This is a genomic window from Nocardioides flavus (ex Wang et al. 2016) (assembly GCF_014653115.1).
Taxonomy (GTDB): domain Bacteria; phylum Actinomycetota; class Actinomycetes; order Propionibacteriales; family Nocardioidaceae; genus Nocardioides; species Nocardioides flavus.
The window spans coordinates 1-56,096 of sequence record NZ_BNAD01000017.1; the positions used below are offsets into that span (position 1 = coordinate 1).

Annotated in this window: 59 protein-coding genes (1 of these 59 running past the window's edge); 10 read left to right on the plus strand and 49 right to left on the minus strand. The window is 71.6% G+C overall.

The window, feature by feature from the left end; genetic code table 11:
* The first annotated feature begins 130 nt into the window (after nt 1-130).
* Nucleotides 131-1,483 carry an HNH endonuclease gene (locus tag IE200_RS18325; protein WP_191280936.1) on the plus strand — a complete coding sequence of 451 codons (1,353 nt, stop codon included), beginning with the start codon at nt 131-133 and terminating at the stop codon, nt 1,481-1,483.
* 24 nt (nt 1,484-1,507) lie between these two features.
* On the opposite strand, the gene IE200_RS18330 is transcribed toward IE200_RS18325, so the two are convergent.
* Both IE200_RS18330 and IE200_RS18335 read right to left on the minus strand, forming a co-directional pair.
* The gene (locus IE200_RS18330; protein ID WP_191280937.1) at nt 1,508-2,119 is read right to left on the minus strand and encodes a hypothetical protein; all 612 of its coding nucleotides are present in this window, start codon (nt 2,117-2,119) and stop codon (nt 1,508-1,510) included.
* A complete protein-coding gene (locus IE200_RS18335; protein WP_229856797.1) occupies nt 2,116-2,730 on the minus strand; it encodes an FMN-binding negative transcriptional regulator in 615 nt (204 codons plus the stop codon). The genes IE200_RS18330 and IE200_RS18335 overlap by 4 nt, the downstream gene beginning before the upstream one ends.
* 59 nt (nt 2,731-2,789) lie before the next feature.
* Between IE200_RS18335 and IE200_RS18340 the strand changes: the two genes are divergently transcribed.
* Complete coding sequence (locus IE200_RS18340) at nt 2,790-4,319, plus strand: ATP-dependent DNA ligase (RefSeq protein WP_191280938.1); 1,530 nt, start codon at nt 2,790-2,792, stop codon at nt 4,317-4,319.
* Between the two features lie 3 nt (nt 4,320-4,322).
* Here IE200_RS18340 and IE200_RS18345 read toward each other — a convergent pair whose 3' ends face one another.
* The gene (locus tag IE200_RS18345) at nt 4,323-5,195 is read right to left on the minus strand and encodes a S1 family peptidase (RefSeq protein WP_191280939.1); all 873 of its coding nucleotides are present in this window, start codon (nt 5,193-5,195) and stop codon (nt 4,323-4,325) included.
* Between the two features lie 55 nt (nt 5,196-5,250).
* Here IE200_RS18345 and IE200_RS18350 point away from each other — a divergent pair, with 55 nt between their 5' ends.
* Nucleotides 5,251-5,967 carry a TetR/AcrR family transcriptional regulator gene (locus IE200_RS18350; protein ID WP_191280940.1) on the plus strand — a complete coding sequence of 239 codons (717 nt, stop codon included), beginning with the start codon at nt 5,251-5,253 and terminating at the stop codon, nt 5,965-5,967.
* Here IE200_RS18350 and IE200_RS18355 read toward each other — a convergent pair.
* From IE200_RS18355 to IE200_RS18370, 4 genes are all read right to left on the minus strand, one after another.
* Nucleotides 5,964-6,773, minus strand: coding sequence for a DUF1206 domain-containing protein (locus IE200_RS18355; protein ID WP_191280941.1), 810 nt, complete (start codon nt 6,771-6,773; stop codon nt 5,964-5,966). The genes IE200_RS18350 and IE200_RS18355 overlap by 4 nt on opposite strands.
* 87 nt (nt 6,774-6,860) lie before the next feature.
* Nucleotides 6,861-7,271 (minus strand): transcription antitermination factor NusB, encoded by a 411-nt coding sequence (gene nusB, locus IE200_RS18360; protein ID WP_191280942.1) that lies wholly within the window; start codon nt 7,269-7,271, stop codon nt 6,861-6,863.
* Nucleotides 7,272-7,278: 7 nt separating this feature from the next.
* On the minus strand, nt 7,279-7,842 hold the full coding sequence (efp, locus tag IE200_RS18365; protein ID WP_191280943.1) for an elongation factor P: 564 nt from the start codon (nt 7,840-7,842) through the stop codon (nt 7,279-7,281).
* Between the two features lie 76 nt (nt 7,843-7,918).
* Complete coding sequence (locus IE200_RS18370; RefSeq protein ID WP_191280944.1) at nt 7,919-8,593, minus strand: aminoglycoside phosphotransferase family protein; 675 nt, start codon at nt 8,591-8,593, stop codon at nt 7,919-7,921.
* A gap of 32 nt (nt 8,594-8,625) precedes the next feature.
* Here IE200_RS18370 and IE200_RS18375 point away from each other — a divergent pair, with 32 nt between their 5' ends.
* On the plus strand, nt 8,626-9,279 hold the full coding sequence (locus IE200_RS18375; RefSeq protein ID WP_191280945.1) for an NAD(P)H-binding protein: 654 nt from the start codon (nt 8,626-8,628) through the stop codon (nt 9,277-9,279).
* Between the two features lie 25 nt (nt 9,280-9,304).
* On the opposite strand, the gene IE200_RS18380 is transcribed toward IE200_RS18375, so the two are convergent.
* From IE200_RS18380 to IE200_RS18505, 26 genes are all read right to left on the minus strand, one after another.
* Nucleotides 9,305-9,493, minus strand: coding sequence for a hypothetical protein (locus IE200_RS18380; RefSeq protein ID WP_191280946.1), 189 nt, complete (start codon nt 9,491-9,493; stop codon nt 9,305-9,307).
* Between the two features lie 119 nt (nt 9,494-9,612).
* Nucleotides 9,613-10,461: a PhzF family phenazine biosynthesis protein gene (locus IE200_RS18385; RefSeq protein WP_191280947.1), complete on the minus strand. Its 849-nt coding sequence runs from the start codon at nt 10,459-10,461 to the stop codon at nt 9,613-9,615.
* Nucleotides 10,462-10,473: 12 nt separating this feature from the next.
* On the minus strand, nt 10,474-10,914 hold the full coding sequence (locus IE200_RS18390) for a type II 3-dehydroquinate dehydratase (RefSeq protein WP_191280948.1): 441 nt from the start codon (nt 10,912-10,914) through the stop codon (nt 10,474-10,476).
* Entirely contained in the window at nt 10,911-11,720 is an 810-nt protein-coding gene (locus IE200_RS18395) for a DUF402 domain-containing protein (RefSeq protein ID WP_191280949.1), read from the minus strand. Before IE200_RS18395 ends, IE200_RS18390 begins: the two co-directional genes overlap by 4 nt.
* Complete coding sequence (gene aroB, locus IE200_RS18400) at nt 11,717-12,841, minus strand: 3-dehydroquinate synthase (RefSeq protein WP_191280950.1); 1,125 nt, start codon at nt 12,839-12,841, stop codon at nt 11,717-11,719. Before aroB ends, IE200_RS18395 begins: the two co-directional genes overlap by 4 nt.
* Nucleotides 12,838-13,338, minus strand: coding sequence for a shikimate kinase (locus IE200_RS18405; protein ID WP_191280951.1), 501 nt, complete (start codon nt 13,336-13,338; stop codon nt 12,838-12,840). The genes aroB and IE200_RS18405 overlap by 4 nt, the downstream gene beginning before the upstream one ends.
* 13 nt (nt 13,339-13,351) lie before the next feature.
* Nucleotides 13,352-14,530, minus strand: coding sequence for a chorismate synthase (aroC, locus tag IE200_RS18410; RefSeq protein ID WP_191280952.1), 1,179 nt, complete (start codon nt 14,528-14,530; stop codon nt 13,352-13,354).
* A 12-nt stretch (nt 14,531-14,542) separates the two neighbouring features.
* On the minus strand, nt 14,543-15,268 hold the full coding sequence (locus IE200_RS18415) for a prepilin peptidase (RefSeq protein WP_191280953.1): 726 nt from the start codon (nt 15,266-15,268) through the stop codon (nt 14,543-14,545).
* An 8-nt stretch (nt 15,269-15,276) separates the two neighbouring features.
* A complete protein-coding gene (locus tag IE200_RS18420) occupies nt 15,277-16,119 on the minus strand; it encodes a shikimate dehydrogenase (RefSeq protein ID WP_191280954.1) in 843 nt (280 codons plus the stop codon).
* A complete protein-coding gene (mltG, locus tag IE200_RS18425) occupies nt 16,113-17,291 on the minus strand; it encodes an endolytic transglycosylase MltG (RefSeq protein ID WP_191280955.1) in 1,179 nt (392 codons plus the stop codon). The genes IE200_RS18420 and mltG overlap by 7 nt, the downstream gene beginning before the upstream one ends.
* Nucleotides 17,288-17,764: a Holliday junction resolvase RuvX gene (ruvX, locus tag IE200_RS18430; protein WP_191280956.1), complete on the minus strand. Its 477-nt coding sequence runs from the start codon at nt 17,762-17,764 to the stop codon at nt 17,288-17,290. Before ruvX ends, mltG begins: the two co-directional genes overlap by 4 nt.
* 2 nt (nt 17,765-17,766) lie before the next feature.
* Complete coding sequence (alaS, locus tag IE200_RS18435; protein WP_191280957.1) at nt 17,767-20,466, minus strand: alanine--tRNA ligase; 2,700 nt, start codon at nt 20,464-20,466, stop codon at nt 17,767-17,769.
* Nucleotides 20,466-20,738 carry a DUF6167 family protein gene (locus IE200_RS18440; RefSeq protein WP_191280958.1) on the minus strand — a complete coding sequence of 91 codons (273 nt, stop codon included), beginning with the start codon at nt 20,736-20,738 and terminating at the stop codon, nt 20,466-20,468. Before IE200_RS18440 ends, alaS begins: the two co-directional genes overlap by 1 nt.
* Nucleotides 20,738-21,259, minus strand: a complete 522-nt coding sequence (locus tag IE200_RS18445; protein WP_191280959.1) for a hypothetical protein — start codon at nt 21,257-21,259, stop codon at nt 20,738-20,740. Before IE200_RS18445 ends, IE200_RS18440 begins: the two co-directional genes overlap by 1 nt.
* A gap of 19 nt (nt 21,260-21,278) precedes the next feature.
* Entirely contained in the window at nt 21,279-22,949 is a 1,671-nt protein-coding gene (locus IE200_RS18450; RefSeq protein ID WP_191280960.1) for an alpha-amylase family protein, read from the minus strand.
* A gap of 32 nt (nt 22,950-22,981) precedes the next feature.
* Nucleotides 22,982-23,938, minus strand: coding sequence for a TIGR03885 family FMN-dependent LLM class oxidoreductase (locus IE200_RS18455; protein WP_191280961.1), 957 nt, complete (start codon nt 23,936-23,938; stop codon nt 22,982-22,984).
* A gap of 45 nt (nt 23,939-23,983) precedes the next feature.
* Nucleotides 23,984-25,756, minus strand: a complete 1,773-nt coding sequence (locus IE200_RS18460) for an ABC transporter substrate-binding protein (RefSeq protein WP_191280962.1) — start codon at nt 25,754-25,756, stop codon at nt 23,984-23,986.
* A 38-nt stretch (nt 25,757-25,794) separates the two neighbouring features.
* Nucleotides 25,795-27,162 (minus strand): replication-associated recombination protein A, encoded by a 1,368-nt coding sequence (locus tag IE200_RS18465; RefSeq protein WP_407941032.1) that lies wholly within the window; start codon nt 27,160-27,162, stop codon nt 25,795-25,797.
* Nucleotides 27,163-27,197: 35 nt separating this feature from the next.
* On the minus strand, nt 27,198-28,529 hold the full coding sequence (locus IE200_RS18470) for an ABC transporter ATP-binding protein (protein ID WP_308433028.1): 1,332 nt from the start codon (nt 28,527-28,529) through the stop codon (nt 27,198-27,200).
* The gene (locus IE200_RS18475) at nt 28,526-29,548 is read right to left on the minus strand and encodes an ABC transporter ATP-binding protein (RefSeq protein ID WP_191280993.1); all 1,023 of its coding nucleotides are present in this window, start codon (nt 29,546-29,548) and stop codon (nt 28,526-28,528) included. Before IE200_RS18475 ends, IE200_RS18470 begins: the two co-directional genes overlap by 4 nt.
* Nucleotides 29,549-29,628: 80 nt before the next feature.
* Nucleotides 29,629-30,636, minus strand: a complete 1,008-nt coding sequence (locus tag IE200_RS18480; protein WP_191280963.1) for an ABC transporter permease — start codon at nt 30,634-30,636, stop codon at nt 29,629-29,631.
* 193 nt (nt 30,637-30,829) lie between these two features.
* On the minus strand, nt 30,830-32,608 hold the full coding sequence (locus tag IE200_RS18485; RefSeq protein WP_191280964.1) for an ABC transporter substrate-binding protein: 1,779 nt from the start codon (nt 32,606-32,608) through the stop codon (nt 30,830-30,832).
* A 70-nt stretch (nt 32,609-32,678) separates the two neighbouring features.
* Nucleotides 32,679-33,710: an ABC transporter permease gene (locus IE200_RS18490; RefSeq protein WP_229856799.1), complete on the minus strand. Its 1,032-nt coding sequence runs from the start codon at nt 33,708-33,710 to the stop codon at nt 32,679-32,681.
* 175 nt (nt 33,711-33,885) lie between these two features.
* Complete coding sequence (gene aspS / locus IE200_RS18495) at nt 33,886-35,679, minus strand: aspartate--tRNA ligase (RefSeq protein WP_191280965.1); 1,794 nt, start codon at nt 35,677-35,679, stop codon at nt 33,886-33,888.
* Nucleotides 35,676-37,052: a histidine--tRNA ligase gene (gene hisS, locus IE200_RS18500; RefSeq protein WP_191280966.1), complete on the minus strand. Its 1,377-nt coding sequence runs from the start codon at nt 37,050-37,052 to the stop codon at nt 35,676-35,678. Before hisS ends, aspS begins: the two co-directional genes overlap by 4 nt.
* Complete coding sequence (locus IE200_RS18505) at nt 37,052-37,735, minus strand: MBL fold metallo-hydrolase (protein ID WP_191280995.1); 684 nt, start codon at nt 37,733-37,735, stop codon at nt 37,052-37,054. The genes hisS and IE200_RS18505 overlap by 1 nt, the downstream gene beginning before the upstream one ends.
* A 113-nt stretch (nt 37,736-37,848) precedes the next feature.
* On the opposite strand from IE200_RS18505, the gene IE200_RS18510 reads away from it, so the two are divergent.
* Entirely contained in the window at nt 37,849-39,126 is a 1,278-nt protein-coding gene (locus IE200_RS18510; protein WP_191280967.1) for a DUF349 domain-containing protein, read from the plus strand.
* A gap of 13 nt (nt 39,127-39,139) precedes the next feature.
* Here IE200_RS18510 and IE200_RS18515 read toward each other — a convergent pair whose 3' ends face one another.
* The 9 genes from IE200_RS18515 to pdxT form a co-directional block, all read right to left on the minus strand.
* The gene (locus tag IE200_RS18515; RefSeq protein WP_229856800.1) at nt 39,140-41,428 is read right to left on the minus strand and encodes a RelA/SpoT family protein; all 2,289 of its coding nucleotides are present in this window, start codon (nt 41,426-41,428) and stop codon (nt 39,140-39,142) included.
* A 48-nt stretch (nt 41,429-41,476) separates the two neighbouring features.
* Nucleotides 41,477-42,025, minus strand: a complete 549-nt coding sequence (locus IE200_RS18520; RefSeq protein ID WP_191280968.1) for an adenine phosphoribosyltransferase — start codon at nt 42,023-42,025, stop codon at nt 41,477-41,479.
* Nucleotides 42,018-42,326: a preprotein translocase subunit YajC gene (gene yajC, locus IE200_RS18525; RefSeq protein ID WP_191280969.1), complete on the minus strand. Its 309-nt coding sequence runs from the start codon at nt 42,324-42,326 to the stop codon at nt 42,018-42,020. Before yajC ends, IE200_RS18520 begins: the two co-directional genes overlap by 8 nt.
* Nucleotides 42,327-42,394: 68 nt before the next feature.
* Nucleotides 42,395-43,489 (minus strand): Holliday junction branch migration DNA helicase RuvB, encoded by a 1,095-nt coding sequence (ruvB, locus tag IE200_RS18530; RefSeq protein WP_191280970.1) that lies wholly within the window; start codon nt 43,487-43,489, stop codon nt 42,395-42,397.
* A 1-nt stretch (nt 43,490) separates the two neighbouring features.
* Entirely contained in the window at nt 43,491-44,090 is a 600-nt protein-coding gene (gene ruvA / locus IE200_RS18535; RefSeq protein WP_191280971.1) for a Holliday junction branch migration protein RuvA, read from the minus strand.
* Entirely contained in the window at nt 44,087-44,623 is a 537-nt protein-coding gene (gene ruvC, locus IE200_RS18540) for a crossover junction endodeoxyribonuclease RuvC (RefSeq protein ID WP_191280972.1), read from the minus strand. Before ruvC ends, ruvA begins: the two co-directional genes overlap by 4 nt.
* A gap of 93 nt (nt 44,624-44,716) precedes the next feature.
* Nucleotides 44,717-45,334: a nucleotidyltransferase domain-containing protein gene (locus tag IE200_RS18545; RefSeq protein WP_229856802.1), complete on the minus strand. Its 618-nt coding sequence runs from the start codon at nt 45,332-45,334 to the stop codon at nt 44,717-44,719.
* Between the two features lie 44 nt (nt 45,335-45,378).
* Nucleotides 45,379-46,164, minus strand: a complete 786-nt coding sequence (locus IE200_RS18550; RefSeq protein ID WP_191280974.1) for a YebC/PmpR family DNA-binding transcriptional regulator — start codon at nt 46,162-46,164, stop codon at nt 45,379-45,381.
* Between the two features lie 46 nt (nt 46,165-46,210).
* Nucleotides 46,211-46,810, minus strand: coding sequence for a pyridoxal 5'-phosphate synthase glutaminase subunit PdxT (gene pdxT / locus IE200_RS18555; RefSeq protein WP_191280975.1), 600 nt, complete (start codon nt 46,808-46,810; stop codon nt 46,211-46,213).
* A 45-nt stretch (nt 46,811-46,855) separates the two neighbouring features.
* Here pdxT and IE200_RS18560 point away from each other — a divergent pair, with 45 nt between their 5' ends.
* A complete protein-coding gene (locus tag IE200_RS18560) occupies nt 46,856-47,992 on the plus strand; it encodes a serine hydrolase domain-containing protein (RefSeq protein ID WP_191280976.1) in 1,137 nt (378 codons plus the stop codon).
* Between the two features lie 12 nt (nt 47,993-48,004).
* Here IE200_RS18560 and pdxS read toward each other — a convergent pair whose 3' ends face one another.
* Nucleotides 48,005-48,925, minus strand: a complete 921-nt coding sequence (gene pdxS / locus IE200_RS18565; RefSeq protein ID WP_191280977.1) for a pyridoxal 5'-phosphate synthase lyase subunit PdxS — start codon at nt 48,923-48,925, stop codon at nt 48,005-48,007.
* A 64-nt stretch (nt 48,926-48,989) separates the two neighbouring features.
* Nucleotides 48,990-49,613: a phosphatidylinositol phosphate synthase gene (pgsA, locus tag IE200_RS18570; protein WP_191280978.1), complete on the minus strand. Its 624-nt coding sequence runs from the start codon at nt 49,611-49,613 to the stop codon at nt 48,990-48,992.
* A gap of 353 nt (nt 49,614-49,966) precedes the next feature.
* Here pgsA and IE200_RS18575 point away from each other — a divergent pair, with 353 nt between their 5' ends.
* The gene (locus IE200_RS18575) at nt 49,967-50,638 is read left to right on the plus strand and encodes a class I SAM-dependent methyltransferase (RefSeq protein WP_191280979.1); all 672 of its coding nucleotides are present in this window, start codon (nt 49,967-49,969) and stop codon (nt 50,636-50,638) included.
* Here IE200_RS18575 and IE200_RS18580 read toward each other — a convergent pair.
* Nucleotides 50,635-51,414, minus strand: a complete 780-nt coding sequence (locus tag IE200_RS18580) for an inositol monophosphatase family protein (protein ID WP_191280980.1) — start codon at nt 51,412-51,414, stop codon at nt 50,635-50,637. The two genes, IE200_RS18575 and IE200_RS18580, sit on opposite strands and share 4 nt — an antisense overlap.
* A 1-nt stretch (nt 51,415) precedes the next feature.
* Entirely contained in the window at nt 51,416-51,925 is a 510-nt protein-coding gene (locus IE200_RS18585; protein WP_229856804.1) for an HIT family protein, read from the minus strand.
* A gap of 23 nt (nt 51,926-51,948) precedes the next feature.
* Here IE200_RS18585 and IE200_RS18590 point away from each other — a divergent pair, with 23 nt between their 5' ends.
* Both IE200_RS18590 and IE200_RS18595 read left to right on the plus strand, forming a co-directional pair.
* Complete coding sequence (locus tag IE200_RS18590) at nt 51,949-52,425, plus strand: GNAT family N-acetyltransferase (RefSeq protein WP_191280981.1); 477 nt, start codon at nt 51,949-51,951, stop codon at nt 52,423-52,425.
* Entirely contained in the window at nt 52,398-52,961 is a 564-nt protein-coding gene (locus tag IE200_RS18595) for a GNAT family N-acetyltransferase (RefSeq protein ID WP_191280982.1), read from the plus strand. Before IE200_RS18590 ends, IE200_RS18595 begins: the two co-directional genes overlap by 28 nt.
* A gap of 52 nt (nt 52,962-53,013) precedes the next feature.
* Here the strand turns inward: IE200_RS18595 and IE200_RS18600 are convergent, their stop codons facing one another.
* From IE200_RS18600 to IE200_RS18610, 3 genes are all read right to left on the minus strand, one after another.
* Entirely contained in the window at nt 53,014-53,685 is a 672-nt protein-coding gene (locus IE200_RS18600; RefSeq protein WP_229856805.1) for a phosphotransferase, read from the minus strand.
* A gap of 243 nt (nt 53,686-53,928) precedes the next feature.
* Nucleotides 53,929-54,345, minus strand: a complete 417-nt coding sequence (locus tag IE200_RS20910) for a hypothetical protein (protein WP_229856806.1) — start codon at nt 54,343-54,345, stop codon at nt 53,929-53,931.
* Nucleotides 54,314-55,264, minus strand: a complete 951-nt coding sequence (locus IE200_RS18610) for a glycosyltransferase family 61 protein (protein WP_191280984.1) — start codon at nt 55,262-55,264, stop codon at nt 54,314-54,316. The genes IE200_RS20910 and IE200_RS18610 overlap by 32 nt, the downstream gene beginning before the upstream one ends.
* Before the next feature lie 422 nt (nt 55,265-55,686).
* Here IE200_RS18610 and IE200_RS18615 point away from each other — a divergent pair, with 422 nt between their 5' ends.
* Nucleotides 55,687-56,096 carry the 5' portion of a sulfotransferase family 2 domain-containing protein gene (locus IE200_RS18615; protein WP_191280985.1) on the plus strand. It continues 217 nt past the right edge of the window, so 410 of the gene's 627 nt are visible here — the first part of the coding sequence; it begins with the start codon at nt 55,687-55,689; the stop codon falls past the right edge of the window.

The following is a 56,096-nucleotide window of genomic DNA, read 5'->3' on the forward strand; positions in this document are numbered from 1 at the left end:
GCCTGCGGCAACCCCGCCATGTACGCCCGCTCAATCACCAACCGCTGATCCGCGGTCAACCTCACACCCGGCACGCGCCGCAACCTCTCACTCACGATCGAGTTGCAACAACCGGTTGAGTTCGCCCCAGGTGATCCAGACCCCGGACACGCCTCCGCCCGCACCCACCTGGTCCGCGGAGGAGCTGCACGCCCTGGCCGACGAGATCGCCACTCTCGATGCCGCGGGCCTGTCTTCTGTGCTGCTGGACCAGCTCGAGGCGCTGGAACGGGTCAAGTGCGCAGCGGCCGCCGCGCAAGTGCGCGTGACCGCCGCCTTCGCGGACGCGGCCGAGGTCGTGGAGGACGACCCGACCGAGGGCAGGCGACGTGCACGTCGGACCCTGTCGATCGGGGCGGAGGTCGCGCTCGCAGCCCGCACCAGCCCCTACCAGGGTGAGCAGCGCGTCCTGCTGTCCCGCCGGCTGCGCGACGACCTCCCCGGGGTGCACGCTGCGTTGGGTCGCGGCGACATCCGGGAGGACCAGGCGTACGCCGTCGCCCGCGAGGTCGCGCACCTCGAGCCCGCGCAGCGGGCCACAGTCGACGCAGACCTGACGGGAGATCCGGCCGCGCTCGCGGGTGTCGGCGACGAGAAGCTCCGTCGCGCCGTGCGCCGCGCCTGCCTCACCGTCGCCGCTGACGCAGAGACCCGTCGCCACCTCCGAGCCCGCGCGGACCGGCACGTGACCACCCGGCAGCTCGACGACGGCACCGGCCGGATCACCGCGGTCGTGGCTGTCGAGCACCTCGCCGCCGTGCGTACGGTCCTCGACCAGGCCGCCGCGACCGCGCGCGCGGCCGGCGACGAGCGCACCGGAGGCCAGGTCCGTTCGGATGCCCTCGTCCACCGCATCACCGGCCACGACCCCGTCGTGCCGGTCCCGGTCCGCGTCAACCTCGTCGTCTCCGCCGAGTCGCTGCTCGGCACGGACGACCAGCCGGCGCAAGTGGCCGGCATCGGTTGGCTGCCGGCCGGCCTGTGCACCCGCCTGGTCCGCGAGGCGTCGTCGACCGCCAAGGCCACCCTCCGGCGCCTGTTCGTCCGCCCGCGCGAGGGTGACCTGGTCGCGTTGGAGTCGCGCAGCCGGGTCTTCCCTCCCGCTCTGGCCGAGCTCATCGACCTGCGAGACGGCGGCCTGTGCCGCACGCCCGGGTGCAACACCGCCATCCGCCACCACGACCACGTCGTGCGTGAGAGCGACGGTGGTCCCACCAGCGCCCGCAACGGGCAGGGGCTCTGCGAGCGCTGCAACTACGCCAAGGAGGCTCCGGGCTGGACCTCGTGGGTGGCGACGCCCGACACCGGTCCTCACGAGGTGCACGGCGTGACCGAGCACCTGCGCCTTCACCGGTCGACCGCTCCACCTCCACCCGGGTGCAGACCACCCGATCTCTCCCCCGCCGAGCTCCGCCTCGCACAGGAACTCACCCTCGCCGCCTGAGCGCCAGCACGACGAGGCGGTCGACTACGCCGGTCGCTCGATCGTCGTCACCACGCTCGTGACGGACGGGCGCTTCGGCGTGCTCGAGAACCCGAAGCGGCACGGCGGGTCGACCGGCGCGAGCGACCCAAGGTCCCTCCCGCGCCACTCACCCGACAGCGCGCTGACGGCATGCACAGAAGTCGCGCCGTACCACTCGCGGCGGTCGTTGCCGGCGGTCCCGCGGGTCCGCACGCCTCGCACCACGACCCGCGCGACCGGGTCGACGAGCCCACACCAGGCGGGTGAGGTGGCGACGCGCTCCGGCACGAGGCCGAGCACCGCGCCGAGCGGCGTACGACGTCCGAAGCCCAGCCGGAGGTCGAGCGAGGGCGTCGAGACCTGCCAGCCGTCCGCGGTGTCGGAGACGACCACAGGCCCGAGGACGTGCTCGTCGAAGGAGTAGGTCGCGGCGACGAAGTCGCGCACGCGCTCGTCGGGTGCGAGCAGCACCCGGTGGCCAGCGGCGTCCTCGACCATCACGTCGGCGAAGGCGCCCCACGGGGACGCGTCCCAGCGGCCGACGACGAGCCGCACGCCGCTGGTGCTGCCGACCCCGGCGATGCGCCCGGTGAAGCTCTCGCGGACGCAGGTCACGGGGCAACGAGTCCGTGGGGGTCGCGGCCGTCCGCCGCCAGCCCGGCCGCGACACCCGCGCGGTCCGCGGCGGAACGGTTCTGGCTGTGCTTGGCCTTGGCCTCGACCGACCCGACGAGCAGCTCGACGCCGACGATCGGGCGGAGGTTCTTCTCGACGTAGTCGGCGGGCGCGTCGGCCACCGCCCACGGCTCCGCCCGCGGCTGCTCGTGGTGGTCGGTGAGCCGCGTGACCAGCCCCCGCACCCAGTCGGGGTCGTCGTGGACGGTGACGGCACCGCGGAGGTGGACGACGGAGTAGTTCCACGTCGGCACGACCTTGCCGTGCTCGGTCTTCGACGCGTACCAGGACGGCGAGACGTAGGTGTCCGGGCCGGTGACGACCGCCAGCGCGTGCGAGCCGTCGACGATCCGCCGCCAGTGGGGGTTGGCCCGCGCGAGGTGCCCGACGAGCCGGTCCCCCTCCCAGAGCACGGGGAGGAACGTCGCGTCCGGGAGGCCGTCGTGGCCCACGGTGACCAGCTGTGCCGTCGCCACGGAGGCGACGAAGGGACGGACGTCGTCGGGGTCCATCACGTTGAAGCGCGGCACGTAGAGCCGGGGATCGGTCACGGAGCCATCCTGCCTCTTCGGGTGGCGTCGGTGTCAGTGGGGCGCGGCAGGATGGACGCATGCTGCTCGCCGAGCTCGTCGCCACCTCCGCCGAGGTCTCCGCCACCCGGTCCCGCAAGGCCAAGGTCGTCCTGCTCGCCGAGCTGCTCGGCCGGGTCGAGCCCGCCGAGCTCGAGGTCGTGGTGTCCTACCTCGGCGGGGCGCTGCGCCAGCGGCGTACGGGCCTCGGCTGGCGCGGCGTGAGCGACCTGCCGGCACCCGCCGACCAGCCGTCGCTCACGGTGCTCGAGGTCCACGAGGCCTTCGAGGCGATGTCGCGGCTGTCCGGCCCCGGGTCGCAGAACGCCCGCAAGGAAGCGGTGGCCGACCTGTTCGGCCGTGCCACCGCCGCCGAGCAGCGGTGGCTGCAGGCCGTCGTCACCGGCAATGTGCGCCAGGGTGCGCTCGACGCGGTGACGCAGGAGGCCGTGGCCCTGGTGGCGGAGGTGCCGCTCGCCGCCGTACGCCGCGCCGCCATGCTCGCGGGCTCCACCGTCGCGGCAGCGGGAGCCGCATTCGCGGGCGAGGAGGCGCTGGCCGCGATCGGGCTCGAGGTCGGCCGTCCGGTCCTGCCGATGCTCGCCTCGAGTGCGCCCGACGTGGCCACAGCGATGGCCGACCTCTCCGGCGAGGGTGGCACCGAGGTCGCCATCGACGCCAAGCTCGACGGCATCCGGATCCAGGTCCACCGCCACGACGACCAGGTGCTGGTCGTGACCCGTTCCCTCGACGACATCACGGGCCGGCTGCCCGAGGTGGTCGACGTGGCCCGGTCCCTCCCGGCCCACCGCTTCGTCCTCGACGGCGAGGCCCTCACCCTGGGCGACGACGGCCGCCCGGTGCCCTTCCAGGACACGGCCAGCCGCACCGCGCAGCAGACCGCCAGGGATGGGCAGAGAGCCGTCACGCCACACTTCTTCGACCTGCTCCACCTCGACGGGCGCGACCTGCTCGACTCCCCCGGCCATGAGCGGCTCGCCGCGCTCGACGCCCTGGTGCCCGAGCAGCACCGGGTCCGCCGACTCGTCACCGCCGACCCGGCCGCCGCCGACGCGTTCGCCACCGAGACCGTCGCCGCCGGCCACGAGGGCGTCGTCCTCAAGGACCTGTCCGCCCCCTATGCCGCCGGCCGTCGCGGCTCGGCGTGGGTCAAGGTCAAGCCGGTCCACACCCTCGACCTCGTCGTGCTCGCCGTCGAGTGGGGCTCGGGTCGACGCGAGGGCTGGCTCTCCAACATCCACCTCGGCGCACGCGACGACTCGTCCCCGACCGGCTTCGTGATGCTCGGCAAGACGTTCAAGGGGATGTCGGACGAGATGCTCACCTGGCAGACCGAGCGCTTCCTCGGCCTCGAGACGCACCGCGAGGGCCACGTCGTCCACGTGCGTCCCGAGCAGGTCGTCGAGATCGCCTTCGACGGCCTGCAGCGCTCCACGCGCTACCCCGGCGGCGTCGCCCTCCGGTTCGCGCGGGTCCTGCGCTACCGCGACGACAAGGCGCCCCACGAGGCCGACACGATCGCGACCGTGCGCTCGCACGCGACGGGCTGACGATCAGCGGCGCGGGCGCGCCAGCCGGCACCCCGGCGTGTCCAGGTCGAAGGCCCGACCGCCGTCGAGGCACCCCAGCAACCACGAGGTCTGCTGCCCGTAGCTCATGTGGGGCACCGTCCGCACCCGTCCGCGCCGGTCCTCCTCGCACGCGGAGTCGATGCAACGGCGCCCGCCGATGTAGGCGGTGTTGGCGATGCCGACGACGAGGCCGGTGGTCCGGGACACGATCGGCGACCCGGAGTAGCCACCGCGGATCGAGCAGCCGTCCCTGACCGGGAGGCGGATGGAGCGCCACCAGTCCCACGACCGTTCGTGGAGCCGGTACGCCGTGCCGCGGGTCGTGCAGGTCCGCTGCTCGGTCCAGTAGCCGGACGGGATCCGCACCCGGTCCCCGCGCGACGGTCCCCGCTCGGCCAGTGAGAGCGGGAAGACGCCGGTCCGCGCGAGGTCGGCGTACGTCTCCCGCAACGACAGCACCGCCAGGTCCGTGCGGTACATCGACGCGTAGTCCAGCCGGACCCCCCGGACGGTGCGGGCGACAGCACCGATGCCGTCGAGCAGCTCGATGCGCGTCCACCGCCTCTCGTCGACGAGGACCTCCCGCGCCCCGAGGAAGGGCTGCCGCACGCAGTGGCCGTTCGTGATGACCACCGCCCGGTCCGTGTCGAGCGCCGCGGGCCACCGCACGAGGGCTCCCGAGCAGCCGGGCAGCCGCACGGTGCCGGTGAACCGGTCCGCGGCCGCGCCGGCCGGGACCGACGCCGAAGCGGGCGCTGGCGCGAGGACCGTGGCGAGGACCCCGGCGACGAGGGAGCTGACGACCAGGGCGAGCACGGCCAGGGACGACGCACGGCGGGCCCGGGCAAGCAGCATGCCCGCATCGAACCACACACAGTCTCCTGGCGGGCCTCTCCCTAGACTGGCGGTCATGACCACCGCCCCCCCGCCCGCAGCGACCCCCGGACGCGGCGGGACCGCGGCCGCGCGTCGCCGGGCGCGCGAGGCGGAGATCATCTCGGCCACCCGTCGGCTGTTCGACGAGCGGGGCATCCGCGACGCCCAGATCGAGGACATCGCGAAGGCCGTCGGCGTCAACCGGGCCATCATCTACCGGCACTTCACCGGCAAGGAGGAGCTGTTCAGCCTGACGCTGGTGCAGTACCTCGACGAGCTGCGGGTGGCGCTCCAGGACGCGGCCGCCACGACCGACGAGCCACGCGAGCAGCTCGTACGCCTCGTGGAGGCCTTCGTCGACTACGGCCTGACGCACCCTGCGTTCGTCGACTGCGCGCAATCGATCATGCGCCGTCCCGGCGGCGACCTCCTCGAGGAGGTCAGCGAGTCCGCGATGTACCGGCTCGGCCAGGCGATCAGCGGCTGCCTGTCGGTGCTGACCCGCACCATCACCTCGGGCGCAGGCAGCGGCGACTTCCGCGTCGAGGACCCCGAGCTCCTCGCGAACATGCTGTACGCCAGCGGCCTCGGCACCCTCCAGCTCGGCCGGGTGGCGATGCTGGTGGCCGAGGAGGAGCCGGGAGTCCCCCGGATCAGCCGGATCACGCCGGAGCAGGTGCGCGACCACATGGTCGCCACCGCGCTCGCCCTCGCCGCGGGCGCCCCGGCCGGGGTGGCGCGCAGCCGCTAGCGCGACAGGTGCTTGGCGCGCGCGAAGCAGAAGACGCCGTAGGCGGCGATCCCCAACCCGATCGCGACGAGCAGCACCTGGCCGAACGGCTGCTCCAGCACGGTCTGCAGTGCCTGGTCGAGTCCGCCGGACTTCTTCGGGTCGTGCGTGATCGCGGCGTAGCCGAAGAGAGCACCCACGAGGGCGATCGAGACACCCTTGGCGATGTAGCCGGCCTTGCCGAGCTTGACGTACGCCGAGCCGTCCTTGCCGGACTGTCCCTGGGCGTCGAGGTGCTCGCGGAACTTCTCGGTCCACCCGCGGTAGACGAGCGAGCCTCCGTAGCCGATGATCGCGAGCCCCACCGCTCCCACGATGAGCTGCCCGCCGGGGAGCTGCATGAGCTTGGCAGTGGTGGAGTCGGTGCCGCCCTTGCCTCCTCCGGAGCCGGTGGCGGTCTGCACCGCGCTCCACCCGATGGCGCCGTAGATGACGGCCTTGCCGAGCGAGGTGGCGCGCTTGCGCCATCGCTTCGCGTCGTCGGACTCCTCGCGGTAGCCGAACGCGAACTCGAGCAGGCGCCACACTACGAGCAGGAACATGCCGATCGCGACCAGCCACACCAGGACGCCGCCGAGCGACTGCTCGGCAAGGTACTGGAGCGCACCGGTGTTGGAGGCCGAGTCCTCCTTCTCACCGAAGGCGAGCTGGATGGCCAGCCACGCGATCAACAGGTGCACCACGCCGTACGCCACCAGGCCAGCGCGGATCGCGTGGTCGAGCCAGTCGCTCTCGTGGGCCTGCTCGGCGGTGTTGGAGGCGTTCATGGGGTCAACCTAGGACCTCGCGGGAGATGCCGCGAGCCCGGCCGACCCCTCGGGGTGGGCCGGGCTCGCAGTGAATCGGACCACCCTTCAGACCAAGGTGGCGCGGTCGCGCTGGATGGAGCCCAGGAGACCGTTGACGAAGGCCGGGGAGTCGTCGGTGGAGAGGTCCTGCACGAGGTGCAGCGCCTCGCTGACCGCCACCGTCTCCGGCACGTCGGAGTCGCCCCAGAGCAGCTCGTAGACGCCGATGCGGAGCACGTTGCGGTCGACCGCAGGCATGCGGGCCAGGGTCCAGCCCTTGCTGTAGGTCGTGAGCACCTCGTCGATGCGCTCGCGGTGCTCGACCACGCCCCTGACCAGGGTGGTGGTGTAGTCGTTGGTCGGGCCCTCTCCGGCCGCGATGGCGCGCTCGAGCGCCTCGACCGGGTCCTCCGAGCGCAGCTCGGAGGCGAACAGGATGTCCAGCGCGCGCTTGCGGGCCTTGGAACGGGCAGCCACGTCTGCGTCAGGCCTTGACGCGGCCGAGGTAGGACGAGTCGCGCGTGTCGACCTTGACCTTCTCGCCGGTGGTGATGAAGAGCGGGACCGCGATGGTGTGGCCGGTCTCGAGCGTCGCGGGCTTGGTGCCGCCGGTGGAGCGGTCGCCCTGCAGACCGGGCTCGGTCTCGGCGATCAGCAGCTCGACGGAGGCGGGCAGCTCGATGAACAGCACGCGGCCGTCGTTGGTGGCGACGATCGCCTCCTGGTTCTCCAGCATGAAGTTCTTCGCGTCGCCGACGACCTCGGGAGCGACCTCGAGCTGCTCGTAGGTGGTGGTGTCCATGAAGACGTAGGACGAACCATCGTTGTAGAGGTACTGCATGGTGCGCTTGTCGACGTTGGCCGTCTCGACCTTGGTGCCGGCGTTGAAGGTCTTGTCGACGTTCTTGCCCGACTCGACGTTGCGGAGCTTGGTGCGCACGAAGGCCGGGCCCTTGCCGGGCTTCACGTGCTGGAACTCGACGACGGCCCAGAGCTGACCCTCGATCCTGAGGACCATGCCGTTCTTGAGGTCGTTGGTGGTTGCCATGTGCTCTCTGTCCGCCTTCGTCGAGTTGTCAAGGATGAGCGGGAGCCGGCTGGGAAGCCTGCGCCGACAGGCGAGTCTAGTCGCGAGCCACGAGCCCCATGAAATGCACGGCGTGCTCCTCGGTCGTCCCCGGCGGGTTCCTGCGCCACGCCCGGTTGCCGGGCAGCAGCATCGCCAGCCAGAACGCCGCCCACAGCGGCCGGTAGGCCTCCATCCGCTCTCGTGCCTCGTCGTCCAGGCCGACCGCGTCGGGCAGTGCGCGGACGTCGTAGACGCCGGGCAGGCGGCTGCCGAGGTGCTCGAGGTGGTCGGCCAGCTCGTACGCCGGGTCGCTGAGGCCGGCGTCCTCGAAGTCCACGAGCCGCACGCAGCGCCCGTCCCACAGGACGTTGGCGGGATTCAGGTCGGCGATCCCGAGGCAGGTCAGGTGCGGCTCTGGCAGCCGCGGGTCGGCGACGAGGGCCCGGGCGACCTCGAGCGCCTCCGAGACCAGCGCGGGGTCGCGGCACGGGCCGAGGTCGACCTCTCGGCCCAGCCACTCCACCATCAGCGCGGCGTGCTCGTGCGGGGAGAACCCGCGACCACCGATCCCCGCGTCCGCCACCGCGTCGAGCGGCACGCCGTACAGCCGGCGCAGGGCGGACCCGAGCGCAGCGGTCTGTGCCGCCGTCAACGGAGCGGGCGCCACCGGTGCGTACTCCTTGCGGACCTCCGTCTTCCCGATGGTGAGGCGGTGGGTCGACGTCTGCACCGCCTCACCGTAGCCGCGCTAGCGTCGGCGCCATGCGCACCACGATCTTCGGCGGCCACGGCAAGGTGGCCCTCCTGCTCGCTCCCCTGCTCGTCGAGGCCGGCCACGAGGTCCGGTCCGTGATCCGCAACCCGGACCACGTCGCCGACGTCGAGGCGACCGGCGCCACCGCGGTGGTCTCGTCCGTCGAGGACGCCGACCTCGCCGACCTCACCGACCTGCTGCGCGGCTCGGACGCGGTCGTGTGGTCCGCCGGTGCCGGCGGCGGCGACCCCAAGCGCACCGACGCGGTCGACCGGGACGCCGCGATCCGCTCGATGGACGCAGCAGTCGCGGCCGGGGTCGCCCGCTACGTCATGGTGTCCTTCTCCGGCGCGTCGACCGACCACCTGGTGGCGGAGGACGACCCGTTCCGGCGCTACCAGGACGCCAAGATCGCGGCCGACGAGCACCTGCGCGGCACCGACCTCGGCTGGACGATCCTCGGACCCGGTGCGCTGACCACCGAGCCCTCCGACGGCAAGGTCAACCCTGCGGCCACCTCGCGCGACGGTGACGAGTCCCCGCGCGAGCTCGTGGCCCAGGTCGCCGCGGCCGTGCTCGCCGACGAGCGTGCCGCGCGGCGGACCCTCGTCTTCGGCAAGGGCGACGTCCCGATCGCCGACTGGCTCGGCTCGCTGGGCTGAGCCCGCGCGGTCCGGCCCCACACGATCACCGGACCGACCGCCGTGGCCGTACGGTCGCGAGACGGTGCAGCAGCGCGTCCCGGCGCGCCGCGCGCACCTCGCCCAGCTTGACCTCGCACGCCCAGCAGCGGTCGGTCGCGACGCAGCAGCCGGCGTCGCGTACTTCCGCCTCGAGCTGGTCGGCGTGGGCGCTCCTGCTCACGACGCTCCTCATGCTTTCCTCCCCGGCACCGACCACCTCGTCGCCGCCTGTCCCGAGTGTGACGGCACGGTGCGACAGCCGGCATCGGTATTACCACGCATGTCTGGACCGGTGGGCGGCTGCGGCGGGACTCAGGCGCGCCGGAGGTCGACCTCGCCGACGATGCGGGTCACCGCGTCGCCCGACACCCACACCTGTGCGCCGACCGACTCGAGGCGTACGCGCCCTTCCCGTCCGATGACGCTGCCCTGGCGCGACGTGTACGCCGGCGGCAGCGCGCCCGTGCCGATGAGCCACTGGGCGAGCCCCGCGTTGGCCGACCCGGTGACCGGGTCCTCCATGAACTCCCGTCCGTCGGCGAAGAACGCGCGCACCTCCACGTCGGCGCCCAGCCCGGCGGCGGTGGCGGCGTCCCAGCGGCCGAGGACCGTCACCTTGAGGTCGGTGAAGGCGGCGATGTCGGGCTCCACGGCCAGGACTGACTCGGCCGAGCCCAGGTCGACGCCGACCCAGCCGGGACCGTTGTCGATCCAGGCCATGTCCTCGACCGCGGAGTCGGTGACGCCCAGCGCCCGCACGATGCGGACGCGCAGCTCGGCGTCGACGGGGCCCGAGCGCCGCAGCGGCGGCGCGGCGAACCCGAGCCCGGGTGAGCGGCGTACGTCGACCAGGCCGGCACCGCACTCCTGCACGACCCGTTCGCCCCCGGGCACTCCCCCGGCCTCGAGCCAGGCGTGCGCGCTGCCGATGGTCGGGTGCCCGGCGAAGGGCAGCTCGCCGGTGGTGGTCCAGATGCGGACGCGGTAGTCGGCCGCCGGGTCCGTCGGCGCGGACAGGAACGTCGTCTCGGAGAGGTTGGTCCAGCGCGCGAAGCGGGCCATCTGCTCGTCGGTCAGCCCGTCGGCGTCGTGGACGACCGCGAGCGGGTTGCCGAGCCACGGCTCGGCGCTGAAGACGTCGACCTGTCGGAAGGGCAGCACGTGACGATCCAATCAGGGTCGCGCGAGGAGCTCCAGCGCCTGGCGGTAGCCGTCGATCCCCCGCCCTGCGATCGTCGCCACCGCGTGCGGCTCGACGACGGAGGTGTGGCGGAACTCCTCGGCGCGCTGCTTCGGGTCCGAGATGTGCACCTCGACCAGCGGCGCGGTGAGCTGGGCGCACGCGTCCCACAGGGCGAGCGAGTAGTGCGTCCAGGCGCCGGCGTTGAGGACGACGGCGATGCCGTCGTCTGCCGCGGTGTTGAGCCAGTCGAGCAGGTCGCCCTCGTGGTTGGTCTGGCGCACCTCGACCGCGAGCCCGAGGTCGTGCCCCCACTCGACGCACCGGTGGGCGAGCTCGGCGTGGGTGGTCGAGCCGTAGATCTCCGGCTGGCGACGCCCGAGCCGCCCGAGGTTGGGGCCGTTGAGGACGAGGACCCGGGTTCCGCCAGTCATGACGGCAGCGTAGTGGCGCGGGCGGCCCGCACCTCGTCGCTGTCCGGGAGCGCCGGTACCGACCAGTCGGCGGGAGGCCGCCACCGCGTCCATTCCTCGTCGAGCGGCCAGTCAGCGCCTGCGACCAGCTCCTCCCGTGCCCACTCGGCCGCCGCCCGGACCTCGTCCGCCAGCTCGCGGGAGTAGCGACCGCAGTCGACGGACGCCTCGAGCTCGTCGGCGTCCTTGAGCCACAGCTCGCCGTCGGGGTCGCGCCACAGGTCGAGCACGAGGTCACGGGTCGCGGTCTCGGCGCCCCGCCGTCGGTGGGGCAGCTCGAGGTTGACGTAGTGGCCGGCGAAGGTCCCGTCGTCCTCCCAGAAGAGCCACACCGACCATGGACGTCCGGCCGGGGCGATGCGGAGGATCCCGCTGCCACGCCAGCGACCGACAGCCGTACGGGCCTGCGCGACGAACCGCTCGGCCAGCGGGATCTCCCGGAGCTGGCGACCGTCCGCGGGCACCCAGGTGACGACCTCGGTGTCCTCCGCGAGCCAGACCACGAGGCCGCGCTCGTCGTCGCGGACCACCCGTACGGGCTCGAGCCGCGGTCCGTAGCGCCACAGCAGCACGTCACCGTGCCCGAGGAAGGGAGCCGTGCCGTCGGGGCGCCACCCGTCGTCGGCACCGACCGAACGCTGCGCCTCCAGCACCTCGAGGTCGACCGGTCTGGCCGACGCCGCTCCCGCGAGCCGGGTCATCGTGCCCCCGGAGTCGCTGACGGTCGTCTCGCTGACAGTCGTGTCGTCCCCCGAAGCCTCAGTCACCCGGCGGAGGCTACCGCGGCGAACGCCGCGCGCAGGTCGTCCTCGCCCGGGCCCGCGAGGATCCGCGGCGTGGCGAGGGCGTCGAGCACCACGAACCGCAGCTGCGAGCCGCGGGCCTTCTTGTCGACCTTCATCGCCGCGTGCAGGTCCTCGAACGACGCACCTCCCATCGACTCCGCGTCGTACGCCGTGGGCAGCCCGACGCGCGACAGCGCCGACCGGTGCCGCTCCACGAGTGCCGGGTCGAGCGAGCCGGCCCGGGCCGCCAGCTCGGCGACGAAGACGCACCCGATCGCGACGGCCTCGCCGTGGCGGACGGTGTAGTCGCTGGTGCGCTCGATCGCGTGGGCGAGGGTGTGGCCGTAGTTGAGGACCTCGCGGCCGGGGTGCCCGCCGACACCGCCGGTCTCCCTGAGGTCGTCGACGACCACGTCGACCTTGACCCGGATCGCGCGCTCGACGAGCTCGCGCAGCTCCGGGGAGTCGTGGGTCAGCGCGGCGGGGTCGCTGCGCTCGACGACCTCGAGGATCGTCGGGTCGGCGATGAAGCCGCACTTCACGACCTCGCCCAGTCCGGCGACGAGCTCGGCGCGGGGCAGCGAGGCGAGGAGCGACAGGTCGCACAGCACGCCGGCCGGCTCGTGGAAGGACCCGACGAGGTTCTTCCCGGCACCGGTGTTGATGCCGGTCTTGCCACCGACGGCGGCGTCCACCATCGCCAGCAGCGTGGTCGGCACGTGCACCACCCGTACGCCGCGCAGCCAGGTCGCGGCCACGAACCCGCCCAGGTCGGTGGTCGCTCCCCCGCCGATGGTCACGACCGCGTCGGACCGGGTGAAGCCGGCCTCGCCGAGTGCCTCCCAACAGTCGGCGGCGACGGGTGCGGTCTTGGCCCGCTCGCCGTCGGGCAGGCCGAGGGCGAGCACGTCGTAGTGCTCGACGAGGGCGTCGACGATCGGGTCGGCCAGCTCGCCCAGCGACCCGGCGTACAGCACGGCCACACGCTCCACCGACTCGCCGAGCAGCGCCGGCAGCCGGTCGGTCAGCCCGTGGCCGACGACCACGTCGTAGGGGGACGTCCCGCGGACGGGCAGGACGGTGGCCGGGCGGGGGGCGCTCACCGCAGCAGCTCCTGGATGTCCGCTGCCACCTCGAGCGGCAGCCGGCCGTCGGTCTCGACGACGTGGGTCGCGACCGACTCGTAGACCGGGGTGCGCTCGTCGAGCAGCGCTTTGATCCGCGACCGGACGTTGCCCAGCAGCAGCGGGCGCCCGACACCGAGGCCCACTCGCTTGACCGCGTCGGAGAGCCCCACCCGCAGGAACACGACAGGCACGTCAGCGAGCAGCTCGCGCGTCGCGGAGCGCAGCACGGCGCCGCCGCCGAGGGCGAGGACGCCGTCGTGCTCGGCGAGCGCCGCGGCGACGGCAGCGGCCTCGAGGTCACGGAAGTGCTCCTCGCCGGACTCCACGAAGATGTCGGAGATCTCGCGACCGGTGCTCGCCTCGATGTCGGCGTCGGTGTCACGCACCGGCACGCCCCACGCCTCGCCGAGCAGGCCGGCCACGGTCGTCTTGCCGGCGCCCATCGGGCCGACCAGCACCACGCGGGGCGCCATCAGCGGTGCCCCGTCATCGGTGTCGCAGGGTGTCGAGGTAGGCCTCGGCGTTGCGCCGCGTCTCCTGCATGGAGTCACCGCCGAACTTCTCCACCACCGCGTCCGCCAGCACGAGGGCGACCATCGCCTCGGCGACGATCCCGGCCGCGGGGACGGCACACACGTCGGAACGCTGGTGGTGGGCGACCGTGGCCTCACCGGTCGCCACGTCGACGGTGCGCAGCGCCTTGGGGACGGTCGCGATCGGCTTCATCGCCGCGCGCACGCGCAGCACTTCCCCGGTCGACATGCCGCCCTCGGTGCCGCCGGAGCGACCCGACGTGCGCCGCAGGCCCTCGTCGGTGGGCACGATCTCGTCGTGCGCCTGCGAGCCGGGGGTGTCGGCGAGCTCGAAGCCGTCACCGACCTCGACGCCCTTGATCGCCTGGATGCCCATCAGCGCTCCGGCCAGCCGGGCGTCGAGGCGACGGTCCCAGTGGACGTGCGAGCCCAGGCCCGGCGGCAGGCCGTGCACGACGACCTCGACGACCCCGCCGAGGGTGTCGCCGTCCTTGTGCGCACGGTCGATCCGCTCGACGATCGCCCGGCTGGCCTCGGGGTCGAGCACCCGCACCGGGTCCTCGTCGAGGCGCTGGAGGTCGTCGATGGTCGGCACCGAGCCGGCGGGGGCCTTCACGCCGCCGATGGAGACGACGTGGGACACGATGGTGGCGCCGACGGCCTGCTCGAGGAAGTTGGACGCCACCCGGCCGAGCGCCACGCGGGCCGCGGTCTCGCGGGCGGAGGCGCGCTCGAGGATCGGCCTGGCCTCGTCGAAGGCGTACTTCTGCATGCCGACGAGGTCGGCGTGGCCGGGACGGGGCCGCGTGAGCGGGGCGTTGCGGGCCAGCGCCTCGAGCTCGACCGGGTCCACGGGGTCGGCCGACATGACCTTCTCCCACTTGGGCCACTCGGTGTTGCCGACCTCGATCGCGACCGGGCCACCCTGGGTCTCGCCGTGGCGGACGCCGCCGAGCACGCGGACCTGGTCGGCCTCGAACTTCATCCGCGCGCCGCGGCCGTGGCCGAGCCGGCGCCGGGCCAGCGAGTCGGCGAGGTCGTCGGTCGTGACGCGGACGTGGGCGGGCAGCCCCTCGAGGATCGCCACCAGCGAGGGACCGTGGGACTCGCCTGCTGTGAGCCATCGGAGCATGGGAGGAGTCTCTCAGCCCCAGACCCGGCCGGCGATCGCAGTCCCCCAGACGAGACCCACGAGGGCACCACCGACCATGAACGGCCCGAAGGGGAACGACCTCTTGAGCAGGCTCCGGTCGCGGCGCGCGACGATCACCGCCAGCGCCGGGACCGCGAAGAGGAGGAAGCCCGCCCACAGGCCGACGGCCAGCTCTCCCCAGCCCGCCCAGCCGAGCACCAGGCCGACCGGGGCCGCGAGCCGGACGTCGCCGAAGCCCATGCCGGCCGAGCGGACGAACCACAGCACCCAGAAGAACGAGCGCGCCACGACCATCGCCACCAGCGCCCGGACGAGTGCCTCACGCTGGTCGGTCGCCAGCCCGACCACGCCCACCACGAGGATCGCGGCGAGCGTCGCGGGGACCACGATCACCCGCGGCAGCAGCCGGGTGTGCCAGTCGATCACCGACAGCGCGACGGCGACCGGGACCAGCGGCACCAGCCACAGCAGGGGCCAGCCGAGCCCGGTGGCCGCGCCGAGGAGCCCGCCCGCCACCGCCGACGCGAGGGCGCTGCGCAGACCCAGCCCGGGCCGGGCGGCGATCACGGCGTACGCCGTCTTGGGCGGCTCGTCGTCGGGGACGTCGCTCGCCGTCTGGGCGGGCTCGGGGACCCGCGCGACCAGCCGGGGCACCAGGAGACCGCCGAGGCCGGCGAGCAGCGCCGCGACGAGGGCGGCGGTCAGGGATTCGTCCACGGCAGCATTCAAGCCGTCGCGCGGTCCGCAAGGGCGCGTTCGCCGGCATCGCGCATCACGTCGAGGGGGGCCGGACTCCCGGTGAACAGCTCGACCTGGAGCGCCGCCTGGTGGACGAGGAGGTCGAGCCCGCCGACGAGCGTACGGCCGGTGTCGAGGGCGGAGGCCGCCAGCGGCGTCGGCCAGGGGTCGTACAGCACCTCGAAGACCACCGGCACCGCCGCGCAGCGCTCGACCAGGGCCGTCGTCTGCGCCGAGGCGGGCACTGTCGAGACCACGACGTCGGCGCGGACCCCGTCGGTGGCGTCCAGCGCCGAGGTCCGTACGTCCACCCCCGCCGGGTGCGCCCGCAGCGCGGCGACGGTCTCCCCCGCCCGCGACTCGTCACGCACCAGGAGCTCGACCGACCGGACGCCGAGGTCGGCCAACGCCAGCCCGACGGAGGTCGCCGTCGCGCCGCCGCCGAGGACGACCGCGGAGCCCAGTGGGGCGGACGTACGCTCCCGGATCGCGGCAGCCGCCCCGGGAAGGTCGGTGTTGTCGCCGACGCGGGAGCCGTCGTCCTCCAGGACGAGCGTGTTGACCGCGCCCGCCAGCCGGGCCCGGTCGGTGAGGCGGTCGCTGTGCCGATCGAGCTGCGCCAGCGCCTCACGCTTGAGCGGCATCGTCAACGACAGTCCGCGCCACTCCGGCCCGAGCCCGGACATGAATGCCTCCAGCCCTCCCGACGGCACGCGGTGCGCGTCGTACGTCCAGCCGAGCCCGAGCTCGGCGTAGGCCGCGCGGTGCAGCACCGGCGACAGCGAGTGGGCGATCGGGTCGCCCAGCACGCCGCAGCGCCGGTTCAGCACCGGTCCGAGGTCTCGCAGTAGGCCTTGTACTCGTCGCGGCCGACCAGGAAGTCGTCGTAGTCCTCGTAGAACTTCGTCTCGCCCGTCTCCAGGTTGACCGTGACGTAGTAGTACCAGGGCCCCTCAGCCGGGTTGGCTGCTGCCTCGATGGCGTCGTCGCCGGGAGCCTCGATCGGCGTCGGGGGCAGACCGGCGTTGAGGCGCGTGTTGTAGGGCGTGTCCTCGGCGAGCTGCTCGGGGGTCAGCTCCGTCGAGCCGGGCGACAGTCCGAGCCCGTAGGCGATCGAGGCGTCGATGCCGAGGGTGCCGTTGGTGCCGCCCTTGTCGCCGGGGCCGTCGAGGCGGTTGTAGATGACGCGCGCGATCTTGGGCATGTCGTCGCCGCGGCCCTCGGCCTCGATGAGCGAGGCGATGATCATCAGCTCACCGGGCGTCTTGCCGAGCTCGGCGGCCTTCTCCTCCAGCCCGGCCTCGTCGGCCGCCTGGCGCCAGCGGTCGACCATCATCCTGAGGATCCGCACCGGCTTCATGCCCGGCTTGACCTCGTAGGTCGCGGGGAACAGGTATCCCTCGGCGTTGCCCTCGGCGTAGTCGGGCAGGCCGATCCGGTCGGGCTGCTGGAGCGCCCGGTTCCACGCCTGCGCGGGGAAGTCGGTGTTCTCGGCCAGCGTCGCGACGATCTCGGTGACCCTGAGGCCCTCGGGAACGGTCACGGTCGGGAATCCGATGAGGTTGTCGGGGTCGATGAGGACCTCGAGCGCGTCGGCGGCGCGCATCTCCTTCTGAAGCTCGTAGGCGCCGACCTGGATGCCGTCCGAGTCGGGCTCGCCCGCGGCGGCGTCGATGAAGGCCTGCACGGACAGCGTGACGCCCTCCGCCTTGAGGTTGCGCCCGATCTGGGCGACGGTGTCGCCCTCGTTGACGGTGAACTCCACCGAGCCGGTGCCCGGGCCGGGGTAGTCCTCCGGGCCCTGGAACTGGTCGGCGACCCACGAGACGCCCTGCGTCAGCGCGACGTAGAAGCCGCCGAGCAGCACGACGAGCGCGACCAGGACGGCGACGCAGCCCTTGAGGCCGCGGCCCTTGCGCCGCCTGCCTCCCGGGACGTACTCGTAGTCCTCGTCCCTCAGGTCGTCCCCGAGCTCGTCCGTGTGGACCTCGCGCTCACTCATGTGTCTCCATCACCTGTCTCGGTCACCTCGACGACCTCTCCGGGTGCCTGCCCGCTGGACCGCTCGGTGTCGAGCGCGGTCTGCAGGATCAGCACTGCGGCGGCCTGGTCCACCACGGCCCGCCGCTTGGCCCCGCGCCGTCCCTGATCGCGCAGGATCGACTCGGCCGACACCGTGGTCAGTCGTTCATCACACAGTCTGACGGGTACGGGGGCAACCCGGCGAGCCAGCCGCGCCGCGAGGGCCCGCGCCTTCTCCGCGGCGGGCCCCTCCGAGCCGTTGAGGGAGCGCGGCAGGCCGACCACCACCTCGACCGCCTCGAGCTCGGCCGCGAGCTGCGCGATGCGGCGTACGTCGCCCTTGCCCGTGCGCACGGTCTCGACCGGGGTCGCCAGGAAGCCGGTCGGGTCGCTGCTCGCGACACCGATCCGGGCGTCCCCCGGGTCGATGCCGAGCCGCACTCCGAACCGCATGCTCAGGCCTGGACCCTCGCAGCGACCTCGCGCCCGACCAGCGCCAGCGCCTCGTCGATGCGCGAGGCGTCGGTGCCGCCGCCCTGGGCGACGTCGTCCTTGCCGCCGCCCTTGCCGCCGAGCAGCGGACCGACGGCGCGTACGAGCTCGCCGGCCGACAGCCCGCGGGCGCGCGCCTCGTCGTTGGTGGCGGCCACGACCGAGACCTTGCCGTCGGCCTGCCCGATGATGACGACGACGCCGGGCTCGCCCTGCGGGAGCCGGCCGCGCACGTCCATCGCGAGGTTGCGCACGTCGCCGCCGCCCGCACCGTCCGCCCGGTGTGCCACGAGCTTCACCGGACCGACCTGGGTGGCGCCGGCCGCGAGGTCGGCGCTCGCCCCGAGGAGCTGGGCCAGGCGCGCCTTCTCCAGCTCCTTCTCGGCGGCCTTGAGCCGCTCGGTGAGGCCCTGGACGCGGCTGACCAGGTCGTCGGGCTGGGTCTTGAGCAGGCCGGTGAGCTGGGCGACCACGTCGCGCTCGCGGGCGAGGTAGCCGAAGCCCTCGACGCCGGTGAGCGCCTCGATGCGCCGGTTGCCCGAGCCGACGCTGGTCTCTCCCGTGACGACGACCGTGCCGATCTGGGACGAGTGCTCGACGTGGGTGCCACCGCAGAGCTCGCGCGACCAGGGGCCGCCGATCTCGACGACGCGCACCTTGGTGTTGTCGTAGGTCTCGCCGAAGAGGGCGATCGCGCCCCACTCCTTGGCCTGCTCGAGCGTCATGTAGTCCCACGACACCGGGAGGTCCGCGCGAAGCGCCTGCTGGGAGACCAGCTCGATGTCGCGCACCTGCGCGGGGCTCAGCGCCTGCGTCCACCCGAAGTCGAGGCGGAGGTAGCCGGGCCGGTTGTAGGAGCCGGACTGCAGCGCCGTCGGGCCGAGCACCTCGCGCAGCGCCGCGTGCACGACGTGGGTGCCGGAGTGGGCCTGGCGGGCACCGGTGCGCCACTCGGGGTCGACGCTGGCGTGGACCTCGCGGCCCGCCTCCAGCTCGCCCTCGAGCACCCGGACCTGGTGCACGACGAGGCCCTTGATCGGGCGCTGGACGTCGAGCACCTCGAGCCGGCCGCCGTCGAAGACGATCGTGCCCGCGTCGGCGGCCTGGCCACCGGACTCGGCGTAGAACGGGGTGCGGTCGAGGACGAGCTCGCCGACCTCGCCCTCGGCCAGCCGCGCGACGGGTGCGCCGCCGCTGAGCAGCGCCAGCGGCCGCGACTCGGTCTCGAGCGTCTCGTAGGCCAGCCACTCGGTCGGGCCGTGCTCGTCGAAGACCCCGCGGTAGGCCGCGGTGTCGCCGTGGGCGCCCTTCTTGGCGCGGGCGTCGGCCTTGGCGCGCTCGCGCTGCTCGGCCATCAGGCCGCGGAAGCCCTGCTCGTCGACGGCCAGGCCCTGCTCGGCCGCCATCTCGAGCGTCAGGTCGATCGGGAAGCCGTAGGTGTCGTGCAGCGCGAACGCGCGCTCGCCCGACAGGGTGGACCCGCCGGACGACTTCACCTCGCCGGCCGCGAGGTCGAAGATCTGCGTGCCGGCCTGCAGGGTCTTGCGGAAGGCGTCCTCCTCGGCGAAGGCGACCTGCGAGATCCGCGGCCAGTCGCTGAGGAGGTTGTCGTAGGTCTCCCCCATCTTGTCGCGGGAGACCGGCATGAGCTCGGGCAGGACGCGGTCGTCGCAGCCGAGCAGGCGCATGGACCGTACGGCGCGGCGCAGCAGGCGGCGCAGGACGTAGCCGCGCCCGTCGTTGCCGGGGGTGACGCCGTCGCCGATGAGCATCATCGAGGAGCGCACGTGGTCGGCGACCACGCGGAAGCGGACGTCGTCGGCCGGGTCGGCGCCGTAGCGCTTGCCGGTGAGCTGCTCGGCCCGCTCGATCACGGGGAACATGACGTCGATCTCGTACATGTTGTTCTTGCCCTGGAGCAGGAACGCGACCCGGTCGAGGCCCATGCCCGTGTCGATGTTCTTCTTCGGCAGCGAGCCGGCGATGTCGAAGTCGGACTTCGAGCGCACGGCGCTCAGCTCGTCCTGCATGAAGACGAGGTTCCAGAACTCCAGCAGCCGGTCCTCGAGCTCGACCGGCATGTCCGGACCGAGCGTGGCGGGGTCGAAGTCGGGTCCCCACTCGGGACCGCGGTCGTAGAGGATCTCCGAGCACGGGCCGCCGGGGCCGGGGACGCCCATCGACCAGTAGTTCTCCTTGGGACCGAGCTGGACGATCCGCTCGCGCGGCAGGCCGGTGACCTTCGTCCAGAGCTCGACGGCCTCCTCGTCGCCGGCGAGCACCGACGGGTAGAGGCGCGACTCGTCCATCCCGAAGCCGCCGTCGGCCTGCGACTTCGTGATCAGGTCCCACGCCAGCTCGATGGCGCCTTCCTTGAAGTAGTCGCCGAAGGAGAAGTTGCCGCACATCTCGAAGAAGGTGCCGTGCCGCGTGGTCTTGCCGACGTCCTCGATGTCGGGGGTGCGCACGCACTTCTGGATGCTGGTCGCCCGGGCGTACGGCGGGGTCTCCTGGCCGAGGAAGTAGGGCTTGAACGGCACCATGCCGGCCGGGACGAAGAGCAGGTTGGGGTCGTCGGCGAGCAGCGAGGCGGAAGGCACCACGGCGTGTCCGGCGGCCTCGAAGTGCGCGAGGAAGCGGCGGCGGATCTCGGCGGTGTCCATCAGTGGTCCTTCGTCTCGGTGCTGCTCGTGGTCAGTTCAGGGAGGCCATCTGTGCTGGGAGCAGGCCTCAGGCCCAGCTGCTCGCGCAACTCGGTCTCGCGCTCGACGCGGCCCTGGTGGACCTCCTCGGCGAACAGGCGCGCACCGTGCTGCCAGCCGCGGACGCGGTCGCGCATCCCCTCGGCGGTGAGCGACTCGGCGGCACGGCGGGCGCGGGCGGCGGCGTACACCCCGACCCCCGCCCCGGCGACGAACCAGAGTGGGCGACCCATCAGGCGACGTCCTCCCGCAGGGCTGCGCGCTCACGCGCCCGGAACTCCCGCAGCGCCTGCTTGGTCTCCGCGCGGCGCTCGCGGCCGGCGCGACGGGTCTCCTGGCGGACCTCGAACCGGATCCGGTTGCGGCTCGCCGGGGACAGGGCGCGGCGCAGCCCGTGGGTCCACGAGGCGGCCTTGACGACCGTCTCGCGGGCCACGATGTCGGTGAAGAGGCGCCCGTCGATGGGTGCTGCGTGGGATGCGGCGGGCACGGCCGGCTCGTCGCGGTCGTCGAGCCGTACGCCTGTGATGACGTAGGTGTCGACGGCGGCGTCGACGGCCGCGGGCTCGTCGTCGACCGGCCGCCGGCCGGCCGCCGAGGACTCGAGGAGGGCGACGCGCTCGGCGAGGGCGGCCGCGGTGGTCTCGGCGCGTCGGGCGTGGCTGCGGGCGCGCGCAGCCACCAGAAGCGCCGCCCCGGCTGCCAGGACGGCCCCGAGGACGGCTGCCGCCAGCCACACCTGCTCCGAAGTCACGGCGCCGAGCCTACAAGCCTCACGGGATGGCGAGGTCACCCGCCGGGCGCACCCGCAGCCAGCGGAAGCCGTACCCCTCGAGCGCGATACGGGTCGTGGGACCGCCGGTCACGAGCTCCTCGGCCATCAGGTCGACCGCCTCGAGGCCCGCGTCGTCGGGATCGACGGGCACGTCGACGGTCACCGGGTCTGCGCCGAGGTTGTGGACGGTGATCACGGCGGAGCCCTCCACCGAGCAGCGCTGCACCAGGACGCGGGGCTCAGGCTGGTCGAGGACGGTCCACGTGCCCCAGCCGAGCTCGGGACACGTGCGACGGATGCTGATCAGCTTGCGGATGAAGCTCCACAGCGAGTCGGGGTCGTGCATCTGGTCGACGACGTTGACGTGCTCGGGGCCGTACCCGTCCGGGACGACGCGCTGGACCAGGCGCGACGGGATCGCCGAGGAGAACCCACCGTTGCGGCCCGCGCTCCACTGCATCGGTGTACGCACCGCCATGCGGCCGTCGGCCTCGAGGTCCTCCCCCATCCCGATCTCCTCGCCGTAGTAGAGCGTCGGGGTGCCCGGCAGCGAGAACATCAGGCTGTAGGCCATCCGGATGCGGCGCGGGTCGCCGCCGAGCATCGTCGGAAGCCGCCGCTTGAGGCCGCGACCGTAGAGCTGCATCTCCGGCTCGGGTCCGAAGGCGGCGAACACCTCTTCCCGCTCGCCGTCGGTGAGCTTGTCGAGCGTCAGCTCGTCGTGGTTGCGCAGGAAGGTCGCCCACTGGCAGGTCGCGTCGATCGTCGGCCGCTCCTGCAGCGCCGTGACGAGCGGCCCGGCGTCCTCGCGGGCCAGGGCGAGGTAGGTGGCCTGCATCCCGATGAAGTCGAACTGCATCTGCAGCTCGTCGGCCGCGTCGCCGCCGAAGAACGCCAGCTGCTGCTCGTGGGGGAGGTTGACCTCGCCGAGCATCATCGACCAGCCTGTGCGGCGGTTGAGGAAGGACCGGATGGTGCGCATCAGCTCGTGGGGGTCGACCTCGAGACCCGTGTCGCCGGCGTTCTTCGCGTTCTGCTCCAGGAACGGGATGCCGTCGACGCGGAAGCCGTCGAACCCGAGCTCCAGCCAGAACCCGACCACCCGCAGTATCTCGTCGACCACCTCGGGGTTGCTCAGGTTGAGGTCGGGCTGGTGCTTGTAGAAGTTGTGTAGGTACCACTCGCCGGTGCGCTCGTCACGCTCCCAGATCGAGTCCTCGCGATCGGGGAAGACCACCAGCTCTGAGGTGTCCGGGGGCTCGGTGCTGCGCCAGACGTAGTGCTCGCGGTAGCGGTTCGACGTGCTCCGCCGCGACGCCTGGAACCACGGGTGGCGGTCGGAGGTGTGGTTGATCACGAGGTCGGCGATGACGTTGATGCCGCGGTCGTGCGCCGTACGGATCACCTCGACCAGCTGGCCCAGCGTGCCCAGGCGGGGGTCGACGCCGTAGAAGTCGGTGAGGTCGTAGCCGTCGTCGCGGTCCGGGGTCGGGTAGAACGGCATCAGCCACAGGCAGGTGATCCCGAGCTCGGCGAGGTAGTCGATGCGCCGGGCGAGGCCGCCGAGGTCGCCGATCCCGTCACCGTCGGAGTCGTGGAAGGTCTCGATGTCGAGGCAGTAGATGACCGCGCTCTTCCACCACAGGTCGCTCGTGTCGGTGATTCGCACCCCGTCACACAACCAGACGCCGGCGTCCGGCGTCAGCCCCTCAGGGTGGGGAGCACCTGCTCGCCGAAGGCGTCTATGAAGCGCTCCTGCTCCTGCCCGACGAAGTGCAGGTAGACGTCGTCGAACCCGACCGCCGCCAGCTCGGCGATCCGGTCGCGGTGCCGGCCGAGGTCCTCGGAGATCTCCACGGCCGCCCGCACGCTCTCGATGCCGACGTGCTCGCCCATCACGTCGAACGCATCAGCCGTCTCGGTGTCCCAGTTGACCGGCTCGGTGAAGACGTTAGTGCGCCACTGGTCCAGCGCGATCGCCTCGGCCTCCTCGGACGTGGGCGCCCAGGACAGGTGCAGCTGCAGCGCGAGCGGGCCGCGTCCTCCGGCGTCGCGGTAGGCGGCGACGACGTCTCGCAGCACCTCGACCGGCTGGTTGATGGTGACGAGCCCGTCGGCCCACGCGGCGACCCGGGCGGCGGACGCGACGGACACCGCGGGCCCGACGAGGCGCGGCTGGGTGGTCGGGAGGTCCCACACGCGGGCGCGGTCGACGGTGACGAGGCCCTGGTGCGTGACCTCCTCGCCGGCCAGCAGCCGCCGGATGACGTCGACGCACTCCTCGAGCCGTCGGGTGCGCTCCTCCTTCGGCGGCCAGCGGTCGCCGGTGATGTGCTCGTTGCTGGCCTCGCCGCTGCCGAGCGCGGTCCAGAACCTGCCGGGGAACATCTCGCCGAGGGTGGCGATCTTCTGGGCGACCACCGCCGGGTGGTAGCGCACCCCGGGGGCGGAGACGCAGCCCAGCTCGAGGTCGGTGGTGGCGAGGGCTGCTCCGAGCCAGCTCCAGGTGTAGCCCGAGTGGCCCTGCCGCGTGCTCCACGGCGAGATGTGGTCGGAGCACATGGCCATGTCGAACCCCGCCCGCTCGGCGTGCTGGACGTCGGCCAGCAGGCGGGACGGAGCGATCTGCTCGTGGGAGGCGTGGAACCCGATGCGCATGCACCCCACCGTAGACGCCCGCGCGGGACCGGCCGGCGCGTCCGGTCACCGCACGACGAAGAGGTCCTTGTAGTTCGGCGCACCCATCGAGCCCTCACCCGTGGGGTTGCCGACCCGCTCGCCGAACACGAGGAGACGGTTCTGGTAGGAGGTGGGGATGATCGGGAAGTGGTCGGTGAGGATCTGCTCGTCGAGCTCACCCCACGCCGCGGCCTGCTCCTCGACCGGCAGCCCGGCGATGTCGTCCATCGCCCGGTCGACGGTCGGGTCGGCGAACCGGGCGGTGTTGAACGGGGCGCCGCTCCTGAGCAGGGGCGGCAGGAGCGCCGAGCCGGAGGGCCACATCGGGCACCAGCTCACCCCTCGGACGTTGAGGGCCCGGTCGACCTCGTTGTCGCGGTCGAGCCAGACGCTGTAGATCGACTGCTGCACGGGGATCGCCCGCACCTCGAAGCCGCTCGCCTCGAGGCCCTTGGTCAGCTGCTCCTGCGCGGCGGATGCGGCGGGGTCCAGCTGGTTGTAGGCCATCGTGATCGGGTACGGCTCGGTGGCGTGGCCGGCCTCGGCGAGCAGCGCGCGGGCCTTGTCGGGGTCGTAGGTGATCTCCTCGCCGTCGACCGCGATGTCCCTCCTGCCGGGCATCCCCGGCGGCATGAGGGACGACGCCCGGACCCGGGTGACGCCGGGGACCTCGCCGGTCGCGACCCAGACGTCCTCGTGGGGGACGGCGTACGCCAGTGCCCGGCGGACGCGGACGTCGGTGATCTTCGTGTGGTCGGGGGTGATCGTGGAGACGCACTGGGTGGCCTGCTGGACCAGGCGCTCGCCCAGCACCTGCGTCGCCTCGCGGTAGCGTCCCGCGCCCAGCGACGTCGCCACCGCGGTGCGGCTGGCGGCGATGCCCGACAGCATGATCTCGTCGACCTTCGCCTGGTCCTGGTCGAACCGGAAGACGAACCTGTCGGCGTACTGGTGGCGTCCCGGGTCGGAGGCGGGGTCCCACTCGTCGTTGCGCACCAGCACGAGCTCCTCGGCAGGCGCCCAGCGCTCGACCTCGTACGGGCCGGTGGCGAGTGGTCGCTGGGCGTAGCCCACCGGGTCGGACGCCTCGCCCAGCGGCGCGGGGCCCATGGCGAGGACGGCGCCCCAGTGGGGCATGTCGGGGAAGGGCCGGTCCATCGCGATCGTCACGTCCTGGTCGTCGACGCTGATGCCGTCGTAGTCGTCGCACTCCGGGTCGCCGGCCGAGTAGGGCCCCGGGTAGTCGTCGGCGCCGGCGAAGTACTGGGTGGAGTACTCGGTGCCCGGTCCCGACGGGAACGTCGCGGTGTCGAGCGATCGGCAGATGCCGAAGGCGACCTCTTCGGGGGTGACGGGCTTGCCGTCCTCCCAGGTGGCGTCGTCGCGGATGGTGAAGGTCCACTCGGTGAAGTCGCCGTTGTGGCGCCCGAGGTCCGTGGCCAGGTCGGGCACCAGCACCGGCCGCCCGTCGTCGCCGCGGACGTACTGGGTCAGCGTGCGGCTGACGAGTGCCTGCTGGATCGCGTTGCCGGTGGACGACCAGCCGCCGGTCGGGTCGAGCGTGTCGGGACCCGGAGCGCCGGGCATGAGGACCGTGATCGTTCCGCCGGGCGTGGCGCCCTCGACCTCGGGTGCGGGTCCGCGTCGATCGGGGTCGACGGTCACGGCGGCCGGGACGGTGTAGGCCGCCCCCGGCCGGGGCCGCTCCCACCCCTGGTCCGTGCCCTCGTCGCTGCAGGCGGCGAGCGCGAGCACGACGGCACACGCGACGACGACCAGCGGCCGGCTCCCCCTCATGCGCGCGATTCTCCCCCGTGCCCTGCTGTCCTGACGAACTAGCGGCCGCGGACGATCCGGCGCACCCGCTCCCAGCGCTCCTTGATCCCGGCCTCCGCCCCGAGGGCGGTCGGTCGGTAGTAGGTCGCGTCCTCGAGGACGTCGGGGAGGTACTGCTGCTCGGCGACCCCGAACGGCTCGTCGTGCGGGTAGGCGTAGCCCTTGCCGTGGCCCAGGTCCTTGGCGCCGCCGTAGTGGGCGTCGCGCAGGTGGGCGGGCACCTGCCCGATCTTCCCGGCACGCACGTCCGAGATCGCCGCGTCGATCGCGGTGATGACCGCGTTGGACTTCGGGGCGACCGCCAGGTGGATCGTTGCCTGGGCGAGGTTGATCCGGGCCTCGGGCATGCCGATCAGCTGCACGGCCTGCGCCGCCGCGACCGCCGCCTGGAGTGCCGTCGGGTCGGCCAGTCCGATGTCCTCGCTGGCGTGGACGACGAGCCGGCGCGCGATGAATCGCGGGTCCTCACCCGCCTCGATCATCCGCGCGAGGTAGTGCAGCGCGGCGTCGGGGTCGGAGCCGCGGATCGACTTGATGAAGGCGGAGATCACGTCGTAGTGCTGGTCACCCTGGCGGTCGTAGCGCACGGCCGCCTGGTCGACCGCCGTCTCGGCCGTGGCCAGGTCGATCGCGTCGAGGCCGTTGCTCGCCGCGGCGCCGGCGGCCGCCTCGAGGTAGGTCAGTGCGCGACGGGCGTCCCCGCCGGCCAGGCGTACGAGGTGGTCGCGTGCGTCGTCGTCGAGCGCCGTCGCGCCCGCCAGGCCGCGCTCGTCGGCGAGCGCCTGGTCGATGACCTCGGCGACGTCGTCGTCGGTCAGCGACTGCAGCCGCAGCAGCAGGCTGCGTGAGAGCAACGGACTGATCACCGAGAAGAACGGGTTCTCTGTGGTGGCGGCGATGAGCGTGACCCAGCGGTTCTCCACCCCGGGCAGGAGGGCGTCCTGCTGGGCCTTGGTGAAGCGGTGCACCTCGTCGACGAACAGGACGGTCTCCTGCCCGCCCCGCGCGAGCTCGGCGCGGGCCCCGTCGATGGCCGCACGGACCTCCTTGACCCCCGCGGCGACCGCGGAGACCTCGACGAACCGACGCCGCGTCTGCTGGCTGACGATCGCGGCGATCGTCGTCTTCCCGGTGCCGGGCGGACCCCACAGCAGGAGCGACATCGACTGGTCGCCCTCGACCAGCCGTCGCAGGGGCGACCCCGCGGCGCGAAGCTGCTGCTGGCCGACCAGCTCGTCGATCGTGCGCGGTCGCATCCGTACGGCCAGGGGGGCCGAGGCGTGCGTGTTCGTGCCCAGCGATCCCGCGCTGGGCACGGTCGCGGGCGCGGGGTGTCCCGCGCCCGGGATCTCGAACAAGCCGTCCACGTCGGCGAGTATCCCCGACGACGTCGGGGTCCGGTTCAGACCCCCGTGGTCTGCTTGGTCCGGAGGTCGTACCAGGTCTTCTCGTAGCCCGGGATGGTGAGCTGGGTGTTGCTCGGCGTGGCCCCGGGGACCGGGCTGCCCTGGTCGTCGACGCCGAGGAGCTCCGTCGTCACCGGGGTGGCGGGGTGGGCACCCAGCTCGCCTGCGAAGTGGCACGCGACCTTGTGGCGCTTGCCGATCTGCAGCAGCGGCGGCTCGACCTTGGCACAGATCTCCTGCGCGAACTGGCAGCGCGTACGGAACCGGCAGCCGGACGGCGGGTTGATCGGGCTGGGCACGTCGCCCTCGAGGCGGATGCGCTCGCGCCGACCGCCGACGGCCGCCTGCTTGACGTCGGGCACCGCGGAGAGCAGCGCCTGCGTGTAGGGGTGGTGCGGGTGGGAGTAGATCGTCTCCCGGTCGCCGATCTCCACGATCTTGCCGAGGTACATCACGGCGATCTCGGGGCAGAAGTGACGCACGATGGCCAGGTCGTGGGCGATGAAGAGGAACGCCACGTCGAACTCGGACTGGATGTCCTGGAGCAGGTTGATGACCTGGGCCTGGATCGACACGTCGAGTGCCGAGACCGGCTCGTCCGCGACGAGCACCTTGGGGTTCAGGGTCAGCGCGCGGGCGATGCCGATGCGCTGGCGCTGGCCGCCGGAGAACTCGTTGGGGTAGCGGTTGTAGTGCTCGGGGTTGAGGCCGACGATCTCGAGCAGCTCCTGCACGCGCGGCAGGACCTTGTCCTTCGGCACCACGTTGTGGACCTCGAGGGGCGCACCGACGATCGTGCCGACCGTGTGGCGCGGGTTCAGCGAGGTGTACGGGTCCTGGAAGATCATCTGCACGTCGCGGCGCAGCGGCTTCATCTCGCGGTTGGAGAGCTTGGCCAGGTCCTTGCCGTCGAACATCATCGAGCCGCCGGTCGGCTTGTAGAGCCGGGTGATGAGGCGACCGGTGGTCGACTTGCCACACCCCGACTCCCCCACCAGGCCCAGCGAGCCGCCCTTGGGCACCTCGAAGGAGATGCCGTCGACGGCCTGCACGTGCCCGATCGTGCGTCGTACGACCCCGGACGACTTCACCGGGAAGTACATCTTGAGGTTGTCGACGGTCAGCACGGCCGGAGCGTCGGGGTCGAGCTCGGAGGCGGTGTGGCCGTGCTCGGCGACGATGTGGAAGTCGAGGTCGCCGACGTTGACCTCGTGCGAGCCGTACGCGTCGCTCACGTCGTCGCCGAGCCGGCGCTCGCCGGCCTCGGCGGCGTTGGCCCCGACGGCGGTCGGCTCGACCTCGGCTCGGGCGTTGGGATCCTGGGTCATCGGGTCTCCTCGAGGAGCTCGGGGGCGATCTCGGGCAGCACCTCGGTCTGGTAGACCGCGACCGGGTCGGCGAGGTGGCAGCGCTTGAGATGGGCCGTGCCCGAGCTGGCCGGCAGCAGCTCGGGAAGCTGGGTGGTGCACAGGTCGCCGGGGACCTTGGTGGAGTGCACGCAACGGGGGTGGAAGGAGCATCCCGACGGGGGCCGCAGCAGGCTCGGCGGGTTGCCGGGGATGGGGATCAGCCGCGCGTCGGTCGACGACGACACGTCGGGCACGCTGGACAGCAGGCCCCACGTGTAGGGCATCTCCGGCGTGGTCAGGATCTCCTTGGTGGTGCCGAACTCGACGCAGCGGCCGGCGTACATCACCAGGACGTCGTCGGCCATCTCAGCGATCACCCCGAGGTCGTGGGTGATGATGATGACGGCCGAGTTGAACTCGCGCTGCAGGTCCTGGAGCAGGTCGAGGATCTGCGCCTGCACCGTCACGTCGAGGGCGGTCGTCGGCTCGTCGGCGATGAGCAGCGACGGGTCGTTGATGAGGCCCATCGCGATCATGGCGCGCTGGCGCATGCCGCCGGAGAACTGGTGCGGGAAGTCGTCCACGCGCCGGTCCGGCTGCGGGATGCCGACGCGGTCGAGCATCTCGATCGCCTTGCGGCGGGCGTCGCGCTTGGAGGCGCTCGAGTGGTGGACCAGGTAGGCCTCCTCGAGCTGCGCGCCGATCTTGTAGAAGGGGTGCAGCGCGGCGAGGGCGTCCTGGAAGATCATCGCCATGGAGTTGCCGCGCAGGCCGCGCATGCGCGACTCGCTCAGTCCGACGACCTCGGTGCCACCCACGCGGATGGAGCCGGAGATCTTGGCCGACTTGGCGTCGTGCAGGCCCATCACGGCCATGCTGGAGACGGACTTGCCCGAGCCGGACTCGCCGACGATGCCGAGCGTCTTGCCCTTCTCGACCGAGTAGGACAGGCCCTGCACCGCGGTGACGGGACCGTCCTCGGTCGGGAAGGTCACCATCAGGTCCTCGACCTGCAGGAAGGGACCGTCGGTCTCGGACGCCGCCGCGGCGGCGCTGGACTGGGTCACGGGAACGCTGGTCACGAGAGCCTCACCCTCGGGTCGAGGACGCTGTAGACAACGTCGACGAGCAGGTTGGAGATGATCAGGACGACGGCGCTGAACAGGGCGGTGGCCATCACGACCGGGAGGTCCTTGCCCTGCACCGCCTCGAGCGCCCACCAGCCGATGCCCTGGATCTCGAAGATCCGCTCGGTGAAGATCGTGCCGGCGAGCAGGGTGCCGAAGTCGATGCCGAAGATGGTGACGACCGGCACCAGGGCGGCCCGCAGGCCGTGCTTGTAGACGATCTTGCGCGCGGGCAGGCCCTTGGCCTTGGCCGTGCGGATGTAGTCCTCGCTGAGCGCCTCGACCATCGCTCCGCGGGTGAATCGCGTGTACTGGGTGCAGCCGAAGATGCCGAGTGCGACCCAGGCGAGGAAGAGCCCGCTGAACCACTTGAACGGACCGTTCTCGCCTATGGAGAAGTAGCCGGTGTCGCTGAACAGGGGCACCTCGAAGGTGATCGTGAGGTAGAGCCAGGTCAGGAGCGCGAAGAGGTAGTAGGGGATCGAGCTGATGAACAGGAAGCTCGAGACCAGGGCCTTGTCGGCCACGGTGCCACGCCGTCGCGCGGCTGCGACGCCGATGGGGACGCCGAAGAGGAGGTAGAGGAACGCGCCGCCGATGGCCACGGAGAAGGTCGCGGGCATGCGCGAGACCAGCTCCTCCTTGACCGGCTGCTTGGTGCGGTAGCTGACGCCCAGGCACGGGGCCGGGCACTCGTACTCGCTGGAGGCGATGGTGAGCGTACGTCCGACGAAGACGCCCTGGACGAACTTGCCGTACTCCTCGTAGACGGGGTTGTTGTAGCCCAGCGTCTCTTCGTAGATCTCGATCCGGTCGCCACACCTGTTGCTGGTCTCGCGGTCGCAGATCGGTTGAGCAGGGCTCGACGGTCCGAACCAGAACAGCAGGAAGATTCCCATCGAGACCAGCGTCACGACGAGGACTCCCGAGATCAGGCGCTTCACGACATAGGCAAACATCGCTGGTCACTCTCCGGGGATGGTGGATGAGTCGGACCCCCGAGGCGCAGAAGCCTACCGGGTCCGGGCTGCCGAGTGGGGGCTCCCATTGGTACGGGAGCCCCCACCGGTCAGGGGTGCTACAGGTACTGCTGTGTGGTGCTGGGTACTACGTGGTGCTCCGGGTCCTCAGGACCCGTGGCGAGCGCCAGGATCACTGCATCACGTACAGGTCCTTGTAGTTCGGCGCACCGAGGGCGCCGTCGCCCGTCGGGTTGCCGATCTTGCTGCCGAACACGAACAGGTCGTTGCGGAACGCGGTCGGGATGATCGGGAAGTAGTCCGTCATGATCATCTCGTCCAGGTCGCCCCACGCGGCGGGCTGCTCGTCGACCGGAACCTCGGTCACGATGCGGTCGATCTCCTCGTCAACAGCGGCCTCCTTGAAGAAGGCGGTGTTGTAGACCTCGTCGCCACCCAGCAGCGGCGGGATCATGGTCGAGGCCGACGGCCAGTCCGAGCACCAGTTGACGCCACGGAGGTTCAGCTTCTTGTTGATCTTGCTGTCGGGGTCGAGCCACACGTTGTACGGGGACTCCTGCACCGGGATCGCGTTGACCTTGAAGCCGGAGGCCTCGAAGCCCTTGGTGATCTGGTCCTGGGTGGCCTTGGCCAGCGGGTCGACCTCGTAGTAGACCATGGTGATCTCGTAGGGCTCGTCGCCGTAGCCGGCCTCGGCCAGCAGCTCCTTGGCCTTCTCCGGGTCGTAGGTGATCTGCTCACCGTCGACCTGGAAGTCCTTCTTGCCGGCCATGCCGGGGGGCATCACCGAGTTGGCGGGGATGCGGGTCACGCCGGGGACCTCGCCGCCGGCGATCCACACGTCCTCGTAGGGGTACGCGTAGGCCAGGGCCTTGCGGACCTCGATCTCGGTGATCTTGGTGTAGTCCGGTGTCAGGGTCGAGACGCACTGCGACGTCTGCTGCACGAGACGGTCGCCGAGCTGCGCGTTGGCGTCGTTGTACTTGTCCGAGCCGAGCGAGGCGGAGACGGCGGTCTGGCTGTCGGCGTTGTCCGACAGCATGATCTCGTCGACCTTGGCCTGGTCCTGGTTGAACTTGAAGACGAACTCGTCGGCGTACTGGTGACGACCCGGGTCGGACTCAGGAGCCCACTGGTCGTTCTTCACGAGGACGAGCTCCTCGTTGGGCTTGTAGCTCTCGACCTTGTAGGGGCCGTTGGAGAGCGGCTTGGTGCCGTAGTTCGGCGGCTTGGAGGCGTTGCCGAGCGGAGCCGGGCCCATGGCCATGAAGGCGCCCCAGTAGTCCATCTCCGGGAAGGGCTTCTCCATCGAGATGGTGATGTCCTGGCCGTTGACCGTGACACCGTCCCAGTTCTCGCACTTGGGGTCCTTGCCGGTGTACGGACCCTCGTAGTCGGCCGCGCCGGCGAAGTAGTCCTTGGAGTACTTCGTGCCCGGACCGGACGGGAACGCCTCGGAGTCGAGCGAGCGGCAGATGCCGAAGGCGACCTCTTCGGGGGTGACGGGCTTGCCGTCCTCCCACGTGGCGTCCTCACGGATGGTGAAGGTCCACTCCGTGAAGTCCTCGTTGTAGGTGCCCAGGTCGGTGGCGAGGTCGGGGACCAGGATCGGGTCGCCGGTCTCCTCGTCACGGATGTACTGGGTCAGCGAGCGGTGCGTCAGCGCCTGCTGGATGGAGTTGCCGGTGACGGACCAGCCACCGGTGGGGTCGAGCGAGTCGGGACCCGGGTCGCCGGCGAGGTAGACCGTGATGGTCCCGCCCTCGGTGGCGCCCTCGACCTCGGCGGCGGGGCCCTGACGCTCAGCGTCCTTCGTGCCCCCCTCCTGGTCGCCGAACTCCCTCTGCGTGCCCTCGCCGGTCTCGCCCTCGTCAGACGACCCGCCGCCGCAGGCGGCGAGGGTCAGGAGGGCGGCACCAGCAACGAGTGCGAGCGGCTTGTTCCGCTTCATGCTGTCCAGCCTTTCTTTCTTGTTCTCACCGAGGACGGCGTCTCCGGCGACGTGTGTGGGACCCGGAAGGTCAGCGTCGGGTCTTGGGGTCGAGGGCGTCGCGCACCGCGTCGCCCAAGAGGTTGAGGGACAGCACCAGCGCGACGATGCCGAGCAGCGGCTGCCACAGGTACTGCGGGTACTCGCGGAAGTACGTCGGGGTGGCGGCCTTGAGGATCGTCTGGCCCCACGAGACGCCGTCGGTGACGCCGATGCCGAGGTAGGCCAGGCCGGCCTCCAGCGCGACGAACGCGGGCAGCATCAGCGAGACGCTGATGATGATCGGCGCGGCGAGGTTGGGCAGGAGCTCCTTGAACAGGATCCGCGAGGTCGGCATGCCCATCACGCGGGCCGCCTGGACGAACTCGCGCTCGCGCAGGGCGAGGACCTCACCGCGGATCAGGCGGGCCGTGCCCATCCAGCCGAACATCGCCAGGACCATCACGAGGCTGAACTTCTGGATCGTGGGGTAGTCCGGCGAGGTGTTGAACCGCTCGTTGAGGATCGGGGCCAGCGTCAGCGCCGCGAGGAGGAACGGGATCGTGAGGAACATGTCGATGAAGAACGACAGGACCTTGTCGACCGCGCCGCCGAGGAAGCCGGCCAGCAGGCCGATGACCACGCCGACGACGCTGGCGATCAGCGTGGCCGTGAAGGCGATCAGGAGGGACACGCGGCAGCCGTGGAGCCAGTAGGCCAGGTTGTCCTCACCGGTGCGCGGGGCGACACCCATGGGGTGCTCCCACGTGAAGGGACCGACGGGCGGACCCATCTCGGGCTTCGGCAGGCCGTTGTTGAGGCCGTCGACTCGCTCGGAGGCGAGGGGGGTCTCGAGGCTGACGCCGAAGAGGTCGCTGATCGTCCCGGCGAACATCGCGCAGATGACGAAGAACAGGACCACCACCGCACAGACGACGGCGATCTTGTCCCGGGCCAGGCGGCCCAGCGCGATCCGCAACGGCGACTTGCCGGAGATCTCCTTGGCCTGCTGGCTGTTGGGATCCTGCTGCGGCTCGTCGCTCAACGAGCCCAGCGTCTCCGGCCCTGCGGTCTCTGCCGACATGCTCTCCCCATCTGGTTCGGGACTTTCCCGACGCAGATCGGGGGTCCCCCGGGGCCTGCGCCGAGACGGGACTCTATGTGACCCACGACGCTCCGACGATCACCGACGGGTAACGATCCCGTTACGACGTGTTGCCCTCGTCGTCGCCTCGAACCCACGGCAAACCTGCGGGAGATCACTCCGCGCGCGGGACGTCCTTCGCGGGCACCGCGTCGACACCGGCTTCCTTTCGCTGCTCCGCGGTGATGGGAGCGGGCGCGGCCGTGAGCGGGTCGTAGCCGCCGCCGGACTTGGGGAAGGCGATGACGTCGCGGATCGAGTCGGTGCCGGCCAGCAGCGCGACGATGCGGTCCATGCCCACCGCGATGCCACCGTGCGGGGGCGCGCCGAACTTGAAGGCGTCGAGCAGGAAGCCGAACTTCTCCTGCGCCTCCTCCTCCCCCAGGCCCATGACGGAGAACACCCGCTTCTGGATGTCGCCGCGGTGGATACGGATGGACCCGCCGCCGAGCTCGTTGCCGTTGCAGACGATGTCGTAGGCGTACGCCAGCGCGCTGCCGGGGTCGGTGTCGAAGGTGTCGACGAACTCCGGCTTGGGACTGGTGAACGCGTGGTGCACGGCCGTCCAGGCGCCCGCACCGACGGCCACGTCGCCGCTCGCGACGGCCTCGGAGCTCGGCTCGAACAGCGGCGCGTCCACGACCCACGTGAAGGCGAAGGTCGAGTCGTCGAGCAGGTCGAGCCGGCGGCCGATCTCGAGGCGCGCGGCGCCGAGCAGCGCCCGGCTGCTCTTCACCGGGCCGGCGGCGAAGAAGACGCAGTCGCCGGGCCGGGCGCCGACGTGGGCGGCGAGTCCCGCGCGCTCGGCGTCGGTGAGGTTCTTGGCGACCGGCCCGCCGAGCTCGCCGTCCTCGGCGATCGTGACGTAGGCCAGGCCCTTCGCACCGCGCTGCTTGGCCCAGTCCTGCCACGCGTCGAACTGGCGACGCGGCTGGCTGCCGCCGCCGGGCATGACGACCGCACCGACGTAGTCGGCCTGGAAGACCCGGAAGGGCGTGTCCTTGAAGTAGTCGGTGCACTCGACGAGCTCGAGGCCCATGCGGAGATCGGGCTTGTCCGAGCCGTACCTGGCCATCGCGTCTGCGTACGTCATCCGCGGCAACGGGCGCTCGATCGTGTGGCCGGCCTGCGCCCACATCGCCTCGAGCACGTCCTCCATCAGCTCGATGACGTCCTCCTGGTCCACGAAGCTCATCTCGATGTCGAGCTGGGTGAACTCGGGCTGGCGGTCGGCGCGGAAGTCCTCGTCGCGGTAGCAGCGCGCGATCTGGTAGTAGCGCTCCATGCCGCCGACCATCAGCAGCTGCTTGAACAGCTGCGGGCTCTGCGGCAGCGCGTACCAGCTGCCGGGGGCGAGGCGGGCCGGGACCAGGAAGTCGCGGGCGCCCTCCGGGGTGGACCGGGTGAGGGTCGGGGTCTCGACCTCGACGAAGTCGCGCGCGTCGAGCACGTCGCGAGCGGCCTTGTTGATCTTCGAGCGCAGCCGCAGCGCGGCGTTGGGGCCGGAGCGGCGCAGGTCGAGGTAGCGGTGCTTGAGGCGCGCCTCCTCGCCGACCTCGCCGCCCTTGTGACCGGAGGCGTCGTCGATCGGGAACGGCAGCGGCTCGGAGGTCGAGAGGACCTCGACCTCGGTGGCGACGACCTCGATCTCGCCGGTGGCGAGGTTGGGGTTCTCGTTGCCCTCCTTGCGGGCCACGACCTCGCCGACGACCTTGAGGCAGAACTCGCTGCGCAGGCTGTGCGCGACCGCCTCGTCGCGGACGACGACCTGTACGACGCCGCTGCTCTCGCGGAGGTCCAGGAACGCGACGCCGCCGTGGTCGCGCCGTCGGGCGACCCACCCGGCGAGCGTGACGGTCTGGCCGACGTGGTCGGCGCGCAGGGCGCCGGCGTCATGGGTGCGGATCACTGGATCTCCTCGGTTTCACTGGTTTCGCTGGTTGCGGTGGTGATGATCGTGGGCCGTACGTCGGCCTCGGGCGGCGACCAGGCCGAGGGATCGGCCTCGACCTGCTCGCCGGTGCGGATGTCCTTGACCTGGTGGGTCACTCCCCCGCCGTCGGCCGGCTGGACGAACCAGACGAACGGGATGCCGCGGCGCTCGGCGAACCTGATCTGCTTGCCGAACTTCGCCGGGGACGGTGCGACCTCGCAGGCGATGTCGCGTGCCCGCAGCGCGGCGGCGACGGCGGTGCTGGCGGCGCGGTCGTCCTCGGTGTTGAGGGCGACGAGCACGGCGCTCGGCACCGGCCGGCTGCCCTCCAGGACGCCGTCGGCGATCAGGGGGACGAGGGTGCGGGAGACGCCGAAGGACACGCCCACCCCGGGGTACGTCGTACGGCCGTCGCTGGCCAGCGCGTCGTAGCGCCCCCCGCCGCCGACGGACTTGAGGCGCTCGTAGCCCTCCATGAAGATCTCGACGACGGTGCCGGTGTAGTAGTCGAGGCCTCGCGCGATGCGGAGGTTGGCCTCGACGCCGACGCGGCCGCCGGCCACCGCGCGGCAGCCCTCGACGACCGCGGCGAGCTCCTCGAGCCCCTGGTCGAGCAGCTCGTCGGTGACGCCGAGTGCGCGGACCTGGTCGACGAACGACGTGTCCGTGACGCGGATGGTCGCCAGCTCGAGGCAGCGCCGGGCCTGCTCGGACGTGGTGCCGACACGGTCGACCAGCATCCGGGCGACCTCGTCGGCCGGGAGCTTGTCGAGCTTGTCGATGACCCGGATGGCGTCCGTGACGTCGTCGATGCCGAGACCCCGGTAGAAGCCCTGGATCAGCTTGCGGTTGTTGAACTGGAAGGACACGCGCGGGATCGGCAGGCGCCCGAGGGCGTCGACCATCACCGCCATCACCTCGACGTCGTGGTGGAACGGCAGCTCGTCGCGCCCGACGATGTCGACGTCGGCCTGGGTGAACTGGCGGTAGCGGCCCTCCTGGGGGCGCTCACCGCGCCAGGCCGGCTGCACCTGGTAGCGGCGGAAGGGGAACTCGAGGTGACCGGCGTGCTCGAGCACGTAGCGGGCGAACGGCACCGTGAGGTCGAAGTGCAGGCCGAGCTCGGCCTTGGCGTCGGGCTCGGCCGCGATGCGCTGGAGGACGTAGATCTCCTTGTCCACCTCGCCGCCCTTGGCCAGGCGCTCGATCGGCTCGACGACCCGGGTCTCGATGTTGGCGAAGCCGTGCAGCTCGAAGGTGCGCGAGACCGACGCGATGACCTCGCGCTCGACGGCACGCTGGGCAGGCAGCAGCTCGGGGAACCCGCTCAGCGGGCTGATCTTGCTCATCAACGGTCCTGACGGAGGTCGTGGAGGAAGGGGTTGGTGGCGCGCTCGCGGCCGATCGAGGTCTGCTCGCCGTGGCCGGGCAGCACGACGATGTCGTCGGCCAGCGGCAGCACCTTGGTGCGCAGGCTCTCGAGCATCGTCGCGTGGTCGCCGCCGGGGAGGTCGGTGCGCCCGATCGAGCCCGCGAAGAGCAGGTCGCCGGAGAACATCACCTCCGAGACGTCATGCTCGGCGTACGGCGAGCGGAAGGTCACCGACCCCTCGGTGTGTCCCGGGGTGTGGTCGACGACGAACCGGAGGCCGGCCAGCTCGAGCTCGGCGAGGTCGGACAGCTCGCGCACGTCGTCGGGCTCGGCCCACGAGTAGTCGCCGCCCAGCAGCATCTGGGTCGTCTCGCGGCTCATCCCGGCCATCGGGTCGCTGAGCAGGTGGCGGTCGGCAGGATGGATCCACGCGGTCGCGTCGTAGGTGCCCGCGACCGGCGCGACGCACCACATGTGGTCGACGTGGCCGTGGGTGACCAGGACGCTGACCGGCTTGAGCCGGTGCTCGCGCACCACCTGGTCGACTCCTGCGGCGGAGTCCTTGCCGGGGTCGATCACGACGCACTCGGACCCGGGACCCGTCGCCACGACGTAGCAGTTGGTCCCCCAGGGTCCGGCGGGGAAGCCGGCGATGAACACGGGCGTCAGTCCTTGCTTGTCGTCCACTGGTCGCCTGGCCGTCGGGCCAGTCGTCTGCTTGTCGGTGGGAAGCCTACCGACGGCGCTCCGGGCCATGACTACGATGGGCGACCATGAGCGCCGACAAGCAGTCCACAGACGACGCAACCCAGGCCGGAACGGCCTGGGGACGTGTCGCCGAGGACGGCACCGTCTATGTCCGCACCGCCGACGGTGAGCGTTCCGTCGGGTCCTACGAGGCCGGCACGCCGGACGAGGCCCTGGAGTTCTTCACCAAGCGGTTCGAGGAGCTGGAGGGCAAGGTCCACCTGCTCGAGCAGCGGGTGACCTCGGGGCGCCTGGCCCCGGAGGAGGCGACCTCGTCGGTGAAGGCCCTGCGCGAGCAGGTCGTCGACGCCCACGCGGTCGGCGACCTCGTCGCGCTCGCGGCACGCCTCGACGCCCTCGCGCCGGTGATCGCCGTGCAGCGCTCGGCCCGCAAGGAGGAGCGCGCGCAGAAGGCGGCGGAGTCAAAGGCGGCGAAGGAGAAGATCGTCGCCGAGGCGGAGCGCCTCGCCGAGGGGACCGACTGGCGCAACGGTGCCAACCGGCTGCGCGACCTGCTCGCGACGTGGAAGGAGCTCCCCCGGCTCGACCGCGCGACCGACGACGCGCTGTGGCGCCGGTTCTCGACCGCGCGCACCACGTACACCCGCCACCGCAAGGCCCACTTCGCCGAGGAGCACGAGCGCCGCGACTCCGCCCGCGTGATCAAGGAGCGGCTCGCCACCGAGGCCGAGGCGCTCGCCACCTCGACCGAGTGGGGCCCGACCGCCGGCAAGTACCGTGACCTGATGCGGGAGTGGAAGGCTGCCGGCCCCGCCCCGCGTGAGGTCGACGACAAGCTGTGGCAGCGTTTCCGGGGGGCCCAGGACACCTTCTTCGGCGCCCGCGACGCGGCCAACGCCGCCCTCGACCAGGAGTTCGCCGCGAACGCCGAGGTCAAGGACGCGATCCTCGTCGAGGCCGAGGCGCTCGTCGCCCAGGTGCAGGCCGAGGGCGCGGACCTCGAGGCGATCAAGAAGACCTTCCGCGAGCTCGCGGACCGCTGGGACGCCGCCGGCAAGGTGCCGCGCGACCGGATGAAGGAGCTCGAGGGCCGGATGCGCAAGGTCGAGCAGACCATCCGCGCGGTCGAGGACGAGCAGTGGAGCCGCAGCGACCCGGAGAAGTCAGCGCGCGCCGACGACATGATCGGCAAGCTCGAGGCCGGCATCGCCGAGACGCAGGCGCGCCTCGACACGGCAGCCGCGGCCGGTGACGACCGCAAGGTCAAGGACCTCGAGGCCGAGCTCGCCAACAAGCAGGCGTTCCTCGACATGGCGCGCAAGGCGGCCGCCGACTTCGGCTGAGCGGGCCCCGTGGTCAGGCGGTGACGCGGTAGGCGTCGAACACGCCCGGCACGGCGCGTACGGCTCGCAGCACGCCGTCGAGGTGGGCGGCGTCGGCCATCTCGAAGGAGAACCGGCTCTTCGCCACCCGGTCGCGGGTCGTCGACAGCGTCGCGCTGAGGATGTTCACGTGGGCGTCGGAGAGCGCCATGGTGATGTCGGACAGCAGCCTGGCCCGGTCGAGCGCCTCGACCTGGATGTTGACCAGGAAGGTCGACTGCGACGTCGGCGCCCACTCGACCTCGAGGACGCGTTCCGGCTGGCCGAGCAGGCTCGAGGCGTTGGTGCAGTCCTTGCGGTGCACCGACACTCCCCCGCCCTTGGTGACGAAGCCCAGGATCGGGTCGGGCGGCACGGGCGTGCAGCACTTCGCGAGCTTGACCCACAGGTCCTCGACGCCCTTGACGATCACGCCGGAGTCGGTCGGTGCGCGCTTGGCGGAGGCGCGTGAACGACCGGTGATGGTGACGCCCTCGGCGAGGTCCTCCTGGGCCCCATCGTCCCCGCCGTGCAGGTCGATGACGCGACGTACGACGGCCTGCGCGCTGAGGTTGCCCTCCCCCACCGCGGCATAGAGCGCCGAGACGTCGGCGTGGTGGAAGTGCTCGGCCACCAGTGCCAGGATGTCGTGCGTCATCAGCCGGTTGAGGGGCAGCCCCTCCTTGCGCATGAGCTTGGCGATCTGGTCCTTGCCGCGCTCGATCGCCTCCTCACGGCGCTCCTTGGTGAACCACTGCCGGATCTTGGAGCGCGCCCGCGGCGACTGCACGAAGTTGAGCCAGTCGCGCGAGGGTCCCGAGGTCGGCGACTTGGAGGTGAAGACCTCGACGACGTCGCCGTTGTCGAGGTGGGACTCCAGCGGGACCAGGCGGCCGTTGACCCGGGAGCCGATGGTGTGGTGGCCGACCTCGGTGTGGACGGCGTAGGCGAAGTCGACCGGGGTGGCGCCCATCGGCAGACCGATGACGTCGCCGCGCGGGGTGAAGACGTAGACCTGCTGCTGGTTCATCTCGAAGCGCAGCGACTCCAGGAACTCCCCCGGGTCCTCCACCTCGCTCTGCCAGTCGAGCAGCTGGCGCAGCCAGGTGAGGTCGTCCTTGTCGCCGAGGCGGTCGGTGTCGACGCCTGCCTTGCTGTTCTCCTTGTACTTCCAGTGCGCAGCAACGCCGTACTCGGCGCGTCGGTGCTGGGCGAAGGTGCGGATCTGCACCTCGACCGGCTTGCCCTGCGGGCCGATGACCGTGGTGTGGAGCGACTGGTACATGTTGAACTTCGGCATCGCGACGTAGTCCTTGAACCGCCCCAGGACCGGGTTCCACCGCGAGTGGATGACGCCGAGCGCGCTGTAGCAGTCGCGGTCCTCGTCGACGAGGATGCGGATGCCGACGAGGTCGTAGATGTCGGAGAAGTCGCGACCCCCGACGATCATCTTCTGGTAGATCGAGTAGTAGTGCTTGGGCCGGCCGGTGACCTTGGCGTTGATGCGCGCCGACTTGAGGTCCTGCTCGATCTCGGCGACGACCTCGGCCAGGAACTGGTCGCGCGAGGGGGCGCGCTCGGCGACCATCCGGACGATCTCGTCGTAGATCTTGGGGTGGAGCGTGGCGAAGGCGAGGTCCTCCAGCTCCCACTTGAGCGTGTTCATGCCGAGCCGGTGGGCCAGCGGAGCGTAGATGTCGAGCGTCTCGCGCGAGGACCGCTCCTGCGACGCGGCCGGGACGTAGCGCAGCGTGCGCATGTTGTGCAGGCGGTCGGCGAGCTTGATGACCAGCACGCGGATGTCGCGCGACATCGCCACGATCATCTTGCGGATGGTCTCGGCCTGCGCCGAGTCGCCGTACTGCACCTTGTCGAGCTTGGTCACGCCGTCGACGAGCAGCGCGACCTCGTCGCCGAAGTCGGCACGCAGCGCGTCGAGCGTGTAGGGGGTGTCCTCGACCGTGTCGTGTAGCAGGGCGGCGACGAGGGTCGGCTCGGTCATGCCGATGTCGGCGAGGATGGTGGTGACCGCGAGCGGGTGGGTGATGTAGGGGTCACCGCTCTTGCGCATCTGCCCGGTGTGCCACTTGTCCGCGGTGGCGTAGGCACGCTCGAGGAGCGCCAGGTCGGCCTTGGGGTGGTTGGCCCGCACGGCCCGGAACAGCGGCTCGAGGACCGGGTTGGACGACGGCGGCCTGGTGCCGACGCGCGCGAGGCGGGCCCGCATCCCGCGTGCGCTCAGGGCCGCCTTCGGCTCCTGTGCGGGTGCCTGCTCCTCGTCCATCGGACCAGTCTAGTGAGCACTCGCCCGCGTCCGGTGCCCGACCGGAGGTCAGATGGTCAGCAGCGTCGAGATCGGCAGGTCGCCGGTGACCGTGCGCGGCTCGAGGAACGACAGCTCCATGAGCACGGAGGCCCCGGTGGCGGTGCCGCCGCACGCCTCGATGAGCCGCCGGGTCGCGTCGACGGTGCCGCCGGTGGCGAGCACGTCGTCGACCATCAGCACGCGCTCGCCTGGGGCGATGCCGTCGCGGTGGACCTCGAGCGTCGCCTCGCCGTACTCCAGGGCGTAGGCCACCGCGTGCGCCGCCCGCGGCAGCTTGCCGGCCTTGCGGACCGGGACGAAGCCGATGCCGAGGGCCAGGGCGACGGGTGCGGCGAGGATGAAGCCGCGCGCCTCCATCCCGACGACCTTGTCGACCACGACCGTGCCGTGGTCGTCACGGCCCGCCGCAGCGAGGGCGGTGATCACCGCGGAGAACGCGTGGTGGTCGGCGAGCACGGGCGTGATGTCCTTGAACGTCACGCCCGCCTCGGGCCAGTCGGGGACGTCGACGGTGAGGCGGGTCAGGGCCTCCTGGGCCGTACGTCGGTCAGGCATCGCCGCGCTCGTCGTCGTGCCGGTCGACCCCGGTCTGGCCGAGCGGCTCGTCGACCTTCGCGATCGCCGCGCGCGCGATCTCGATCTGCGTGCCGGGCGCGATCTCGAGGTGGGCGCGGTCCTCGGTGAGCGAGACGACCGTGCCGAAGACGCCGGAGGACATCATCACGCGCTGGCCGACCTGGATGCTGTTCTGGAGGGAGACGACCTCCTTCTGCCGGCGCTGCTGGGGGCGGACCACCATGAACCAGAACAGGGCCAGGATGGCGACCAGGGGCAGGAGGGCGGCAAGGTCGTTCACGGTCGTACGTCTCCTCAGGAGGTGGGGTGCGCGAGCGCGTGGAGTCTACGCGGCCCCGCAGGTCCTCCCTACAGGTTCTCGAAGAGGGTGGAGTCGACCGTCGGCACCGCCGGCGGGGTGAGACCGAGGTGGTGCCACGCCGCGGGGGTCGCGACGCGGCCCCGGGGCGTACGGGCGAGCATGCCGGTGCGGACGAGGAACGGCTCGGCGACCTCCTCCACGGTCTCGCGCTCCTCGCCGACCGCGACGGCGAGGGTGGAGATCCCGACCGGTCCCCCGCCGAACCGGCGGCACAGCACGTCGAGCACCGCGCGGTCGAGCCGGTCGAGACCGGACTCGTCGACCTCGAACAGGTCGAGCGCCGCCTGCGCCACCGGCAGGCTGAGCACCCCGTCGGCGCGCACCTGCGCGTAGTCGCGCACCCGGCGCAGCAGCCGGTTGGCGATGCGGGGCGTGCCGCGCGAGCGAGACGCGATCTCGCCGGAGCCCTCCGCGGTCAGGTGCACACCGAGCAGGCCTGCGGAGCGGTGCACGATCAGGTCGAGCTCGTGCGACTCGTAGAACTCGAGGTGGGCGGTGAACCCGAACCGGTCGCGCAGCGGGCCCGGCAGCAGGCCGGCGCGGGTCGTGGCGCCGACCAGGGTGAAGGGCGGGATCTCGAGCGGGATCGCCGTCGCGCCGGGACCCTTGCCGATGACGACGTCGACGCGGAAGTCCTCCATCGCCATGTAGAGCATCTCCTCCGCCGGGCGCGACATCCGGTGGATCTCGTCGACGAAGAGCACGTCGCCCTCGTTGAGGCCGGAGAGGATGGCGGCGAGGTCGCCGGCGTGCGTGATCGCGGGACCGCTGGTGAGGCGCAGCGGGGTGCTCATCTCGGCCGCGATGATCATCGCCAGCGTGGTCTTGCCGAGCCCGGGCGGACCGGACAGCAGCACATGGTCGGGGGCGCGGCCGCGGCGACGGGCGGCCTCGAGGACCAGCCCGAGCTGGTCGCGCACCCGGACCTGCCCGACCACCTCGTCGAGGGTCTTGGGCCGCAGGGCCGCCTCGACCGCACGCTCGTCCCCGTCGGCCTCCGCGTCGGTCAGCCGCTGGAGGTGGCTGAGCTCGGCCGCGCTCAGCTCCACCTCGTCGACCTCGGTGTCGTCGTCCCAGTGCATCTCAGGCCTTGCTCAACGTACGGAGCGCGGCGCGCAGCAGGGCGCCGACGTCGGGCGCGTCGCCCGCCTCGGGTGCCACCGCGTCGACGGCCTTCTCGGACTCCTTGGCCGACCAGCCGAGCCCGACGAGCCCCTGCTGGACCTGGTCGCGCCAGGGCGCGGCGGGTGGAGCGGCCGCTGCCGGGTGGTGGACGCCGACGGGCGGGCCGATGCGGTCCTTGAGCTCGAGGATGATGCGCTGGGCGCCCTTCTGGCCGATGCCCGGCACCCGGGTGAGCGCCTTGACGTCCTCGGTCGTGATGGCCCGGCGCACCTCGTCGGGGCTCATCACGGCCACGATCGCCTGAGCGACCTTCGGACCCACGCCGGAGGCGGTCTGGGCGATCTCGAAGATCTGCTTCTCGTCGTCGTCGGCGAAGCCGAAGATGGTCAGGCTGTCCTCGCGCACGACCATGCTCGTCGGCAGCGTCGCGGACCTGCCGACGCGCAGCGTCGCGAGCGTGCCGGGCGTGCACATCAGCTCGAGCCCGACCCCTCCGACCTCGAGCACGGCGCTGGAGAGGGTGACGGCGGCGACCTCGCCGCGGACGAAGGCGATCATCTGGTCCTCACGGGGGTCGTCCTGCGGGCCCGGGCCACGGCGGCCTCGAGGCGGTTGCTGGCGGATCCGCGCCAGACGTGGGTGATGGCCAGGGCGAGCGCGTCGGCGGCGTCGGCGGGCTTGGGGAGCTCGGGCAGCCGCAGGATCCGTACGACCATCGCCCCGACCTGCGCCTTGTCGGCGCGGCCGTTGCCGGAGACGGCCGCCTTGACCTCGCTGGGAGTGTGCATCGCGATCGGGAGCCCTCGCCGCGCGGCCACGACGAGTGCGATGCCGCTGGCCTGGGCGGTGCCCATGATCGTGCTGGAGTCCGACCGGGCGAACACCCGCTCCACCGCGACCGCGTCGGGCCGGTGCTCCTCGATCCAGGCGTCGAGGCCCTTCTCGATGGTCACCAGGCGCTCGGCGATCGGCAACGTGGAGCTGGTGCGCACGACACCGACGTCGACCATGGTCAGCGGCCGCCCGACGCTCCCGTCGACGACCCCGACGCCGCAGCGGGTCAGGCCGGGGTCGATGCCGAGCACGCGCATGCAGCTCCCCTTCCACTGTCGTCGTCCGAACACATGTTCGTCCGGTTCACGCTAACCCGGCGCGGCGGCCCCGACGCGTGCGACACGCTGGGCTCAGGCAGAGCGGGCCCAGTCGTGGTCGGGGTCGAGCCGGGCGACCGCATCGCGCAGCCACTCCCGCGCCGTGTGGTCCAGCAGTGGGAGGGCGACCTCGGCGTCGCGCCGGTCCTTCTCCCGCACCTGCGCGGCCTTGAACATCAAGGACACCTCGGGCCGCGCGTAGCGGAGGCCGTCGGGCGCGACCCACGTGACGTCGTCGAGCTCCTCGGTGTGCTCGAGGTTGCGCTTGTTCGTCCAGCGACCGCTGGTGGCCGGCGTGAACGGGACGTCGAGCACCCAGGGCGAGCGGGCGTCCCGGCGTACCCAGACCTGGCTGTCCGGACGGACCTCCGTGAAGCGGCTGTCGAACGGGCGGAACCAGCTGTCGTCGACGCTCCACGGCGTCCACCGGTCGCCGAGGAACTCGCGGAACGCTGCGGCATCGGTGGACAGCAGGGAGATGTCCGTGTCCTCGTGGGCGCGAGGGACGCCGGTGAACACCTCGATGCTCCAGCCGCCGATGATCCACCAGGGGCGGTCGAAGCCGGCCATGAAGTCACCGATCGTCGCCGGGGTGAGGGGGTCCCACCCGCCGTACCACCGATCGAAGTCCCCCGGGTCCAGCGGGCGCACGCCCGCCGGCTCCGCGACCGGTGGCGACGAGGGGCCCTCCGCCATCAGGCGTCGGCGGACTCGAGCTCGGCCATCACGTCGTCGGGGATGTCGACGTTGGTGAAGACGTCCTGCACGTCGTCGAGGTCCTCGAGGGCGTCGACGAGGCGCATCACCTTGGCGGCACCGTCGGCGTCGACAGGGATCTCGAGGCTGGCGACCCACTCCACGTCGGCGGAGTCGTAGTCGATGCCGGCCTCCTGGAGGGCGGTGCGCACCGCGACGACGTCGGTGGCCTCGCTCTGGACCTGGAAGGACTCGTCGAGGTCGCTGACCTCCTCTGCCCCGGCGTCGAGGGTGGCCTCGAGGACGTCGTCCTCCGTGACGTCACGCACGGTGCCGTCCTGGTCCTGCGACTTCGGCACCACGATGACGCCCTTGCGGGTGAACAGCCGCGAGACCGAGCCCGGGTCGGCCATGGTGCCGCCGTTGCGGGTCACGGCGGTGCGGACCTCCATGGCGGCGCGGTTCTTGTTGTCGGTGAGGCACTCGACGAGGAAGGCGACGCCCTGCGGGCCGTAGACCTCGTAGGAGATGCCCTGGTAGTCGACGCCGCCGGACTCGGCACCGGAGCCGCGCTTGACCGCGGAGTCGATGTTCTTGTTGGGGACCGAGCTCTTCTTGGCCTTCTGGATGGCGTCGTAGAGGGTCGGGTTGCCGGCGGGGTCACCGCCGCCCTGCTTCGCCGCGACCTCGATGTTCTTGATCAGCTTGGCGAAGAGCTTGCCGCGCTTGGCGTCGATCGCGGCCTTCTTGTGCTTGGTCGTTGCCCACTTGGAGTGGCCTGACATGAGTCCCTCTATCTGTCGCGGATCTGTCGCGGTCTGGTGCGGTGCGTCAGCGGGCCGAGCGCACCAGGTCCACGAACATCCCGTGGATCCGGTGGTCGCTGCCGACCTCGGGGTGGAACGAGGTCGCCATCAGGGGGCCTTGACGGACCGCGACGATCCTACCCGCGGCCGGTCCGTCCTCGACCCGAGCCAGCACCTCGACGTCGTCCTCGACCGACTCCACCCACGGCGCGCGGATGAAGACCGCGCGCACCGGCTCGGCGAGGCCGTCGACGTGCAGGTCCTCCTCGAAGGAGTCGACCTGACGGCCGAACGCGTTGCGCCGCACGGTGATGTGCAGCCCTCCGACGGACTGCTGCCCGGGCGCCCCGTCCTCGATCCGGTCGGCGAGCATGATCATCCCGGCGCACGTGCCGAACGCGGGCAGTCCGCCTCGTACGGCCGCGCGCAACGGCTCGAGGAGGTCGAAGATGCGCGCGAGCTTGACCATCGTGGTCGACTCGCCGCCGGGCAGGACGAGCCCGTCGCAGGCGGCGAGCTCGGCGGGGCGGCGTACGGACACGGGGTCGGCGCCCAGCGCGCGCAGGGCGGCCAGGTGCTCGCGGACGTCGCCCTGCAGGGCGAGGACGCCGATGACGGGACTCACGGACGTCGATCCTAGGACCGGGCGCCGACCGTAGGATCAGCGGTCATGAGGTCCCTACGACCGGCCGCCTTGCTGGCCCCGGTGCTGGCCCCGGTGCTGGCCCTGGTGCTCGCCGCCGGTGGCGCGAGACCCGCCACCGCGGCGCCCGCGACCGAGAGGACCGCGACCGTCGAGGGCTGGGTCGTGCGGCCGCCGGCCGACCTGGGCCTGCGCGGCGTTGCGCTCCGCCGGGGCGCGGCCGAGGCGCGGCACCTCGACTCCACCTGCTTCGCCGTGCTCCGCAACGGCAGGCTCGCCCGGGACTGGAACTGGCGCCTGGCGCGCGACGAGCCGCGCGAGGTCTTCTCCATCACCAAGTCGGTGACCAGCACGCTCGTGGGCATCGCCGTGCGCGACGGCGACCTGCGCCTCGACGACCGCGTCTCGCGCTACGTCCCGCAGTGGCGCGGCACCGCGTCCGAGCCGGTGACCGTGCGCCACCTGCTCTCCAACGACAGCGGGCGGTTCTGGTCGTTCGAGACCGACTACACGCGACTCCTCGCAGCGAGGAGCCGGACGAGGTACGCCATCTCGCTGCCGCAGCAGCACCCGCCGGGCAGCGCCTGGGCCTACAACAACGCGGCGATCCAGGTGCTCGAGGCAGTGCTCGAGCGGGCGACCGGACGACCCGTCGCGACCTTCGCGCGCGAGCGCCTCTTCGAGCCGCTCGGCATGACCCGCTCGTCGTTCGTCACCGACCGCGCCGACGACGCAGCCGTCTTCTACGGCATGCGCACGACCTGCCTCGACATCGCCCGGCTCGGTCGGCTCTACCTCGCCGGGGGCACCGTCGACGGCCGCCGGGTGATCGACCGGTCCTGGGTCCGTCGCGCCGTGGGCCGCTCGTCCACCGTGCACAACGCCGCCTACGGCCACCTGTGGTGGCTCAACCGTCCGGGCACGCTGCGCGGCGCCACCGACCCGGTCGACGGCCAGGGCCAGCCGCTGCGGCCGGTGACGGGGCAGCTGGCTCCGTCCGCGCCGGACGAGGTCTACGCAGCGCTCGGCTTCGGCGGCCAGGTGCTGCTCGTGGACCCGACGACCCGGACGATGGTGGTCCGCCTCGGCCTCCCCGCCCAGCCGGGCGAGGAGGCGTACGGCCTCACGAACGCCGCGCGGGTGCTGACCCGGGCCGTGCGCTGAGGTGTGAGGGCTCTACCAGCCGCGCTCGGACAGCCGGTGCGGCTGCGGGATCTCGTCGACGTTGAGGCCGACCATCGCCTCGCCGAGGCCTCGCGAGACCTTGGCGATGACGTCGGGGTCGTCGAAGAACGTGGTGGCCTTGACGATCGCCTCGGCACGCTGGGCCGGGTTGCCGGACTTGAAGATGCCGGAGCCGACGAAGACGCCCTCGGCGCCGAGCTGCATCATCATCGCGGCGTCGGCCGGGGTCGCGATTCCACCCGCGGTGAACAGCACGACCGGCAGCTTGCCGGCGGCGGCGACCTCCTTGACCAGCTCGTACGGCGCCTGCAGCTCCTTGGCCGCGACGTAGAGCTCGTCCTCGCTCATGCCGTGCAGGCGGCGCAGCTCGCCGCCGATGGTGCGCATGTGCATCACTGCATTGGAGACGTCACCGGTGCCGGCCTCGCCCTTGGAGCGGATCATGGCCGCGCCCTCGGTGATGCGGCGCAGCGCCTCACCGAGGTTGGTCGCGCCGCACACGAACGGCACGGTGAACTTCCACTTGTCGATGTGGTTGGCGTAGTCGGCCGGGGTGAGGACCTCGGACTCGTCGATGTAGTCGACGCCGAGCGACTGCAGGACCTGAGCCTCGGCGAAGTGGCCGATGCGGGCCTTGGCCATCACCGGGATCGAGACGGCCTCGATGATCGAGTCGATCATGTCGGGGTCGCTCATCCGGGACACGCCGCCCTGGGCGCGGATGTCGGCCGGGACGCGCTCGAGGGCCATCACGGCGACAGCGCCGGCGTCCTCGGCGATCTTCGCCTGCTCGGCGGTGACGACGTCCATGATGACGCCGCCCTTGAGCATCTCGGCCATGCCGCGCTTGACGCGGCTCGTGCCGTGCTCGATCGGGGTCTCGGAGGACCCCTGGGGGGTGTTCTCAGCCATGCACCGATCGTAGTGCGGGCTCATCCCAAAGGATGCATCGGCCCTCGCTGCGAGGGCCCCACCCTCAGCCCCGCGAGGCGGCTCGCGCGAGCGCCTGGCGGCGGACGACCCAGATGCGCTGCGCGACCGTCACGGTCGCGGCGACCGCGAGCGCCCAGAGGGCGACGTGCAGCAGGATCCACAGGTCGAGCACGTCGGCGAAGAACGCGGGGACCAGCATGCCGACGAGCCGGTCGGGGCGCTCGGCGACGCCGACCTTCGCGTCGTAGCCGAGGTGGTCGGCCTTCGCCCGGGCGTACGACGTGACCGCGCCCATGACGAGGACGACGAGGCACAGCGCGAGGTAGAGCCGGCTCTCGGCGTGCCAGGCGAAGAACAGCGCGAGGCCGCCGAACAGCGCGCCGTCGGCGATCCGGTCGAGGGTGGAGTCGAGGAAGGCCCCGAAGTCGTCGGTGCGCCCCACCTTGCGGGCCATCGCCCCGTCGATGAGGTCGCTGAAGACGAAGGCGGTGATGAACAGCACGCCCTGCCACACCCAGCCCTGCGAGAAGAAGAACAGCGCACCGAAGCTGACCCCGAGCGTGCCGACCAGCGTCACCACGTCGGGGCTGATGCCCAGCCGGATGAACGTGTTGACGAAGGGCGCGAGCATGACGCCCTGCCAGAAGGCCTTGAACCGATCGAGCACGAGTGGAGGTTATCGAGACGCCGTCTCTAGTAGGGTCGCGGGTCGCTGCCCCGACCGCTGGGAAGGAAGTTCTGAATCGTGAACGAGCTGACGAACGCGTGCGTGGCCTGCGGCGTCGACGGTCGCGACGCCCCGCGTCTCACAGCCCCCGAGATTCAGGAGATGAGCGGGGAGTCCTTCCACTACCGCCTCTGCGGGGGCTGCGGCTCCTTGCAGATCGACGAGGTGCCTGACGACCTGGCGCGCTACTACGACGCGTCCACCTACAGCAGCTTCCAGGTCAAGAAGTCGCTCGCGCACCGGCCGATCGTGCAGAACCCGGCCACTGTCTCGCGCTCCGTACGCTCGGGGCCGTGCATCGCCGGACCGGACGGGGTCTCGGCCTGCGTTTCGTCCGCGACGCCGGCATCGGTCCGCACGACTCGGTCATCGACATCGGCTCGGGCGTCGGGGAGAACCTCGTCCACATGCGCCTGCTCGGCCACCGCGACCTGACGGGGACCGACCCGTTCCTTCCCCACGACATCGTGGCCGGCGGCGTGCCCGTGCTGCGACGGCACCACTCCGAGCTCACCGGGTCCTACGCCTGGGTGGTCATGAACCACTCCTTCGAGCACGTTCCCGATCCGCACGCGATGCTCGCCTCCGCCTCCCGGCTGATGGGCGACGACGGTCGGATCCTGATCCGGATGCCGATCATGGGATCGGCGGCCTGGCGCACCTACGGGATCCTCTGGTCGCAGGTCGACGCGCCGCGTCACCTCGTCCTCTACACGCCCGAGGCGATGGAACGGATGGCCGAGCGTGCCGGCCTCGTCGTGGAGCGCCTGTTCTACGACTCGTGGTCGTTCCAGTTCTGGGGCAGCGAGCTGGCGCAGCGTGGACTGCCCCACAAGGGGGCGTCGCTCGCGCAGGCCCGCCGCCACTTCAGCAAGGCGCAGATCGCCGCGTGGGAGTCGCAGAGCGCCGACCTCAACGCGCAGAGGGACGGCGACGCCGGGGGCTACGTCCTGCGTCGCGCCTAGGGACGCTCGAGCAACGCCGCCCGGACGTCCGCCACCGCACCGGGCGCGCCGGTGACCGTCCAGTCCACCCCGGCAGCCTCGACCACGACCGAGTCGCCACCGGCGCCGCGGATGACGGCCGCCCCCGGCAGCCGGTCCCAGTCGGCCACCGAGTGCTGGAACAGCACGTCCCACTGGCCCTCGGCGATCGCCATCACGTCCATCGTCCCCGAGCCCAGCATCCGCAGCGTGCCGACCTGGCCGAGGGCGCGGGCGAACGCCAGCCCGACCTCGCTGCCGTAGAACGGCGGGTGGAGGTAGGTCGCGGCGCACCGGGACTCACGCGGCGTCTCAGGCAGCGGCGCCAGCGGCGTGCCGTCGCAGGTGCTCGGCAGGTCGGGGCCGCCGACCCACGTACGGAGCGAGGCCGCGTGGTGCACGGCTCCGAGCAGCACGTCGTCCTCGTCGCGGAGGGCGATCGCGCTGCACCACCAGTCGCTGCCGCGGGAGAAGTTGAAGGTGCCGTCCACGGGGTCGATGACCCACGTACGACCCGAGGTGCCGGGACGCGAGGTGCCCTCCTCGCCCACGATCGCGTCGTCGGGGCGCTCGGCGGTGAGCTGCTGGACGATCAGCCGCTCGGCGGCGGTGTCGGCCTGGGTGACGATGTCGGAGGCGCTGGTCTTGTGCTCGACGTCGAGGCCCTCGGCGCGGATGCGGGCGGCCAGCAGGGCTGCCTCGCGGACGAGGTCGGCGGCGAGGTCGGCGTCGGCGGCGAGGGTGGGAGTCACGGTCACCTCAGGCCTCCGCCCACGCCTCGGCGAGCAGCCTCCGCGTGTCCTGGAGCAGCTGGGGCAGCAGCTTGGTGCCGCCGACGACGGTGATGAAGTTGGCGTCCCCGGTCCAGCGCGGCACGACGTGCTGGTGCAGGTGCTCCGACAGGGACCCACCGGCCGAACGGCCCAGGTTGAGCCCGACGTTGAACGAGTGCGGCCGGCTGACCGCCCGGATCGCGCGGATGGCCTGCTGGGTCATCGACATCACCTCGGCCGACTCCTCCGCGGTGAGGTCGGTCAGGTCGGCGACGTGGCGGTAGGGCAGCACCATCAGGTGCCCGGGGTTGTACGGGTGCAGGTTGAGCACCACGTAGGCCGCGTCGCCGCGCGCGACCACGAGCGTCTCGTCGTCGGCGTGGTGCGGGATGGCGCAGAACGGGCAGCCCTCGTCCTCGACCGCGGTCCTGACGTAGGCCATCCGGTGCGGAGTCCAGATCCGCTCGAGCCCGTCGTCACGCATCCCGCCAGTCATGGCAGCGATCCTAGGGTGGGCCCATGACCTCGATCCGACCGGCCGTGCCGGCCGACATGGCCGCGGTGGCCGAGCTGTGGCACGAGGGCTGGCACGACGCCCACGCCGGCCACGTGCCGGAGGCCCTCACTGCCGTACGGACGCTGGAGGCGTTCCACGAGAGGACTCCCCCGCGCGTGGGCGACACCGCCGTGGCCGTCGACCCCTCCGGCTCGCTCCTGGGCTTCGCGATGGTCGCCGGTGACGAGATGGAGCAGCTCTTCGTCGCACGCGCCGCACGCGGGACCGGTGTGGCCGATGCCCTGCTCGCCGACGCGGAGCGCCGGATCGCGGCCGTCGGCCACCCTTCGGCGTGGCTGGCCGTCGTCGCGGGCAACGCGCGGGCGCGGCGCTTCTACGAGAAGCACGGCTGGGTGGACACCGGCGACCTACCGTACGAGGTCGTCGCGGACGGGCAGACGTACGTGTCGCCGTGCCGGAGGTACGTCCGGACGTGGTGAGCGCGACGGCCCTGCCTCCGTACGCCGTGCGCCTGGCACGGCCCGGGGAGGAGGACGAGATCTGCCGGGTGTGTCGTGCCGGGTTCACCTCGTCGTCGACGGGCCTGCTGCCTCCCGACCTCGTCGAGCGACAGGCACAGCGCTACTACGACCCCGCGCGCGTACGACGGGAGATCACCACGGCCGGCGCCGACCCCGCATGGCAGGGATACGTCGTGGCGATCACCGACGACGGCCGGGTGCTGGGCGCCGCCGGCGGTGGCGTGCTCGACCGGTCCCGCGGACAGCTGTACGTGATCTACCTGGAGGCCGGTCTGCGCGGACGCGGCATCGGGACTGCGCTCCTCGACGCGGTCACCGAGCAGCAACGGCAGGTCGGTGCCACCGAGCAGTGGGTGTCGGTGACGGAGGGCAACTCGCTCGGCCTGCCGTTCTACCGGGCGCGCGGCTTCGACGTACGGGACCGGGTGCCGTACGTCGACCCCGACGACCTCAGCGTCGCCGGGCACTCGTTGCGGATGGGCAGGGCGATCTGAGCGAGCCGACCGCCGCTGGCCGCCCTCCACCTGCGTTGCCGCGGGCGGGGTGTCAACGGGAGAACAGAGACCTGTTCTCCTCGATCCATGCGATCTCCGCTGCCTCCTCCTCGAGGCTGCCGTCGGCGACCCAGGTCTTCTGAGGCTCCAGCCCTTGGTCGGCGAGGCGACGGACGTGCTCGATGGTGGCGTGCCGGCGTCGGACGACGGCGTCGGCGACATCGAAGTCGGCGGGCAGCCCGTACGCGTCGAGGAAGGCATCGATGCGGGCACGGCGGTCGGGCACCCGCGGGAAGTGATGCCACTCCAGGGTCGACCGGTCGTCGCGCATCGGGGCGAACCAGAGCAGCGCGTACGACACGTCGTCGAGCCTGGTCGCGCGGTGCAGGAAGTCCCAGTCGATGAGCGCGATCGCCTCACCGGCTCGCCACACGAAGTTCCACGGACCGGGGTCTCCGTGCACGAAGACGTCACCACCTGCAGCCGTCGGGGGCGCGTGGAAGACCGCGTCGGCGGGTGGGACCCAGTCGACGGAGGCGTCGTGGATGCGGCGCAGCAACCGCGCTGCCGATCGCAACCCCTGCTCGTCGTGCTGGTTCTTCCACCCGTCACCGCCGCTCTCGCCGTCGATGTAGCGCAGGGTCTCGGTCTCGCCGTCCAGGGACAGCGGTTCGGGAACACACTCCAGGCCCTTGTCGCGGAGGTGGGACAGGAACGAGTGCACGGTCGCACTCTGCGGCCCAGCCGGACGCGTGACGGTCTCGGCGGTCAGCTCGACCGGTCGGAACCGCTCGTTCACCTCAGCCGCTCTGTTCCGCACCTCGTTGGCCATGAGGCACCCTCACACGGGCGGCAGGCGGGTCACCACGGGGTTTCGACGGGCACACCGCGCGTCGCATGGGGCGGACGGGCGGGCGCGGCAGATCCGGGCGAGCGTAGCCGCCCTCAACGCGGCAGGTCCGGATGTTCACCGCCCGAGTTGCTGGTCCAGGACCGAGGTCCAGTCCTCTTCCGCCAGTCCTGCATGGACGAGAACATCGCGCCAGTCGACCTGAGCCAGTTCGATCTGCCGTCCGAGTTCCCGCGTATCGCCGCCCGCCGCAAGGACGATCGCCGCCTGAACCCTCTCAGAGTGCGCAGCGCCCGAGACCATGAGGGTGACGTCGTCGGCGACGCCTTGCGGGAAGTCGTGCTCGATCCGGCGAGCAAGCCGACGCGTGACGTGACCCATGATCAGACCTTGCCACGCGTCCAGCGATGTCGCTGAGGGACACTCGCTCATCGGCAGATGCGCGCACTCGTCGCGGCATGTCCGGATGCTCCGCAACACGATCCCCAGACGGCCCTGCCCCTCAGAGTCCGAGGCGTCGGAGCGTTCGCTCAACGCCGCTCTTCTCGGTGCCGCCCGGTATGAAAGCACGCTTGTGGCCCAGCGCGGCGTCGATCGCGACCTGCATGGCGACCGGCGTGTCGGCCGACCTGCCGTCGCCGATCTCAACGACCCGGCCGTCGGGGGACATGAAAGCGGACTGATGCAGGCCCGAACCCGACAAGCCTGCGAGCACGCGGGCCGAGGCGAGGCGCCGGAGTTGTTCGTCGACGCTCAGCGCCTCTGGGGCGACGATGTCAAAGCCGTGGCGGGCGAACAGATCATCGAGCGCCCGGTCTTCTTCGCTCGTCGTTCGGATGGGTCGCCGGTGTCCCTCGCTCCGCCGGCGCGCGTTAAGCGCCGTGCGTGAGATGTAGACGCGGTCAGGCCCGCGCTCGCCTCGGAAGTTTGCAGCGATGCGTTGCCAGACGTCCCGAGCCTCCGGGTGGGCCCATGCGTGGAGGGAGACGCTGCGACCCGGTACGACGAGGCGCTGCGCCCGCGCGGGCCGGTCGCGGTCCACCACCTGGATCGGCAGGTCGTGCCACCCCGCGAGGTCCAGCAGCCGCTGCTGCCAGTCGGACGTGCGGTGCCGGCCGAAGCTCGAGTGGAATGCCAGCCCCGCGGGGCGTTCGTCGAGGGTCGGCCAGAGAGTGGTCAGGGTCTCGACGAGGAAGTGGCCGAAGACCGACGTCCAGGTGCCGCCGTACAGCCAGGTCCCTGCCAGTTCGGTCGCGTCGGAGCGGCGCAGCACCCGCTCGGGATCGGCTGCCACCCGCTTGCCGCGCGGGTTGCCCAGTTGCTTCTGGGACGCTGTCACGAGCGTGTCGTTAGCGTCGTAAACGGCACCCCGGAACCACTGATCGAGGTGATAGACGGTGGCGAGGTTTCCGGTGGCGACCTCGGAGAGGTAGGCATTCTCCACCGTGAGCACGCGGGGGGGGCGGCGCGGCTGAACAGGGGGGGCGGCGGACTCCCACCTCGGGCGCGTCAGACTGATGGTCCTCACGGTTTCCCCTGATCGTTGACGAACCCGTATGACTACGCATCGGACTGAAAGGTTGTCATGACCCGTTAATGAGACTGGGCCGCCCCGGGGGGATGGTCGGCCCGGCGGACAAGACGTCAGCCAGACACGAGTGAAGACCCTGACGCCGTGCGACGCGGCCGCCGTCGAGGAGGCGATGCGCCGGCTGCTCACAGTCGGCAATGCGAGGCGCAGCTGAACAGGGGGGCTCCCACCTCGGGCGGGTCAGACTGAGGTCCTCACGATTCCCCTTCGATTGTTGACGAACCCGTATGACTACGCGTCGGACCGGCGTCCGGTTGCCGGCGCCTGCGACTAAGGTGTTCGTCGTGCCGATCTTCACTCGGGACGGACGCTCCGTGCTCTTCGTCCACGTGCCCAAGACGGGTGGCACGAGCATCGAGCGGGCTTTCATCCGGGCTGGATGGGAGGTCGGGTTGCGGGTGACGCCGCACACGCACCCGGCGCAGAGCCGGCTGCATCGGATCTCCCCGCAGCACCTGCACGCTGCGCTGCTATCCGAGATGCTGCGGCTGGCGCGGTTCGACGCGGCGTTCATCCTCGTCCGCGACCCGGTGATGCGCTTCTGCTCCGAGTACGTCATGCGAAACAAGCGTCACCCTGGGGCCGGTCGGGCTGAACACGTCGAAACGTGGACGCGCGACGCGCTGGCGCGCCTTGAGCGCAACCCGGCCGTTCTCGACAACCACTTGCGACCTCAGCACCAGTTCGTCCTGCT

Coding starts and splice junctions, on each gene's coding strand:
- IE200_RS18340 (WP_191280938.1), top strand. CDS start 2,790: ATGCTGCTCGCCGAGCTCGTCGCCACCTCCGCCGAGGTCTCCGCCACC.
- IE200_RS18345 (WP_191280939.1), bottom strand. CDS start 5,195: ATGCTGCTTGCCCGGGCCCGCCGTGCGTCGTCCCTGGCCGTGCTCGCC.
- IE200_RS18350 (WP_191280940.1), top strand. CDS start 5,251: ATGACCACCGCCCCCCCGCCCGCAGCGACCCCCGGACGCGGCGGGACC.
- IE200_RS18355 (WP_191280941.1), bottom strand. CDS start 6,773: ATGAACGCCTCCAACACCGCCGAGCAGGCCCACGAGAGCGACTGGCTC.
- efp (WP_191280943.1), bottom strand. CDS start 7,842: ATGGCAACCACCAACGACCTCAAGAACGGCATGGTCCTCAGGATCGAG.
- IE200_RS18375 (WP_191280945.1), top strand. CDS start 8,626: ATGCGCACCACGATCTTCGGCGGCCACGGCAAGGTGGCCCTCCTGCTC.
- IE200_RS18380 (WP_191280946.1), bottom strand. CDS start 9,493: ATGAGGAGCGTCGTGAGCAGGAGCGCCCACGCCGACCAGCTCGAGGCG.
- IE200_RS18390 (WP_191280948.1), bottom strand. CDS start 10,914: ATGACTGGCGGAACCCGGGTCCTCGTCCTCAACGGCCCCAACCTCGGG.
- IE200_RS18405 (WP_191280951.1), bottom strand. CDS start 13,338: ATGGCGCCCCGCGTGGTGCTGGTCGGCCCGATGGGCGCCGGCAAGACG.
- aroC (WP_191280952.1), bottom strand. CDS start 14,530: ATGCTCCGATGGCTCACAGCAGGCGAGTCCCACGGTCCCTCGCTGGTG.
- mltG (WP_191280955.1), bottom strand. CDS start 17,291: ATGAGTGAGCGCGAGGTCCACACGGACGAGCTCGGGGACGACCTGAGG.
- ruvX (WP_191280956.1), bottom strand. CDS start 17,764: ATGCGGTTCGGAGTGCGGCTCGGCATCGACCCGGGGGACGCCCGGATC.
- alaS (WP_191280957.1), bottom strand. CDS start 20,466: ATGGACACCGCCGAGATCCGCCGCCGCTTCCTCGCGCACTTCGAGGCC.
- IE200_RS18440 (WP_191280958.1), bottom strand. CDS start 20,738: ATGGGTCGCCCACTCTGGTTCGTCGCCGGGGCGGGGGTCGGGGTGTAC.
- IE200_RS18455 (WP_191280961.1), bottom strand. CDS start 23,938: ATGCGCATCGGGTTCCACGCCTCCCACGAGCAGATCGCTCCGTCCCGC.
- IE200_RS18460 (WP_191280962.1), bottom strand. CDS start 25,756: ATGAGGGGGAGCCGGCCGCTGGTCGTCGTCGCGTGTGCCGTCGTGCTC.
- IE200_RS18470 (WP_308433028.1), bottom strand. CDS start 28,529: ATGACCCAGGATCCCAACGCCCGAGCCGAGGTCGAGCCGACCGCCGTC.
- IE200_RS18475 (WP_191280993.1), bottom strand. CDS start 29,548: ATGGTGACCTTCCCGACCGAGGACGGTCCCGTCACCGCGGTGCAGGGC.
- IE200_RS18480 (WP_191280963.1), bottom strand. CDS start 30,636: ATGTTTGCCTATGTCGTGAAGCGCCTGATCTCGGGAGTCCTCGTCGTG.
- IE200_RS18485 (WP_191280964.1), bottom strand. CDS start 32,608: ATGAAGCGGAACAAGCCGCTCGCACTCGTTGCTGGTGCCGCCCTCCTG.
- IE200_RS18490 (WP_229856799.1), bottom strand. CDS start 33,710: ATGTCGGCAGAGACCGCAGGGCCGGAGACGCTGGGCTCGTTGAGCGAC.
- hisS (WP_191280966.1), bottom strand. CDS start 37,052: ATGAGCAAGATCAGCCCGCTGAGCGGGTTCCCCGAGCTGCTGCCTGCC.
- IE200_RS18510 (WP_191280967.1), top strand. CDS start 37,849: ATGAGCGCCGACAAGCAGTCCACAGACGACGCAACCCAGGCCGGAACG.
- IE200_RS18515 (WP_229856800.1), bottom strand. CDS start 41,428: ATGGACGAGGAGCAGGCACCCGCACAGGAGCCGAAGGCGGCCCTGAGC.
- IE200_RS18520 (WP_191280968.1), bottom strand. CDS start 42,025: ATGCCTGACCGACGTACGGCCCAGGAGGCCCTGACCCGCCTCACCGTC.
- ruvB (WP_191280970.1), bottom strand. CDS start 43,489: ATGCACTGGGACGACGACACCGAGGTCGACGAGGTGGAGCTGAGCGCG.
- ruvA (WP_191280971.1), bottom strand. CDS start 44,090: ATGATCGCCTTCGTCCGCGGCGAGGTCGCCGCCGTCACCCTCTCCAGC.
- ruvC (WP_191280972.1), bottom strand. CDS start 44,623: ATGCGCGTGCTCGGCATCGACCCCGGCCTGACCCGCTGCGGCGTCGGG.
- IE200_RS18550 (WP_191280974.1), bottom strand. CDS start 46,164: ATGTCAGGCCACTCCAAGTGGGCAACGACCAAGCACAAGAAGGCCGCG.
- IE200_RS18560 (WP_191280976.1), top strand. CDS start 46,856: ATGAGGTCCCTACGACCGGCCGCCTTGCTGGCCCCGGTGCTGGCCCCG.
- pdxS (WP_191280977.1), bottom strand. CDS start 48,925: ATGGCTGAGAACACCCCCCAGGGGTCCTCCGAGACCCCGATCGAGCAC.
- IE200_RS18585 (WP_229856804.1), bottom strand. CDS start 51,925: ATGACTGGCGGGATGCGTGACGACGGGCTCGAGCGGATCTGGACTCCG.
- IE200_RS18590 (WP_191280981.1), top strand. CDS start 51,949: ATGACCTCGATCCGACCGGCCGTGCCGGCCGACATGGCCGCGGTGGCC.